58 protein-coding genes, 4 pseudogenes and 1 riboswitch are annotated in these 48,776 nt (G+C 68.0%); of the genes and pseudogenes, 26 read left to right on the forward strand and 36 right to left on the reverse strand.

What is annotated here, in order from left to right; genetic code table 11:
* Nucleotides 1–118 (forward strand): annotated as a pseudogene (locus tag AAHF99_RS25120) (IS5/IS1182 family transposase); the annotation flags it as partial.
* A 145-nt stretch (nucleotides 119–263) separates the two neighbouring features.
* Here the strand turns inward: AAHF99_RS25120 and AAHF99_RS25125 are convergent.
* From AAHF99_RS25125 to AAHF99_RS25150, 6 genes are all read right to left on the reverse strand, one after another.
* Entirely contained in the window at nucleotides 264–497 is a 234-nt protein-coding gene (locus tag AAHF99_RS25125; protein ID WP_342167082.1) for a hypothetical protein, read from the reverse strand.
* A 187-nt stretch (nucleotides 498–684) separates the two neighbouring features.
* Complete coding sequence (locus tag AAHF99_RS25130) at nucleotides 685–960, reverse strand: hypothetical protein (RefSeq protein ID WP_342167083.1); 276 nt, start codon at nucleotides 958–960, stop codon at nucleotides 685–687.
* The gene (locus tag AAHF99_RS25135; protein WP_342167084.1) at nucleotides 957–1,418 is read right to left on the reverse strand and encodes a hypothetical protein; all 462 of its coding nucleotides are present in this window, start codon (nucleotides 1,416–1,418) and stop codon (nucleotides 957–959) included. The genes AAHF99_RS25130 and AAHF99_RS25135 overlap by 4 nt, the downstream gene beginning before the upstream one ends.
* A 256-nt stretch (nucleotides 1,419–1,674) precedes the next feature.
* Nucleotides 1,675–2,736, reverse strand: coding sequence for a hypothetical protein (locus tag AAHF99_RS25140; RefSeq protein WP_342167085.1), 1,062 nt, complete (start codon nucleotides 2,734–2,736; stop codon nucleotides 1,675–1,677).
* A gap of 17 nt (nucleotides 2,737–2,753) precedes the next feature.
* Nucleotides 2,754–3,404 (reverse strand): hypothetical protein, encoded by a 651-nt coding sequence (locus AAHF99_RS25145; protein ID WP_342167086.1) that lies wholly within the window; start codon nucleotides 3,402–3,404, stop codon nucleotides 2,754–2,756.
* A 139-nt stretch (nucleotides 3,405–3,543) separates the two neighbouring features.
* Entirely contained in the window at nucleotides 3,544–3,741 is a 198-nt protein-coding gene (locus AAHF99_RS25150) for a hypothetical protein (RefSeq protein WP_342167087.1), read from the reverse strand.
* A 378-nt stretch (nucleotides 3,742–4,119) separates the two neighbouring features.
* Here AAHF99_RS25150 and AAHF99_RS25155 point away from each other — a divergent pair, with 378 nt between their 5' ends.
* On the forward strand, nucleotides 4,120–4,362 hold the full coding sequence (locus AAHF99_RS25155) for a hypothetical protein (protein WP_342167088.1): 243 nt from the start codon (nucleotides 4,120–4,122) through the stop codon (nucleotides 4,360–4,362).
* Nucleotides 4,363–4,483: 121 nt separating this feature from the next.
* Here the strand turns inward: AAHF99_RS25155 and AAHF99_RS25160 are convergent, their stop codons facing one another.
* The 8 genes from AAHF99_RS25160 to AAHF99_RS25195 form a co-directional block, all read right to left on the reverse strand.
* Nucleotides 4,484–5,413 (reverse strand): DUF1376 domain-containing protein, encoded by a 930-nt coding sequence (locus AAHF99_RS25160; RefSeq protein ID WP_342167089.1) that lies wholly within the window; start codon nucleotides 5,411–5,413, stop codon nucleotides 4,484–4,486.
* On the reverse strand, nucleotides 5,410–6,816 hold the full coding sequence (locus AAHF99_RS25165) for a replicative DNA helicase (RefSeq protein ID WP_342167090.1): 1,407 nt from the start codon (nucleotides 6,814–6,816) through the stop codon (nucleotides 5,410–5,412). Before AAHF99_RS25165 ends, AAHF99_RS25160 begins: the two co-directional genes overlap by 4 nt.
* Nucleotides 6,813–7,037, reverse strand: coding sequence for a hypothetical protein (locus tag AAHF99_RS25170; protein ID WP_342167091.1), 225 nt, complete (start codon nucleotides 7,035–7,037; stop codon nucleotides 6,813–6,815). Before AAHF99_RS25170 ends, AAHF99_RS25165 begins: the two co-directional genes overlap by 4 nt.
* A gap of 481 nt (nucleotides 7,038–7,518) precedes the next feature.
* Nucleotides 7,519–8,157 (reverse strand): hypothetical protein, encoded by a 639-nt coding sequence (locus tag AAHF99_RS25175; protein WP_342167092.1) that lies wholly within the window; start codon nucleotides 8,155–8,157, stop codon nucleotides 7,519–7,521.
* A 142-nt stretch (nucleotides 8,158–8,299) separates the two neighbouring features.
* On the reverse strand, nucleotides 8,300–8,506 hold the full coding sequence (locus AAHF99_RS25180) for a helix-turn-helix transcriptional regulator (RefSeq protein ID WP_342167093.1): 207 nt from the start codon (nucleotides 8,504–8,506) through the stop codon (nucleotides 8,300–8,302).
* Nucleotides 8,507–8,567: 61 nt separating this feature from the next.
* Nucleotides 8,568–8,819 (reverse strand): hypothetical protein, encoded by a 252-nt coding sequence (locus AAHF99_RS25185; RefSeq protein ID WP_342167094.1) that lies wholly within the window; start codon nucleotides 8,817–8,819, stop codon nucleotides 8,568–8,570.
* Nucleotides 8,820–8,821: 2 nt separating this feature from the next.
* Nucleotides 8,822–9,895, reverse strand: a complete 1,074-nt coding sequence (locus tag AAHF99_RS25190) for a hypothetical protein (protein ID WP_342167095.1) — start codon at nucleotides 9,893–9,895, stop codon at nucleotides 8,822–8,824.
* 11 nt (nucleotides 9,896–9,906) lie between these two features.
* Nucleotides 9,907–10,173: a hypothetical protein gene (locus AAHF99_RS25195; protein ID WP_342167096.1), complete on the reverse strand. Its 267-nt coding sequence runs from the start codon at nucleotides 10,171–10,173 to the stop codon at nucleotides 9,907–9,909.
* A gap of 378 nt (nucleotides 10,174–10,551) precedes the next feature.
* On the opposite strand from AAHF99_RS25195, the gene AAHF99_RS25200 reads away from it, so the two are divergent.
* The 3 genes from AAHF99_RS25200 to AAHF99_RS25210 all read left to right on the forward strand — a co-directional run bounded on the left by AAHF99_RS25200 (nucleotide 10,552) and on the right by AAHF99_RS25210 (nucleotide 13,244).
* Nucleotides 10,552–10,785, forward strand: a complete 234-nt coding sequence (locus AAHF99_RS25200; protein WP_342167097.1) for a hypothetical protein — start codon at nucleotides 10,552–10,554, stop codon at nucleotides 10,783–10,785.
* A 207-nt stretch (nucleotides 10,786–10,992) separates the two neighbouring features.
* Complete coding sequence (locus AAHF99_RS25205) at nucleotides 10,993–11,553, forward strand: hypothetical protein (protein ID WP_342167098.1); 561 nt, start codon at nucleotides 10,993–10,995, stop codon at nucleotides 11,551–11,553.
* 224 nt (nucleotides 11,554–11,777) lie between these two features.
* Complete coding sequence (locus AAHF99_RS25210) at nucleotides 11,778–13,244, forward strand: DUF4041 domain-containing protein (RefSeq protein ID WP_342167099.1); 1,467 nt, start codon at nucleotides 11,778–11,780, stop codon at nucleotides 13,242–13,244.
* Between the two features lie 4 nt (nucleotides 13,245–13,248).
* Here AAHF99_RS25210 and AAHF99_RS25215 read toward each other — a convergent pair whose 3' ends face one another.
* On the reverse strand, nucleotides 13,249–14,493 hold the full coding sequence (locus AAHF99_RS25215; protein ID WP_342167100.1) for a tyrosine-type recombinase/integrase: 1,245 nt from the start codon (nucleotides 14,491–14,493) through the stop codon (nucleotides 13,249–13,251).
* A 452-nt stretch (nucleotides 14,494–14,945) separates the two neighbouring features.
* Between AAHF99_RS25215 and AAHF99_RS25220 the strand changes: the two are divergent.
* Together AAHF99_RS25220 and AAHF99_RS25225 are read left to right on the forward strand one after the other, a co-directional pair.
* Nucleotides 14,946–15,209 (forward strand): annotated as a pseudogene (locus tag AAHF99_RS25220) (integrase core domain-containing protein); the annotation flags it as partial.
* Nucleotides 15,210–15,245: 36 nt separating this feature from the next.
* A pseudogene (locus AAHF99_RS25225) lies at nucleotides 15,246–16,223 on the forward strand (amidohydrolase family protein).
* A gap of 66 nt (nucleotides 16,224–16,289) precedes the next feature.
* On the opposite strand, the gene AAHF99_RS25230 reads toward AAHF99_RS25225, so the two are convergent.
* A complete protein-coding gene (locus AAHF99_RS25230; protein ID WP_342167101.1) occupies nucleotides 16,290–16,703 on the reverse strand; it encodes a VOC family protein in 414 nt (137 codons plus the stop codon).
* An 87-nt stretch (nucleotides 16,704–16,790) separates the two neighbouring features.
* Between AAHF99_RS25230 and AAHF99_RS25235 the strand changes: the two genes are divergently transcribed.
* Complete coding sequence (locus tag AAHF99_RS25235) at nucleotides 16,791–17,510, forward strand: helix-turn-helix transcriptional regulator (protein WP_342167102.1); 720 nt, start codon at nucleotides 16,791–16,793, stop codon at nucleotides 17,508–17,510.
* A gap of 23 nt (nucleotides 17,511–17,533) precedes the next feature.
* Here AAHF99_RS25235 and AAHF99_RS25240 read toward each other — a convergent pair whose 3' ends face one another.
* The 4 genes from AAHF99_RS25240 to AAHF99_RS25255 all read right to left on the reverse strand — a co-directional run bounded on the left by AAHF99_RS25240 (nucleotide 17,534) and on the right by AAHF99_RS25255 (nucleotide 19,595).
* Complete coding sequence (locus tag AAHF99_RS25240; RefSeq protein WP_342167103.1) at nucleotides 17,534–17,827, reverse strand: muconolactone Delta-isomerase family protein; 294 nt, start codon at nucleotides 17,825–17,827, stop codon at nucleotides 17,534–17,536.
* 96 nt (nucleotides 17,828–17,923) lie between these two features.
* Complete coding sequence (locus tag AAHF99_RS25245; RefSeq protein ID WP_342167104.1) at nucleotides 17,924–18,292, reverse strand: antibiotic biosynthesis monooxygenase family protein; 369 nt, start codon at nucleotides 18,290–18,292, stop codon at nucleotides 17,924–17,926.
* Nucleotide 18,293: 1 nt separating this feature from the next.
* A complete protein-coding gene (locus tag AAHF99_RS25250) occupies nucleotides 18,294–18,797 on the reverse strand; it encodes a MarR family winged helix-turn-helix transcriptional regulator (RefSeq protein WP_342167105.1) in 504 nt (167 codons plus the stop codon).
* 126 nt (nucleotides 18,798–18,923) lie between these two features.
* A complete protein-coding gene (locus tag AAHF99_RS25255; RefSeq protein ID WP_412759950.1) occupies nucleotides 18,924–19,595 on the reverse strand; it encodes an O-methyltransferase in 672 nt (223 codons plus the stop codon).
* A 93-nt stretch (nucleotides 19,596–19,688) separates the two neighbouring features.
* Here AAHF99_RS25255 and AAHF99_RS25260 point away from each other — a divergent pair, with 93 nt between their 5' ends.
* The 4 genes from AAHF99_RS25260 to AAHF99_RS25275 all read left to right on the forward strand — a co-directional run bounded on the left by AAHF99_RS25260 (nucleotide 19,689) and on the right by AAHF99_RS25275 (nucleotide 22,711).
* A complete protein-coding gene (locus tag AAHF99_RS25260; protein WP_342167106.1) occupies nucleotides 19,689–20,354 on the forward strand; it encodes a TetR family transcriptional regulator in 666 nt (221 codons plus the stop codon).
* Between the two features lie 514 nt (nucleotides 20,355–20,868).
* Nucleotides 20,869–21,303: a MarR family winged helix-turn-helix transcriptional regulator gene (locus AAHF99_RS25265; protein ID WP_342167107.1), complete on the forward strand. Its 435-nt coding sequence runs from the start codon at nucleotides 20,869–20,871 to the stop codon at nucleotides 21,301–21,303.
* Between the two features lie 63 nt (nucleotides 21,304–21,366).
* On the forward strand, nucleotides 21,367–22,230 hold the full coding sequence (locus AAHF99_RS25270; protein ID WP_342167108.1) for an intradiol ring-cleavage dioxygenase: 864 nt from the start codon (nucleotides 21,367–21,369) through the stop codon (nucleotides 22,228–22,230).
* A gap of 76 nt (nucleotides 22,231–22,306) precedes the next feature.
* A complete protein-coding gene (locus AAHF99_RS25275) occupies nucleotides 22,307–22,711 on the forward strand; it encodes a DoxX family protein (protein ID WP_342167109.1) in 405 nt (134 codons plus the stop codon).
* Between the two features lie 214 nt (nucleotides 22,712–22,925).
* Here AAHF99_RS25275 and AAHF99_RS25280 read toward each other — a convergent pair whose 3' ends face one another.
* Nucleotides 22,926–24,104, reverse strand: coding sequence for a DUF2336 domain-containing protein (locus tag AAHF99_RS25280; RefSeq protein WP_342167110.1), 1,179 nt, complete (start codon nucleotides 24,102–24,104; stop codon nucleotides 22,926–22,928).
* Nucleotides 24,101–24,913: a response regulator gene (locus tag AAHF99_RS25285; RefSeq protein ID WP_342167111.1), complete on the reverse strand. Its 813-nt coding sequence runs from the start codon at nucleotides 24,911–24,913 to the stop codon at nucleotides 24,101–24,103. Before AAHF99_RS25285 ends, AAHF99_RS25280 begins: the two co-directional genes overlap by 4 nt.
* A 401-nt stretch (nucleotides 24,914–25,314) precedes the next feature.
* Here AAHF99_RS25285 and AAHF99_RS25290 point away from each other — a divergent pair, with 401 nt between their 5' ends.
* The 6 genes from AAHF99_RS25290 (at nucleotide 25,315) to AAHF99_RS25315 (ending at nucleotide 27,318) form a co-directional block, all read left to right on the forward strand.
* Nucleotides 25,315–25,557 (forward strand): hypothetical protein, encoded by a 243-nt coding sequence (locus tag AAHF99_RS25290; RefSeq protein WP_243952573.1) that lies wholly within the window; start codon nucleotides 25,315–25,317, stop codon nucleotides 25,555–25,557.
* 52 nt (nucleotides 25,558–25,609) lie between these two features.
* Nucleotides 25,610–25,792, forward strand: a complete 183-nt coding sequence (locus tag AAHF99_RS25295; RefSeq protein ID WP_342167112.1) for a hypothetical protein — start codon at nucleotides 25,610–25,612, stop codon at nucleotides 25,790–25,792.
* 86 nt (nucleotides 25,793–25,878) lie between these two features.
* Nucleotides 25,879–26,322 (forward strand): DMT family transporter, encoded by a 444-nt coding sequence (locus AAHF99_RS25300; RefSeq protein WP_342167113.1) that lies wholly within the window; start codon nucleotides 25,879–25,881, stop codon nucleotides 26,320–26,322.
* A gap of 49 nt (nucleotides 26,323–26,371) precedes the next feature.
* On the forward strand, nucleotides 26,372–26,557 hold the full coding sequence (locus AAHF99_RS25305; protein WP_243952576.1) for a ribosome modulation factor: 186 nt from the start codon (nucleotides 26,372–26,374) through the stop codon (nucleotides 26,555–26,557).
* 110 nt (nucleotides 26,558–26,667) lie between these two features.
* Entirely contained in the window at nucleotides 26,668–26,934 is a 267-nt protein-coding gene (locus tag AAHF99_RS25310; protein WP_342167114.1) for a hypothetical protein, read from the forward strand.
* Nucleotides 26,935–27,018: 84 nt separating this feature from the next.
* Nucleotides 27,019–27,318: a hypothetical protein gene (locus tag AAHF99_RS25315; RefSeq protein WP_342167115.1), complete on the forward strand. Its 300-nt coding sequence runs from the start codon at nucleotides 27,019–27,021 to the stop codon at nucleotides 27,316–27,318.
* 74 nt (nucleotides 27,319–27,392) lie between these two features.
* On the opposite strand, the gene AAHF99_RS25320 is transcribed toward AAHF99_RS25315, so the two are convergent.
* Nucleotides 27,393–29,507, reverse strand: a complete 2,115-nt coding sequence (locus tag AAHF99_RS25320) for a TonB-dependent receptor (protein ID WP_412759951.1) — start codon at nucleotides 29,505–29,507, stop codon at nucleotides 27,393–27,395.
* Between the two features lie 133 nt (nucleotides 29,508–29,640).
* Nucleotides 29,641–29,836: riboswitch (cobalamin riboswitch) on the reverse strand.
* Between the two features lie 236 nt (nucleotides 29,837–30,072).
* On the opposite strand from AAHF99_RS25320, the gene AAHF99_RS25325 reads away from it, so the two are divergent.
* A complete protein-coding gene (locus tag AAHF99_RS25325; protein ID WP_342167116.1) occupies nucleotides 30,073–30,333 on the forward strand; it encodes a hypothetical protein in 261 nt (86 codons plus the stop codon).
* 6 nt (nucleotides 30,334–30,339) lie between these two features.
* On the opposite strand, the gene mnhG is transcribed toward AAHF99_RS25325, so the two are convergent.
* Genes mnhG through AAHF99_RS25355 form a run of 6 tightly spaced genes read right to left on the reverse strand, consistent with a single transcriptional unit; the run spans nucleotide 30,340 to nucleotide 36,295 of the window.
* The gene (gene mnhG, locus AAHF99_RS25330) at nucleotides 30,340–30,681 is read right to left on the reverse strand and encodes a monovalent cation/H(+) antiporter subunit G (RefSeq protein ID WP_342167117.1); all 342 of its coding nucleotides are present in this window, start codon (nucleotides 30,679–30,681) and stop codon (nucleotides 30,340–30,342) included.
* Entirely contained in the window at nucleotides 30,678–30,962 is a 285-nt protein-coding gene (locus AAHF99_RS25335) for a K+/H+ antiporter subunit F (protein ID WP_342167118.1), read from the reverse strand. The genes mnhG and AAHF99_RS25335 overlap by 4 nt, the downstream gene beginning before the upstream one ends.
* Nucleotides 30,959–31,444, reverse strand: coding sequence for a Na+/H+ antiporter subunit E (locus tag AAHF99_RS25340; RefSeq protein WP_342167119.1), 486 nt, complete (start codon nucleotides 31,442–31,444; stop codon nucleotides 30,959–30,961). The genes AAHF99_RS25335 and AAHF99_RS25340 overlap by 4 nt, the downstream gene beginning before the upstream one ends.
* Complete coding sequence (locus tag AAHF99_RS25345; RefSeq protein WP_342167120.1) at nucleotides 31,441–33,033, reverse strand: monovalent cation/H+ antiporter subunit D; 1,593 nt, start codon at nucleotides 33,031–33,033, stop codon at nucleotides 31,441–31,443. Before AAHF99_RS25345 ends, AAHF99_RS25340 begins: the two co-directional genes overlap by 4 nt.
* The gene (locus AAHF99_RS25350; RefSeq protein WP_342167121.1) at nucleotides 33,030–33,383 is read right to left on the reverse strand and encodes a Na+/H+ antiporter subunit C; all 354 of its coding nucleotides are present in this window, start codon (nucleotides 33,381–33,383) and stop codon (nucleotides 33,030–33,032) included. Before AAHF99_RS25350 ends, AAHF99_RS25345 begins: the two co-directional genes overlap by 4 nt.
* Nucleotides 33,383–36,295 (reverse strand): monovalent cation/H+ antiporter subunit A, encoded by a 2,913-nt coding sequence (locus AAHF99_RS25355; RefSeq protein WP_342167122.1) that lies wholly within the window; start codon nucleotides 36,293–36,295, stop codon nucleotides 33,383–33,385. The genes AAHF99_RS25350 and AAHF99_RS25355 overlap by 1 nt, the downstream gene beginning before the upstream one ends.
* Nucleotides 36,296–36,437: 142 nt before the next feature.
* Here AAHF99_RS25355 and AAHF99_RS25360 point away from each other — a divergent pair, with 142 nt between their 5' ends.
* A complete protein-coding gene (locus AAHF99_RS25360) occupies nucleotides 36,438–36,731 on the forward strand; it encodes a hypothetical protein (protein WP_342167123.1) in 294 nt (97 codons plus the stop codon).
* A gap of 4 nt (nucleotides 36,732–36,735) precedes the next feature.
* On the opposite strand, the gene AAHF99_RS25365 is transcribed toward AAHF99_RS25360, so the two are convergent.
* Nucleotides 36,736–37,218, reverse strand: coding sequence for a hypothetical protein (locus AAHF99_RS25365; protein ID WP_342167124.1), 483 nt, complete (start codon nucleotides 37,216–37,218; stop codon nucleotides 36,736–36,738).
* Between the two features lie 126 nt (nucleotides 37,219–37,344).
* On the reverse strand, nucleotides 37,345–38,199 hold the full coding sequence (locus AAHF99_RS25370; RefSeq protein WP_342167125.1) for a MipA/OmpV family protein: 855 nt from the start codon (nucleotides 38,197–38,199) through the stop codon (nucleotides 37,345–37,347).
* A gap of 122 nt (nucleotides 38,200–38,321) precedes the next feature.
* On the opposite strand from AAHF99_RS25370, the gene AAHF99_RS25375 reads away from it, so the two are divergent.
* Nucleotides 38,322–39,065, forward strand: coding sequence for a transporter substrate-binding domain-containing protein (locus tag AAHF99_RS25375; protein WP_342167126.1), 744 nt, complete (start codon nucleotides 38,322–38,324; stop codon nucleotides 39,063–39,065).
* Between the two features lie 9 nt (nucleotides 39,066–39,074).
* On the opposite strand, the gene AAHF99_RS25380 is transcribed toward AAHF99_RS25375, so the two are convergent.
* Both AAHF99_RS25380 and AAHF99_RS25385 read right to left on the reverse strand, forming a co-directional pair.
* On the reverse strand, nucleotides 39,075–39,353 hold the full coding sequence (locus AAHF99_RS25380; protein ID WP_342167127.1) for a hypothetical protein: 279 nt from the start codon (nucleotides 39,351–39,353) through the stop codon (nucleotides 39,075–39,077).
* Nucleotides 39,354–39,456: 103 nt separating this feature from the next.
* Entirely contained in the window at nucleotides 39,457–40,497 is a 1,041-nt protein-coding gene (locus AAHF99_RS25385) for an AraC-like ligand-binding domain-containing protein (RefSeq protein WP_342167128.1), read from the reverse strand.
* Nucleotides 40,498–40,848: 351 nt separating this feature from the next.
* On the opposite strand from AAHF99_RS25385, the gene AAHF99_RS25390 reads away from it, so the two are divergent.
* The 3 genes from AAHF99_RS25390 (at nucleotide 40,849) to AAHF99_RS25400 (ending at nucleotide 43,264) form a co-directional block, all read left to right on the forward strand.
* Nucleotides 40,849–41,298 carry a Ros/MucR family transcriptional regulator gene (locus tag AAHF99_RS25390; RefSeq protein WP_412759952.1) on the forward strand — a complete coding sequence of 150 codons (450 nt, stop codon included), beginning with the start codon at nucleotides 40,849–40,851 and terminating at the stop codon, nucleotides 41,296–41,298.
* A gap of 12 nt (nucleotides 41,299–41,310) precedes the next feature.
* Nucleotides 41,311–41,733 (forward strand): thiol-disulfide oxidoreductase DCC family protein, encoded by a 423-nt coding sequence (locus tag AAHF99_RS25395; RefSeq protein ID WP_342167130.1) that lies wholly within the window; start codon nucleotides 41,311–41,313, stop codon nucleotides 41,731–41,733.
* A gap of 103 nt (nucleotides 41,734–41,836) precedes the next feature.
* Nucleotides 41,837–43,264, forward strand: coding sequence for a phosphomannomutase (locus tag AAHF99_RS25400; RefSeq protein ID WP_342167131.1), 1,428 nt, complete (start codon nucleotides 41,837–41,839; stop codon nucleotides 43,262–43,264).
* On the opposite strand, the gene AAHF99_RS25405 is transcribed toward AAHF99_RS25400, so the two are convergent.
* Entirely contained in the window at nucleotides 43,253–46,195 is a 2,943-nt protein-coding gene (locus AAHF99_RS25405; RefSeq protein WP_342167137.1) for a bifunctional [glutamine synthetase] adenylyltransferase/[glutamine synthetase]-adenylyl-L-tyrosine phosphorylase, read from the reverse strand. The genes AAHF99_RS25400 and AAHF99_RS25405 overlap by 12 nt on opposite strands.
* Nucleotides 46,196–46,378: 183 nt before the next feature.
* Between AAHF99_RS25405 and AAHF99_RS25410 the strand changes: the two genes are divergently transcribed.
* The gene (locus AAHF99_RS25410) at nucleotides 46,379–46,777 is read left to right on the forward strand and encodes a hypothetical protein (protein ID WP_342167132.1); all 399 of its coding nucleotides are present in this window, start codon (nucleotides 46,379–46,381) and stop codon (nucleotides 46,775–46,777) included.
* 18 nt (nucleotides 46,778–46,795) lie between these two features.
* On the opposite strand, the gene darG is transcribed toward AAHF99_RS25410, so the two are convergent.
* A complete protein-coding gene (gene darG, locus AAHF99_RS25415; protein WP_342167133.1) occupies nucleotides 46,796–47,875 on the reverse strand; it encodes a type II toxin-antitoxin system antitoxin DNA ADP-ribosyl glycohydrolase DarG in 1,080 nt (359 codons plus the stop codon).
* Nucleotides 47,875–48,516 carry a type II toxin-antitoxin system toxin DNA ADP-ribosyl transferase DarT gene (gene darT, locus AAHF99_RS25420; protein WP_342167134.1) on the reverse strand — a complete coding sequence of 214 codons (642 nt, stop codon included), beginning with the start codon at nucleotides 48,514–48,516 and terminating at the stop codon, nucleotides 47,875–47,877. Before darT ends, darG begins: the two co-directional genes overlap by 1 nt.
* Before the next feature lie 176 nt (nucleotides 48,517–48,692).
* Between darT and AAHF99_RS25425 the strand changes: the two are divergent.
* Nucleotides 48,693–48,776, forward strand: a pseudogene (locus tag AAHF99_RS25425) (IS5/IS1182 family transposase); the annotation flags it as partial.

A 48,776-nucleotide genomic window follows, 5' to 3' on the forward strand; every position in this document is an offset into this window, starting at 1 on the left:
CGCCCAGTTCCGCCGCCTTGCCATCCGCTACGAACGACGGGCCGACATCCATCTGGCCTTCTCGACCCTGGCGGCCGCCCTCATCGTTTGGCGCTTCATCGAACGATGGTTTTGTTAGGCGCTCTAAAGCAGGCTTGGCACCTCTGCGTGCGGGAGGCCTTCGCGCATCAGCCGACCGGTCAGAGCCGAGCCGGGAATGAGCGCAACGCCTTGGACGAGTGCAAAGAACGTGAGGATGCGTATGTCGCCGCGCTGATGGCGGCTCACCCGCAGTCGATGTGGGCAAGAGCCTGGACGGCGATCGCCGAACCGTTGTCAGCCTGGATCGGACTAATTCGGCGCTGACGATCTCGGTGCAGCGTCACCGCTGGCGCCAGAACGGTTGGGAACGGCACGCCGAGCAGCGCGCTCAGCGGCAGGGCGGTCGGGCCAGTGCGCGCGAGCGCCAGCCCGACGCATATGCTATCGAGGTCATTGACGAAGATACGCGCCTGCAACGCGATCGAGGTGGTCTTGGCGGCGGTGAACGCCCACTCTGACTCCTCCGGCCCTTCTTCCCAAGCGTGAAACAGGCCGAGGATGCACAGGCACGCTGCTACCTAAGAATGCTGGAATAGGTCAGTCCTGCTGGCAAGTTGTGAGATCCTCGGCAATCATAGTTGCGGCTTTCATCCGCATGCCACCTCAATGCTGTATCTCTAGGGGTGGTTGGACCGGAATCGCACCAACCCATGCTGACACCGCATCGACCGTCCGCAGTTCCGGCGCTTGGCGGAGCAGCAGCACCGCCGCGTCGGGCGAAAGGTCGAGGCGTAGGACGAGGGCAAAAGCGATGAGGCGGCGCTCCTCGGCGTCGGCCTCCGGCGCGCCCATGATCGTATCAATGCGGCTGTCCCGCCGGAGCCGGCTAACTTCCGCGCGTTCTGCGGCGTCGAGGTGGTCGAAATCTGTCAGGGTCATCGTTTCGCCCGGAAGGCTGCGAGTAGGGCCAGATTGGATTCATGTATGGAGGGGATGGTGTTCTCAGCCGCGACACGCTCCGCGTCGTAGATGCTTATGGCTTGGGCGAGATGATCGAAGGCGAACTGGACGTTGTCAGGCATCGACAGGGCACGGTAGTCCGCCAGCAGCTCCTGCATGTCTCCGAGGGCCAACGCCCGGTCAGCATCGCTCCGGATGTCCCTCAGTCCCCGATATTTGGCAGCAAGGGGCGGGCATTCCGGTTCAACGACTGTCGGCGCGGGCAGCGCTGGCTCCGGCCGGGCCGCCACTTCGGCGTCGTAGGCGTCGATGGCTTCGGCGATAGCGTCGAACTTGGCCTGCTCATCAGCGGGCATGGTGCAGGCACGCCAATCTGCGAGAATGGCCCCCAACTGGTCCGCCGCTTCCCTCCGTTCGACCTCGGTACGGACGATCATGCGATCACCTCGCGATCAACTCGGAACGTGACGCGCCGGCGCGTGTCAGCTGCGGGACAAGCGCGCCGAAGCCAGATCCGGACGCCGCACGGCGTACAGTGAGTGGTGATCTGCGCGGTTTCGGTGCGGCCGGTGCTGACCATGGCTCACCCATTATGGGGAAATTGAGGGATGGCACCTGCGGCGCTCGGGACCTGAAACCGTGCGCCGCAGGTGCCTCGCCAGACGGTCGGAGGAGCCGCCCGGCGATCTCGGATCAGGCAGCCTCCCGCTGCTCGGCGAGCCAGGCCTCCCGGCGGCGCTCCGTCTCCGCGGCGCGCCATTTTTCGAGGACGAAGCCAAGGGGTTCGAACTCTGAGGCGGTACGGTGATGGGTCCGCGCCTGAGATGCCCGCATGACATTCGACCAGTTCGGCGGTTCGGTGCGATGGGCCATGCCCTGCGCGATGGCTTCTTCAGCAACGGGCACCGGCAAATGCTTCTGGCCGGCCGAGATCAGCTCTGGGACGTGCCCCGCCTTCGTCACGTAGGAAAAATCGTCGGTCACGTAGACCTGGATTTCCTGACGATCCGGCTCGAAGTTCGGCTCCGGCTGACTGTACCGCGCCAGGATCGGAGCAGATGAGCCTCCGCGCACGGACGCGGCCCGGTTGCGCATGGGATCGGTCAGCAGGGGTTTCTCCGGCTCACCGCCCTCCGTCGCCTCGATGCGTCGGGCGCTGACGTAGCCGAACGGCTCCTGTCGGCCGGCCTCGGAAACCTCGACCTGCGGCATGGCGGTCGCGATCATATGGCCGACGAGGTAGGCCGCGACCTGCTCGGGCGAGTCGCTGTCCCGCATGCCGAGTATGTCCCGCTTGGCAAAGAGGGGTGCGGCGGTGGGTGTAATGGCCGAGGCGAAGGCCTCGCTGGCCTTGGCCAGGACCTCGACGGCTCGGCGTACCTTCTCGGCGGCAGCGTCGATGGCGTCGCTGTCACGCTCCAGCCCGGCCGCGACGGCTTCGACCTGGGCGGCGGCGCGACCGGCCTCGATCCGTTCCTCGGTGGCTGCAATTCGCCGGTCCAGCTCGGCCAGCGCGTCGGCGATGCCGAAGGCCGTGCCTTCGATCTCGCGACAGGCGTGCTCGGCTTTGGCGACCTCGGCGGCCGATGAGCCCTCAATGAGCGCTTTGCGGCGCGCGGCGAGCGCGGCCTCGACCTCGACCGCGACGGCGGATTGGCGTGCCCTCAGGTTCTCACGGGTGAGGGTAAGGCCAGCAAGCTGCGACTCGGGCGTCGAGTGCGAGGGCTTGGTGGCTTTCGGCAATGGCGTCTTCATAGGCGATCTTCCTTCAGTCAAGCGAACTGGGCTTCGGGTTCGCCCATCTCGGTCAGGAGTTGATGGATCGAGGCGCTGAGGGCGACACTCAGCGTCCGTGGATCGACGCTGCCCGTGCGAGCGTCGATTTTCAGGGCCGTGGCCATCTCGATCGCCACGCGACCGGGCCATGACAGCAGCGTGTCGCGGATGGCGCGGGCCTCGTTAAAGAATGCGGCCTCGGCCGCGGCGCGGTCGATGAGCTTCCGTTCGGCGACTTCGAATTCGAGCTTCCGGAGCAGCGCCAGATAGGTCTCTTTCATCGCCCGAGCCTGGGCGGTCGTCATCAGGCGGCCGTCGACCAAGACGGTTTCGACGTCGTCCGCTTCGCCCGCAGCGTTATGATCGACTGGCCGTGCATCAGTTGATGCACGAGCTGATGCACGGCTTGATGCACGGGGGCGGCCGGGGCGCTGGTCCTGATGTTCCGCACGACCCTCGCGGCGGCCGGATCGGGTGAGATCGATGTTGGCCGCGCGATCTGCCAACACCTCGGAAAGCCTCACGTTTTTGCCGTGAGCGCGCACCGCGCCGGACTTGATCTGGCGGGAGAGCACACTGCGGTCGATGCCGAGGCGTTCCGCCGCCGCCGAAATGCTGAGGAGGGGGTCCGGGTCAGTGCCGTGCATCAAATTCAACCTTCGGCGCTAGGACGAGTCTGCGCCTTTACAGCCCGTGTCTCGGTCGAGCCGGTAGGGTCCCCCGACCCGTAACTCTCCCGACACAGTCGGCTGATCGGTCACAGATTTCGAGGATTGGCGCCATGGTTCAGGCCGCCTGCTGGAGATCCGGCCCGGTGGGGGTTGGCACGGTCAGGCCATCACGCTGGAGCTTCTCGGCCAGAGCCTGCCGGATGTAGGCAGATGGGGAGATGAAGGTCCGAGACGCGGCCGTGGCGATCAATGCCGGCACGGTATTTGGGACACGGGCGGCAATGCGGACTTCGTAGGAGGTACGGTTAGACATGGCGCCTCGCATGACAGTCGCTTGTCGCGTAGAAGTCAGACGAATTTACAGGAGCGCATGGCAGAATGGAATACAAACAAAACTGGCCTGTCATTGCCCGTTATTGCTTGGATTTGCTGTGACGTAGGCAAAGTTAGCTATCGTATTCGGCAGCCGACGCGGCGGGGCACCTTCCGCCAGCCGTCAAGCACGGCATTCCATCCCGCCTTGTCGGCCTCCGGCATGCGAGCCTTCGCGTCACGCATCCGGTCCTCCGGTGTCCCTTTGGCTGCATCCGCACGACGGCGGCGTATCGCGGGTCTGAACCTAGCCGACCGCCATCGGTTGCCGTCCCGGCGCCAGGACCAAGCCACTACCGATCCGTCAGGAGAAGCCGAGATGACGAAGCTGTTCATTGCTCAGGTGCGGGATTCCGACGGGCCAAAACCGCTGGTGACGGTGCGGGCCGAGGCCGAGGGCGAGGCTCGCCTGTTCCTGGCTGCCCAGTACCCTGAAGCTGAGATCGAAAGCGTGGTCGAGCCGAGCGACTGGGCGTCCGATGCCGACACTGGGAGCAAGGCGGGGGATATCCGCGAGCATCCCGGCGTCGAGTGGCAGCCGCCGTCCAGCTTGGCGGACTGAGATTGAGCAACACGACCTGCTGCCAGGTTCGAGAGACCGATTCCCTTGCTGCTCAGGCAGGGCCCTAAGTCGCTGACAAGCCTCAACTTAAGGCCGATTTCCTTTGACGCTTGCAGATCCATTAGCCGGTCCCCGTCATCAGCGATTCGGGATGGGTGCTTGGGTGCATGATCCCGAACTCGGCCAGGATCCGCGGCGGCACGGCGGTGCGCGGATCGTCCGGCGCAGGCGTCCGGGTTCGAAGCGGCCAGTGCCCTCGGCGGGTGCGCCAGTTCCGCACCTCGGAGCGCCATCGATCATCCGACAAGCCGGCGAGGTAGGCGGACGGGTCAGGGCGATCGGTGCCGGCATCCTGCGGCGGGTCTAGGTAATCCCGCCAACGCTGCCGGTTGAGCCAGACGTCGGCGCTCTGGACGAACTCAGTCCCAGCCTTGCCGAGACGGGTTTGCTCGGCGGCATAGGCCCGAGCTCCAGCGATGATCTCGGGAGGCTCAGCGCCTCGCCGTCGAGCTTCCAGCCAACGCTTCCGGGCCTGGGTCGTCGGGAAGGCAGTGCTGCGCTTTGGGTAGGCTTTTCGGAACTCGGCGAAGCCTTCGGGTTCGGTCCCCATGGGGACTATAGGGGATTCTTCTCTTTTCTCCTCTTCTCTGCTTCGCAGTGTCGAAGCAATTGCTTCGGCTGTATCGTTATCTTTCAATGGCTTAGCGCGACTTGCTCCGCTGTTGGTCCCGCCTTGGTGACCCGCTGCTCGACGTTTGGTCGCCACTTGCTCGCGCTTTGCTAGCTCGTTGGTCACCCTTTGGTTGGTCAGCCGACCGTCTTCTTGGACCTGGATTTTGCCCGCCGCGACCAGCTGCTTCAGCAGCGCGGCGGCTCGCGTATGGCCACACCGGAAAAGGCCCTGTAGGAGCCTCACCGAGTTCGGGATCGCGCCGCCGGAGCGGTACATCTGGTGGCAGAGGCGCAGGTAGGCGGCTTCGAGTTCGAGGGGGAGATCAACCGTGCCCTCGTCCCAAGCCTCGAAGTCCATCTTGTAGAACTCGCCCCTCATCGCGCTGCCTCCGCGAGCACGTTGCAGGCGATGTCGCAGAAGCAGGTGATGCGATTTGTGGGACCGGATCGCTGCTTGAGGATCTCGATCTCAAGCTCGTTCTGGCAGCGGGCCAGCCGGTCCTGCTCTTCGTCGGAAAGATCGGGCTGGCGATCGAGGTAGTAGGCCTCCCGATAGAGGCCGAGCACCACGTCGGCATCCTGTTCGATCGAACCTGATTCCCGAAGATCAGCGAGCTGCGGGCGCTTGTCCTGGCGTTTCTCGGCCTCGCGGTTGAGTTGGCTCAGCCCAAGGACCGGGATGCCCAGTTCCTTCGCCAGTCCCTTCAGGCCGGACGAAATCTCCGTCATCTCCTGCACCCGGTTGCCGGCGTAGCGCTTCGAGGGTCGGATCAGGCCGATGTGGTCGATGATGATCGCCACGAGGGGGAAGCCGCGCCGCTCGGCTCGCAGTCGCATCTGGCGGGCCCTGGCCGCGATCTGGCCGAGGGTGAGGCCGACCTGGGGCTCGATCCACAGCGGCAGCTTGGCGACGTCATCCTGAGCATCCACGAGGCGCTGCAGGTCCGTGTCGCTGAGCCCGCGTGCCTCGGCGATCGAGCGGTACGTGAGCGGCGAGACGGCACGGGGGTCGTAGGCTACGGCCGCCAGCACACGCTCCGAGAGCTCATCCGCGCCCATTTCCAGAGAGAAGAAGCCCACGGCGCCGGAGCGCCGCGCGGCGTTCAGGGCGACGTGCAGCGCGACCGTCGTCTTGCCCATACCGGGCCGGCCGGCGAGCACAACGAACTGGCTCGGCCGCATTCCGAGGGTGTCAGCATCGAGCTTCGGGAGTCCGTAGGGCACGCCGCGTGGGGCTCGGCCTTTCCGTGTGTCATCGACCCGGACCAGCACTGCATAGGCGCCGTCCCCTACGCTGATCCGCCGGGCGTGCTCGGCGAGACCGGCGCTAGCCACCTCGTCCAGCGTGGCGATCATGTGGGTGGCATACTCGGCCGGGTCGCTGATCGAGCCGTCCGTCATGCGGGCGACAGCCGCCTGAGCCGTCTCCAGCACCCGACGCATCCGTGCCGCCTCAGCGATGAGACGGGCGTAGCCGGGGGCTCCGACGACAGTGATGGCCTCGGCCGCGAGCTTCGCCAGATAGGTGCTTGTCTTCACCCCGCCGAGGTCGACTTCGCCGAGGATCGCGGTCAGCAGCCGCCAATCAATCACCTCGCCTTCGTCTCGTCGCCGGCACATCGCCTCGAAAAGCTGGCGGTGCACGTCGTCGTAGAAGTCTTCGGTCCGGACGTGATCGCGGGCCCGGTCTAGCGCCTCCGCGTTGTGCAGGGCGGCGCCAAGCAAAGCCTGTTCGGCGCCAACTGCGTTCGGAGGGGTGTGAGGCAATCCCGGAGCGTTCATCGCGAAGCCTCCCGCTCGGCCTCCTGCAATGCCTCGATAAGCCCGGGAATCAGTCCGACACCGACGCAGATACCATTGCGGGTTGGGAGGCGGTTGCCCCCGCCGACATCGGCGAGGATCCGGACGTCGCAGAGGTGGTGGCCGTTCAGGTCCACCAAGGCGACACGAACCGTCTCGGTGTTGTTCTTCACCAGTTCGGCGATGGTGCGGGGCTCACTCATGCGCAGCCTCCTCGCAGGAAGGTACGTGCCGAGGCGTGGCCGGCGATCACGGCCACAACCATGCCCTTGCGGTCGATCACGGCAACGACAGGTGGTGAGGCCTCGACCGGCCGGACGGTCTTGCGCGGACTGCGGCCCGCACCCCTCGCGTCAGCCATGACCGTCCTCCGAGGTGGAGTGGATCACGCGCCCAAGCCGGGCTAGTGCCCATTCGTCGAGCAGTTCGACTGGGTATAGCGGGACCCGTCCAGCCTTCTGAAATGGCGGGCCACCGCCCAGACAGGCGAGCTTCGCTAGCGTCGCGATCGCCATCTCGATCCCATGCCGGTCTAGAAGGTGCCGGCTGGCCTCCCAGCGACGGAGGCGCGGCTTCCCGGGCTTGGCTGGTGGGCAAAGCTCCGCCGACCCCCTCGAAAGGGGCTGTGAAACTTCTGTCATGATTTAGGCTCCTACGGGTGCAATTGAGATCGAAGCGAGGGTCTCAGTTCTGCTCGTCGTATCTTCCTGTCAGTTCATTCAAGACTTTAAGATGCTCGCCGCTATCAATCAGTCTCTGCATGCTTTTCATGGCCAGATCGGAGCCGTTCGGGCGTTGGCGATAAATAAATGCACCGCACCAGAACTCATCCTGTATTTCGAGGTTGAAGCGACTGGCTCGATTGATGAGCACAGTTAAAGCGCGGGATGCGTTCGTGAGGGTCAGGCCGACAGTGGGGACGCCGTCCTGCGACAGGGACTGAGCGATCTCTAGAATGGTGCCGCACACCGGCTTCACCCGCTGAATACCAGCCGGCTGAAACCGGCCGCACAAAATCTCCTCGATGTGCTCGGCGGTGCCTTCGGCGAGCTGCCAAGCCGTCTTTACAATTCGGGGCCATTCGGCCTGAAGCGCCACTGGCAAGTCACCGGCGACGTCGGCTGCCCTCATCACGTTCACACCGTGCCCGTTGACTAGCTCCTGGGACACGATGGTCAGGAAGGCCTCAAAGAATGTGTAGCCGCGGCCGGAGGCCTTCTGATCTATGGAGAACGGCAGCTGGTTCCGCCGGGATAGGGATGCCAGTGCATCAGCGGAAAGCCCCGTGACGGAGCAGAACTGACTACGGGTGAGGTCAGGCATAGCGAACCGTATCTGGTCTGTTTGACATCTTATGCTCTTTGAACCACCTCCGACCTATCGTGTCAACCAGACTAGATGCGGAGTTTTAGGATTCCGGGGTAGGGGCGATCCGCCCGTGCTGTATGGGCGAGCGGTCGATAGATCAGCTCTGAGGGTGATCCAGCTTCCGGCTCTCGACCCAGGCGTCGAGGTCGCCGCGACGGACGCCAGACCGGCGCTCGCTGAGCTGCAGCAGCGGCGGCCCCTTTCCTTCCCGGCAAATCCGACGGAGCGTGGTGGCGCTGAGGCCCAGTTCGCGGCACACGTCGGGGAAGCGCACCACGGCGCGCGCGGGGTCGATCTGAACCATCGGCGATCTCCATTCGGCCACGGAGGGTCCCGAGACTTCAGCAGCCGACTGGTCGGGCCGCTTAGGAGCCTTCCAGATCGCAATCGTTACCGCGCAGCCACACGACTTGCGAAACGTGGCCCTCGGGCGCTCCGAGGCTCGGCTCGGTTTCACCTCCGCATTCGAGGTCTGGATCGCCGTCGAGATCGTCCAGGGCGGCCACCAAGCCGTCGACGGCATCGAGGGCTAGGGCGAGAGCGCCGGCGATGCGCGCCCGCGTGTCGGGCTTTACCGGCACCGCCGGCCGAGGACGGAAGGTGATGACGTTCGGCATGGTCAGCGGCCTTCACGTTGCGCAGTGGCGTAGTCCAGCAGCTCGTGAGCAAAGGCTTCAAGCTCGTCCGGATCTTCGTTGTCGATGACGGACGGGGCTAGCGTATAGAGGCGAGTCTTCCGATCGCAGCGCCTGCCAGCCGAGCGTCGTTCAGCCTCCCGCTCGGCCGCATACTCGACTGCTGTCAGCGCATCGCCGAGCGATGTCACCAGCTTGTGAGCTGCAGTGCCTCTGTCGGCGCTCCCACGATCCATTGCGCCGCGACAGCGATCGCCCCACGAAAAGGCATACGCAACATCACCGAGGCATTTCGCCGTGTCTCGAACGGTCTGCAATTCGGACAGCGTGGCCGAGGCGAGATTGACCAGGCTGACGAGGTTCAGTGCATCGGCGGGCACTGCGAACTCGCCGCGCACACTGCCGGCTCGCGATAGGACGTCGAGATGCAATTCCCGGCGCAGGCGTTCCTCACCTTCGGCTGTCGAACTGGCATCCGCTCGGCGGCCGAACTCAGCCAGCGCGATGCCACGCAGGCGTCCCAGCTCTATCACGATACCCTCGGGGATGCGGACGAAGCCGAGAGGCTCAATGGCAGGCGAGGCCATAAAGCCGGGCGGCGGGGCGTGCCAGTCGACCGACTCGACTGATGAGCATGCGCTCGCTTCGCCGATGATCGCTTCGTGGATGTCGAGCGCGATCCGACCCGTGAACGACTGCTCTGACCGGCGTTTCCCTGGGGAGACCTCCCCCGCGTATTCGAGCCAGCAGATGGCCAGCGCCTTCGCGAGCACGTTGTCCAGCGTCGGCGGCAGGCCCTCGGCGGCGTCGAGCAGAGCATCTCGACGCTCGGCGGCTTGCTCATAGGCAGCATCAGCCTCGGGGTCGTCTTCCGGCTTTCCGAGAGTCGCGTCCCAGGCGCGCCATCCGCCCATGATTTCGGTGGCTGTGGGTGGGGCGGCTGCCTCGGCTGGCGGCGTGCGCTTGATGAAGCGGCCAGCAGCATCCCGCGCGTGGGCCGCGCGCTGACGAAAGTCTGTGGCCGCGGGAGCGGCTTGAACGCGATTCGGCTTCGACACGGCGGCAGCCCTCACGCGATCGGCATGAAGCCGTAGGCGAACACGCCCCCGGCGATGAGGATGATGGCGGTGACGAGCTCGCCAGCTAGGTCGAGGAACCGCAGCGCACGGACGTGCGCCGTATCCGGCCGGATGGGGGCTACGGCTTCCCAAGCATCAACCGAGCCGGGGACAGCCTCATCAGCCTCAAGATGCGGCGTGGGGCGAGCATAGAGCGAAACGGGCGAGCGAAGGCGTTCACCGGCGCGTGCCGGTGCTGTAGAATGACGGGTAGCCATGATCGTCTCCAGAGGACGTGCCTGGTCAGGGACGGCTAGTGGTTGCAGCTACTCAGCCGTCCCGGTATAATTAGCGCTAGAAAATGGAGGCCGCAATAGCTAGCGCTAGAAAATCGTCGCGCGGTCGGCCTCGGATCGACGCAACGCCCGTGAACGTGAGGCTGCCGCCCGAGCAGCTGGCCCCGCTCGACGCCTGGATTTCAGATCAGCCGGATCCCAAGCCTACCCGCCCGGAAGCGGTGCGCCACGTGTTGGCGGACTGGCTCACCGGCCAGGGCTATTTGCGGCACAGGGAGGATCCTGAGGGGGCGAACTGACATCCTCGGTCAGCGTTGCCGCGCTGATGCCGCGTGATGTGGCGCCCAGTCTGAGAACCTGATGACATACACCCTTCAACGGCTCGCCCCGGGCAGCTTCGATCTCCTTCTTGACGGCAAGGTCGTCGGCAGCCTCGTCCGCGAGGTGTCCAAGGACGGCTACGAGGGCGATTGGCTTGTCGAAACGCTTACTGAAAGCCCGCCCTACCCAGCGCCATTCACGCAAGAGACCCACAAGTTCGGGACCCTGAAGGCTGCCGCAGATTGGCTTGAGGCTGACGTTCCCGATCTCTGACTTGGACTTCGCCCGGTGAGGCAGCGAGGTCGTGCCTGCGTAGTTCCTCGCCGGCCTCAAACCGGCCAGCGTCATCTTCATCGACGAGAATGGCGAAGGGCCGGGCGTCCGGCTGAAGAAGGCAGCCGGCGTCGATTGAGCTGGTCCCAAAATGTTGCGCCAGCCATCGAGCTTCGACGGCGCTGGCCTGCATGCTAAGGTTGCACCATGCCTCGCCTCGCCGCTGCCTTCGACCTGCAATTCCCCCTTGAGCAGATCGAACATTGGGCATCTCGCTACGCTTACCGTGATGATGCGGAGGCGATGGTGGCCGGGCAATTCATCGCGGGCGGCGAGCACACCCGAGCCCATCTACTGACGATTCATAGGTGGAAGACCAAGGGCCGAGGAAGGTCGCGCATCGCCTGTAACTCCGATGCCGAAATCGCCGATGCACTTGCGCTTGCAATTGCGGCCCGGACAGACCGGGCGGCCGCAGCTGTCCTGTGCGGCCTAGTAGGGGTACAGTTTCCAGTTGCTTCCGCGATACTGACGACAATAGATCCGGAGCGATATACCATAATAGATTTTCGCGCTCTGGAGGCGCTTGGGGCCAGCAAGAGCTATGTCGATATGCAATTGTTTCTCGAATATTTGAATTACTGCCGCGGTTTAGCTGCCGACAGAGGGGTCTCTCTTCGAACCCTCGATCGCGCACTTTGGCAGTGGTCGGCCGAAAACGGTACCCCCGAACCACCCGAAGATGCATCTGCCGCGATGCAACTGTGAGGTGGCTCTCGAAGCGTCGGATATGACTTTCGACGAGGAGAACGGCGAGATGTTAGGCGTGCGTCTTGAGAAGGCGTAGCCCTCCCACGGCGGCCGATCCTCTGTTCATCCTAGCTCGTGACAGCAAGGCGAAAGACAAACCTCTGGTGTTGTTGCGCGACAGACAAGTGCCACTAGCGCTGTCATCCTAGGGTGGCAGGATTTCCGCAGCAGGGCGCATAAAGATGCAGGTCGACCCGGTTGTACATTTCGTCGTTACGTTCGCGCTCGTCGTTTCGATTGGTGTTGTGATCGCACTGCTAGTACTCCTGCTCCGACAACGGAAAGCAACGGCAAAATTCCAGAGCCGATTTGCTGGCGTTATCGATGCTGATGCTGAGCTTGCACGGGTCGTTGAGGAGGCTACCAGGCGACGCGCAGAGACCGACGAGATCGCCGCCAAATATAGAGTGATTGAAACGCGCTACAAGAGCGTGACTGGCGCAGAAGAGATTGTCAACTCGCTAGAGAAGCAGGCCGTTCAGATCAAGAACGATGTCGAGCGAACCAAAGTTGAGTACAGGGAGAAAAGAGGTATTTACGATCGGCTGGTCAAAGAAGTTGCGATATTCGATGAGCGCTTATCGTTTGCCGAGATGGGCGTCTATGAGCCTCACTTCGATTTTGCCGATAGCGATCAGTACAAGCAGCAGATCGAGGAGGTACGTAGCCAGCAGAAACTCATGATCTCGGCTGGGACAGCTGTGACCTGCAGCGCCCAGTGGTCCGTCGATGGCAGCGAGGCCAAGGGCAGGACGATGACCAATCGGGCCATCAAGATGACGCTGCGAGCGTTTAATGGAGAGTGCGACGCGGCCATCGCGAACACACGTTGGAATAACGTCAACGCGATGGAAAAAAGGATCGAAAGAGCCAGAGATCAGATCAACAAGCTCAACGAGTCAAATCGCGTCGTGATAGAAAATGCGTATGCCACACTGAAGTTTGGCGAGCTGTTCTTGGCGCACGAATTAAGAGAAAAGCTCAAAGCGGAGAAAGATGAGCGTGCTGAGGCGGCTCGGGCATCGCGGGAGGAGCAGAAGCTGCTTCGTGACATCGAGGCTGCTGAAGAAGCGGAAGCCCGATACCAGCGTCTCCTCGCCAAAGCCAATGCCGAGGCGGCTAAGGCCACTGGAGCGAAGCTCGAGGCGCTGAGTGGTCAGATCAAGGTGCTCGAGGGCGATCTGGCGGACGCCCACGCGAAGGTGGAGCGTGCCCAGGCTCTCGCCGAGCGCACGCGGTCGGGCTACGTCTACATTATCTCAAATGTCGGTTCCTTCGGGAATGACGTAGTCAAGATCGGACTCACGAGGCGGCTCGATCCTTTAGACCGTGTAAGGGAGCTCGGCGACGCAAGCGTGCCGTTCACCTTCGACATTCATGCGATCATCTACAGCGACGATGCTCCCGCTCTTGAAAGATCATTGCACGCTGAGTTCGAGCGGACGCGCGTCAACGTGCAGAACTACAGGAAGGAGTTTTTCCGCGCATCAATCGACGAAGTGGAGGTTGCCGTGAAACGGCTCGCCCCCGCTGCGCCTTTCATCAAGGATGTTGAGGCGCAAGAATACCAAGAGACGCTCGCTAAGCGCCAGTTGGCGCTTAGCGCCGTAGGTATCGCAGCGGCGCCCGAGTTCCCCACCACCATCTGATCGCTCAGGCTCGGCCGGTCTCGCTCATCGCTCTCGCAACCTGCATCGCGACCCGGTCTGCAGCCGCGATCAGAACGGCATCAAGATGGTGAATATACCGCGATGTTAGCCCATGCCCGGCATGACCCAGCATGGCGCCTATCGTAGAGTCGCTGTAGCCGAGATCGCCTCCCGTCGAGGCGAATGAGTGCCGTAGTGTGTGAGCCGAGACGGCCTCCAGCCCGGTCTGGTCGACGATCCGCTCCAGTGCGTTGGAAAGGCTGGCGAAGCTTCCATCCCCGCGCGCGGCCGGCAAGACAAAAGGTGAGCCGGGTATGCGGGGGAGGGCGTTCAGCACGGCTTGTGCGGTCTTTCCGAGTGGCCGCACCGACGCCCCTTCCTTGGTATCCTCCAGCCTGAGACAGGATCCGGCAACATCGACCTCGGACCAGCGCAACTTCACGATCTCGCTCAGACGGCAGCCCGTGAGCGACAGTAGCCTCACACCGGCTACAGCCTGCCAGCGCTCGGTGCGGTTCTCTTTCGCTTGTGCGAGGGCTCGGCCGAGGATCCCATACTCCTCCACTGTAAGGCGACGGGTGCGCTTCCGATCGGCCGGGCGCTTCACCCCCGCCACCGGGTTCACAGTGATGATCCGCTCACTGATTGCGAAGCTCAAGATACCCCCCAGAAGCCCCACGGTGCGCGCGGCGGTTCCGGGGCCGCCCTCGACCACCGCCTTACCCCTAAAGCCCGTCTTGACCACCGTAGCCGTCTTGCCGGCCTGGATGTCACGGACGAACCGCTGGACATCGGGTTGGGTGAGTTCGATCACGAGACGGCGCCCGAGCAGAGGCTTGATGTGCCGCTCGATCCGACCTCGGTCGACGTAGAGGGTAGAGGCTTTCTTCGCCCGGCCACCCTTGCCCATAATCAGGCCCTTCTCGGTCGCCTGCAGGTAGGCGTCGCAGAGCTCAGCCACCGTCATTGATCCGCGACGGGTCGCTCTCTCTTCCGCAGGGTCTTGACCACGGGCGACCTCGCCTAGGAGCGCCTTGGCTTCCCGCCGGGCCTCGTCGGCCGTCAGCGCACCGTGCAAGCCGATGGTGACGCGCCTGGACCGGCCACCGGAACGGTACTGCACAAGGTAGCTGCACCGACCGGATGCGAACACCCGCACGCCGAAGCCCGGAAGATCGTCGCACCAGAGGAAGTAATCCCGACCGTTCGGCTCGGCCGCCTCAACGAGCCTTTTCGTGATCCTCGGCATGCCTTCCCTCCCGCCTGCGGAAGCACTGCGGAAGCACGCGGAAGCAATTCGCGACCCGCCGCAGAAATTCACGGAAAGGCCAACTGAGGGAATTTCACAAGGTACGGCAGAGAGTTGGCTACTACGGGAAAGCTGAGGTAATTACGCGAAAACAGGTTTGCATAATCCTCCGAAGGCAAAGGTCACACGTTCGAATCGTGTCGGGTGCGCCAACAGTTTGCCTCGGGAAAACAAGGACTTAGTTCCTTGGTCTGAGCGCCGGATCATCTCCTCAGCATCAGCCGGTCCCAATCTGGTCCCAGCTGCGAGGAAGTCCGATGGCAACCGTCCGTAAGCGGAACGGCAAGTGGCAGGCACAGGTCCGCAGGGTAGGGCATCCGGGGCGAGCCCGCAGCTTCGCTACCAAGCCTGAGGCTCAGCGGTGGATCCGAGACGTCGAGGCAGAGCTTGATGCTGCCGAGGCTTACCGGAGACAGCTCGCCCGCATGGGGGCGAGGCCGTCGATAAGCCGGACAGCCTGCTGCGACGATAACGCCCCGATGGGGAGCTTCTTCCACACGCTCAAGGTCGAGCTCGTCCATCGGCGACGATGGGCGACCCGGGATGACGCGCGGCGTGATCTGTTCGCCGACATCGAGGGCTCCTACAATCGGCAACGCATCCACTCGGCACTTGGCTATCTCACGCCCGGGCAAGCCGAGAGGACCGCGACATGATCTCCCTGTGTCCGCGACACCGAAGGAGGATCTGAGATGAAGCTGATCGCCGTTGAGGAGCACCTTCTCACGCCCGAGGTCAGGGTAGCCTGGACCGACCCCACCGCGGCGCCAGACCCGGCCTCCGCCTTCGATGCCGGCGAGATCGGCCAGCGCCTGGAAGACCTCGGCGAGGAGCGCCTGCGCCTGATGGATGAGGCAGGCGTCGACGTGCAGGTGCTCTCCCTCACCACGCCAGGCCTGCACAACCTCGCGCCCGACCGGTCCGTGGACTTGGCACGGCGTATCAACGATCGCATCGCCGAGGCGACGACGCGGCATCCAGGGCGCTTCCAAGGCCTGGCGGCGCTGCCGACCTCCGCGCCGGACGAAGCGCCGCGCGAACTGGAGCGCGCTGTGCGCGACCTCGGCCTGAAGGGCGCCATGCTCTGCGGCCGCACCCGTGAGCGCAACCTCGACCACCCGGATTTCGGGCCGCTCCTGGAGCGCGCGGCGGCACTGGGGGTACCGTTGTTCATCCACCCGCAGGTGCCGCAGCGAGCGGTGTGCGAAGCGCTCTACGCGGGCATTTCCCCACAGGTCGATCTGGCACTGTCGGCCTACGGACTCGGCTGGCACTATGAGGCCGGGGTGCAGTTTGTGCGCCTCGTTGCAGCCGGCGTGTTCGACCGCTTGCCCGATCTTCAGGTCATCCTCGGCCATTGGGGCGAGGTGGTTCTGTTCTACATCGAGCGGCTCGCCGTCCTCGACCGCGTCGCAGGTCTTCGGTGAAGCCTCGCCGAGGTTGCGCGAGAAAACCTCTCCATCACCGGGAGCGGGATGTTCAGCGAAGCGTACCTGCGGCGCTGCCTGGAGATCGTCGGCCCGGATCGCCTGCTGTTTTCCACCGATTACCCCTATCAGTATCGTCCCGGGCGGGAGGCGCGCCGCTTCCTCGATCGCGTGTCGTTCGATGAGGGAGATCGAGCGAAATTCGCGCATGGGAACTGGGAACGCCTGACCGGGTCGAACTGAGGTTGTGGCCCTCCATCGTCGAGGCGATCAGCCTGTGGGCGGCCACCGACAGCGCTGCGATCCGCATCAAAGCGAGGCCAGGTCGACGACCCAGGTGATCCCGAACCGGTCCTTCAGCATCCCGTAGAGGGGCGACCAAGCCGAGGGGCCGAGGGGCTGGAGCACCGTCGCGTCGGCGCTGAGGCCCTGCCAGTACGTCGTGACCTCGTCCTGGGAGGAGCCGCGCAAGGACACGTAGAAGGCGTTCTCGCCGGGATGCCACGGGCGCTCGGGCTGGACGTCGTAGGCCATGATGCGAAAGCCGGCGTCGGAGGCGACCTGCCCCCAGATGATCTTTCGCGCCTGCTCCGGGTCCGCCTCGCCGGCCAGTTCGCCGTAGGTGACGAGGATGGGCTCGCCGCCGAAGACCGTGGCGTAGAAGGCCAGTGCCTCCCGGGCCTGCCCATCGAAATTGAGATGCGTCGTCACCTGCACGGTCATGGTCGTCTCCGCTGTCCTTCGGGGTCGTTGCCAGCCCCATGACCGGACTGTACCAACGCCCAACTGACAGAACCCGGCAGTTGCGTGATGGCGCGGAGCGACCGCCTCTTTCGTCTGCTGCACGCCATGCGCGTGTTGCCGCCTCCGCTCACGGCCCAACGCCTCGCCGAGGAGACGGGCGTCTCGCTGCGCTCCCTGTACCGGGACATCGACAGCCTGCGCGCGGCGGGCGCGCGGATCGAGGGAGAGCGGGGCTACGGCTACCGGCTGACCGAGGACGTCGCGCTGCCGCCCCAGACCTTCGACCGCCTGGAGATCGAGGCGTTGGCGATCGGCATGGCGGGGGTGCACGCCATGGGCGATCCGGACCTCGCGCGGGCCTCGGCCTCGGTGCTGGCCAAGGTGGCGGCCACGCTCACCGACGAGCGCGAGCAACACTTGCTGCACGCCGTTTCCAAGGTTTACCGGCCCGAGGTCCGGCATGCGGCCACCCCCGACACGGTCCTGATCCGCGAGGCCTGCTGGCGGGAGGACAGGCTCACCATCCGCTATACGGACGAGCACGGGGCCGACACGCAGCGCACGATCCTGCCGCTCGCCATCGTGTACACCGAGCAGCGTTCGGTCGTCCTGGCGTGGTGCCTGCTGCGCGACGCGTTCCGCATGTTCCGGCTGGACCGCATCCGGGAGGCCCGCACCGGCGCCGGCAGCTTCCGCCCGCGACGGGCCTCCCTGCTCCGCGCCTATCTCGAACAGCTCAGGCACGCGGAGGCGAGCCCGGCGACCTCGCACGGCCCGCAAGCTTGAGGACACCCGGCGGCGTCGCGCGCTCAGTTGGCCAGTTCCGGCGCGTAGCCCGGATAGGGTGACAGTTCCTGCACATCGATGTCGATCAGGCCCGCCCTGGCCATCGGCAGCTCCGACAGGAGCGAGACGAGCTGATCGCGCGAGTCCGCCTCGCAGATGGCGACGACGCCGTTTCCCATGCGCCAGATCGACCGGAAAATGCCGTCGCGATAGTACCTGCGGGCGACGGCCCAGTCTTCCCTGGCCTTCTCCATCATGTCGGGGGGCGGATCGCTCAGGACCGCTTGCTTCGGCGTGCCGCGGAAGAAGAATTGCATCGTAGACCCCTCAGTCGGATTGCTGCTGTCCCGTCTCGATGTCGTGATGTCGGCCCATCGCCTCGGTCCGGACGATGGCCCTCTTCTGCCTCCCGGTCAGGCGGTGCAGATGCCGGGGATCTCGATCTTCCGGAACAGGTGCGGGCTCACTGTCACGTTCTCCGGGTAATCGGCGAGCTTGGCCTGGAACGCGGGGTTCGTGAACGCGGCCCGGAAGTGGGCCACCGACTGCCAGACGGCGTAGTTCAGGAAGACCCCACTGCCCGCGATGCCGCGATGCAGTTGCGTCGAGATGAAGCCCGGCTGTGCCTTCATCAGGCCGGCATCGCCCGTCCAGACTTCGAGCAACCTGTCGGCATCCTCGGGGGATGCGACGAACGTGTTGATCAGGACCACCGGTCCTTCCTCGGACTTCAGTTGATCGCCCAGCGTCACGGCTTGGCCCATCTCGACGAACTTCGGCATCTCAGGTCTCCTCGATCCTGGTGGGGGCCGGAGTGGCGGTGGAATGCGCGATGCGGCGCTGGATGTCGCGCAGCAACTCGCTTGCGGCCTCAATCTGCTCCGGCGGCAGATCGGCCATCAAAGTCTCGGCCCAGCGTCCGTGGCGCTCGCTCGCCTCGCGATAGGCCGCTTCGCCCTTCTCGGTCATCGCCACGAGCATGGCGCGCCGGTGGTGCGGGTTGGGTTCGAGGCGGACGAGGCCGTCCGCCCGCATCTCGTCCACCGAATACTGCACGGCCTGACGCGCCAGCCCCATGTTGCGCGCGATGTGGGCCACCGGCAGCGGCACGGGGGACAGGGAGATGGCACCGAGGACCTGCCACCGCGCACTGGTCAGCCCGAGGTCGGCGCCGAGCGCATTCCCGATGGCGAGCTGATCGCCGTTCAGGCGGAACACCTCGATCACGAGGCCGACATAGGCCCGGCGCAGGCGAGACTTCGGTTCGGTGGGCGATCCCTTCGTCATGAACCGAGGATGGGCTTTCGTAGACATTCGTCAACATGACAAAATTTTGTCAGTTGGTGCATGGTGGAAAAGACGCGTTGACTGGCGTGAACGCTGACGGCGGTCCCAGCGGGCGGGATGAGCCGTTCAGGCGAGGCGGATCGAGAGTTCGACGTCCTCGCCGAACGGCAGGGACAGGTAGCCCCGGGCCGGGTCGCAGACGCGGGCGAGATAGTCGGGGCTGTGGTCGGCGTTGTCGGCGACCACGAAGGCCCCCGGGCGCAACCGGCTCTCGACCAGATTCAGGATCTCCGGATAGAGCGCCTTGGCGCCGTCGAGCAGCAGCAGGTCGACGCTGTCGGGCAGGTCGAAGGCCAGGGTCTTGAGGGCGTCGCCCTCGCGGAACTCCACGAGGTCGATGAGGCCGCCGGCCGTGAGGTTGGCCATGGCGCGCGCGACCTTCGAGGGCTCGAACTCGCTGGTGATGAGCCGCCCGCCGCCGTTGTCGCGCAGAGCCGCGGCGAGGTGCAGGGTCGAGAGGCCGAACGACGTGCCGAACTCCACGACGGTGCGCGCGCGGCTTCCCCGGGCGAGCATGTAGAGCAGCCGGCCGGTCTCGCGCGAGACGGCGAGCGGCATGTCCTTCAGGCGTCCGTAGAAGTCACGGTACTCGGTCTTGCTCTGCATCAGGCGGTCACGCTCCGTGACCGAGAGGTCGGCCACAGCATCGAGCGGCGATGAAGCGTCCGCATCGACGAACAGACGGCTGATGAACGGCGCCAAAGGCGACGCGAGGAGGGAAGAAATAGGAGATGACATTGTTTTGAACCCACCGTCATTCTTGTTCGACTTGAACACCGACAAAATATGACGAATGGTACGCGTTCGCTATTCGCATTCCCGGCGCCGTCGATGACCGCTCCCGCAAGCCCCCGGATTTCCAGGCGAAAACAGCCGCAACAGGCCCGCTCGGCGAGTGTCGTGACGGCCATCCTGCAGGCGGCGAGTCAGGTTTTGGCGGAGGTCGGCGCCCAGCGCTTCACGACGGCGCGGGTCGCGGAGCGGGCGGGGGTCAGCGTCGGTTCGCTGTACCAATACTTCCCGAACAAGGCGGCGATCCTGTTCCAGCTCCAGAGCGACGAGTGGCGGGACACGACCGCCCTGCTCCGCGGCATCCTGGAGGATCACGCCCGCCCGCCGCGGGAGCGTCTCCGCGCGGCGGTCCACGCCTTCGTCCGCTCGGAGTGCGAGGAGGCGGCCATGCGCGTGGCGCTGGGTGACGCGGCCCCCCTGTATCGGGACGCCCCGGAGGCCGAGGAACCGCGCGCGGCCGGAACCCGCGCCATCCAGGCCTTCCTGCAGGACGCCGTCCCGGGCCTGCCGGAGCCCTCATGCCGGATCGCGGGCGACCTCATCGCTATGACGCTGAGTGCCGTGGGCGAAGCGATCTCGGAGAAGGCCCGCAGCGATACACGCATCGACATCTACACGGACGAGCTGGCCAAGATGCTGGTCGCTTATCTTGCCCACCTGAAAACGACCGGTGGTACACCCGATACGGTCCAACGTGAGGCGTAAGAGAACTTGGGTCTGGGGGCACTCCGAACGGCCGCCCCGACAGGATGGCTCTCGGAAAGTCCCTCGGGGTGGCTGCACGGCCGTCACGCGTCACGAGGGGCTACGCAGCAGGTCTGCTGACCCAAATTCTCGCTCGGAAGCAGACCGAAGGTTTCCCACCCGACCTGGCTCATTCATGGCTACCGATCTGCATCCGCGCGGGTGAACGCCGGTCCGATGGTGTGATAGCGCACGACCCCTATATATGCACGATTGTGATATATGAGTATCTGCATATAATACGCGTGATCCTGAGGCTGTTCAGGGTCCGGCCCCGCCGCGCGGCGGATCGATCGCATCCGCAGCCCCCTGGCGGCCCGGCGGCCAAGGGTGCCGCGATGCCACTTCAAACGCCCGCGCCATGACCGACGCATTGGAAATGGAAGACCCCATGGCCCCGACGCTCAAAGCACGCCAGAGCTCCGAACAGGCGCGAGGGCCGAAAGAAGATCGGCCGATCCTCGATCAGCTCGCGTTGGATTTCGATCGTATCCACGGCCTCGTCTCCGGGCGGCTGTTCTCGTACATCGCGCGCGAGATGCAGAACGGCGACATCTCCTATTCCCAGCAGAATGCCCTGTTCATCCTGTTCGTGAACGGCACGCTGAGCGTCGGACAACTCGCCACCGAACTCGGCCTCAGCCAGACGGCGACCAGCCATCTCATCGACCGCCTGCTGGCGCGCGCACTCATCTCGCGGATCGAGCATCCGGAGGATCGCCGCAGGAAGATCATCGCCCTCACGCCTGCCGGGCGCGAGCGGATCCTGGACATGAAGCGCTTCACGGTCGCGAGCTACCTGGCCGTTCTCGAAACCCTGCCGGAGCCGGTCGTCGCCTCCTTGGCCCACAGCCTGCGCCAGATGGCGGACCATCTACCCGCGCCGCTCCTGCCCGACGTCGATCCTTGAGACCAAGATCTCGCGGCCGCGCCAGCGTCCACACCCGATCACGCGACAACTCGAGACAGCACGATGAACCGACCTCCTCACACGGCGTCACGGCGGCGATTCCTGGCAGGCCTCACCGCCGGATCGGCCGCTATCTTGCCGGTCGGGGCGCCCTCGACGGCACGCGCGGACACACCCGACGGCATGGATGAGGGCGTGTGCGTGCTGACGCCGCAATCCATCGAGGGTCCGTTCTATTCCGATCCGAAGCTCGTGCGGGCCGATATCGCGGACGGCCGCGACGGCGTTCCGCTCCGCCTCCGGCTCCGGGTCGTGGACGCCGGTCCCTGCACGCCGCTGCCGGGCGCACGGGTCGACGTCTGGCACTGCGACGCGCGCGGGCTCTATTCCGGCTATCCCGGGCAGGGCGACGGCGGCTCCATCGATACGACCGGACAGACGTTCCTGCGCGGGACGCAAAACACGGACGAGCAGGGTCACGTGACGTTCAGGACGATCTATCCCGGTTGGTATGCCGGGCGGGCGACGCATATCCATGTCAAGGCCTTCATCGAAGACCGGATCATGCTGACCGGCCAGATCTACTTCCCCGATGCGTTGAACGAGTTCATCTATACGAATGTCCCGGCCTACGGCGATCGCAAGGCCGACCGGTTCGTGATCAACGCCACTGATGGCATCGCCGCCGGCGAGGATCCGCAGCGTCGCGCGTTCTGCGCGGTCAAGGAGGAGCGGGACTGCTACCTCGCCACCCTGACGCTGGGCGTCGACCGTCAGGCGAACGGACGGCGCGAGGCGCCCGGCCGCCCGCCGTTCGGGGCAGGCCCGCCCCCGCCTCCCTCCGGCCTCGGCCAACACGCGCCATCGACGCGGAAGGACCGCGTGCTCGCCCTCGTCCCCGGGCTTCGCACCCGACCGTCGCGATAAGTGTGGGCCGTACCTCGCCGATGCTCCCAACGAGGCTCGGCCAATCCCCAGGGACCTTCAGAAAGGATCGAAGACAATGGATATCCGCACCACCACGCTCGTCTGGGCGCCGCGCATCCTGAGTGTCCTGCGTATCGTCGCAGCCCTGCTGTTCCTGGAGCATGGGACCCAGAAGATCCTGGGCTTTCCCGGGCATCCGAATCCGCCGGTCTTGCTGTCGTTGTCGGGCATCGCCGGGCTGCTCGAACTCATCGGCGGCGCCCTGTTGCTCGTGGGCCTCTTCAGTCGCCCCGTCGCGTTCCTGCTCTCAGGCGAGATGGCCTTCGCCTACTTCATCGCCCATGCACCCCACAGCATCTTTCCCGTCCTGAACGGTGGCGATGCGGCCATCCTGTTCTGCTTCGTCTTCCTGCATATCGCCGTCAGCGGGCCGGGTTCGCTCAGCATCGATGCCGTGCGCGCGAACGGATCGATGAGATAAACCCGTTTTTTCATTCACTGTTGCTTGGTCTCAGGTTCGCCCCTGACAAGCCGGGGCTCATGGGCCGGCGCGTCCTGTATCGCCTCGCCCTGCGGGAGCAGCCTCGCTACCGGGATACCGGGAGGCGCGACCCTGACCCTCGTGGCCTCGTCCGCGATGGCGGGGCGATGGCCGTCCGGTCCACGCTTCCGGTCAGACCGCCGCCTCACACCCCTCAGGCCGAGGCGCGGGCGACCGGAGCGACAGGGGGCCCATCGTCACTCGCCGCGGCGGCGAGGAAGGCGCCCGTCCCCGCCGGGATCGATGCGGAGCGGGCGACCATGCGGGCCGTCCTCGGCGCGATCTCGAAGTGCAGGCGATGGGCGACGCCGAGGCATTCGGGGGAGACCGGGCCGCCGGCGGCCGCCTGCAGCAGCGCCTTCAGGAGCGACCACGGGTGGCCGAGCCCCCGCACGATCATCGCGAGCGCATGAGGCGTCGGCGCGGCGTGGCAGGCGATCAGCACGCCGACCGGCACATCCACATCCCGCGCCAGGGTCGCCAGCACGTCTTCGAGGCGTCGGCGCGCGAGCCACTCCGCGAGCGTCGAGGAGCGGGTGGGTTTCGTCCCCGGCGCCTGGGCCGCGACGGCCGCCGAGGCGGCGTGGCGGTCGAGATGCGCGGCGCACACCGGCGTGCGGAAGGTCCGAGCGACATGGTCCAGGAGCGTGTCGGCTTCCCCACCGCTGAACTCCCCCTCCTCGGTCAGGGCCTGCGCCGCCGCCCGCCGCGCGAGGGCCGCCAGGGTGGCACGGCCGCTTTCGGACAGGTCGGCCCGGCTCGCCAGCGCGAGCAGCAGCGGAAGCGAGCCGGCGGCCTCCGGGAGGAGGCGGTCCAACGCGTCCGCGGCCAAGACCGCCCCCGGATTGGTGAGCAGCCCCGTGACGACGCGCGGCTCCCCGCCCTGGAGGAGGAGTCCCGCCACGACCGGCCCGAGGCTGCGCCGCCGCGCGACGGCCGCCTGTTGCTCCGGCCCGATGTTGTGGATGAGGTCGAGCAGCCAGTCGTCGTCGAAGCTGGGACATTGCGCCAGGAGCGGCACCGAGACGGCGGGGGAGGGATCGCGGGCCAAGCGGGTGGCCGTGATCCGGGGCGCCCGCCGGAGCGGCGTCAGGCATTGGGCGAAGGTCGCGCGGGCCTCCTCGTCGACCTGCTCGAGCAGGCTCGCCAGGAGGCGGTCGAAGCTCGGCTTGTCCGTGGCCGGCAGCCGCGACCAATGCCGCGTGAGGGCCGCCGCCGACCGCAGCACCAGCTCGGATTGGCGGGCGCGGTCCTTGCCGAGGATCGCGGCCTCGATGTCGCGCACCAGCAGGTCGAGACGCGGCAGCGGCATGCGGCCGGGAGAGGCGCTCATCGCGCGGCCGACGCCGCCGCGAGGTCATCCTCGTGGCGTTCGTACTCCTTCCGCAGCGCTTCCAGGAGATAGGGCTGCCACAGGCCGTAGGTCTCGTAGACGGCCCGGTCGATGTCGGTCGCGGTGAAGGGAAGACGCAGGGTCGTGCTGGCGCCGAACAGCGAGAGCTTCGACGCGGACATGTCCTCGTTCGATCCGACCACCATGACGATGCGCGCGCCCGTTCCGTGGGCGTCGATCCGGCAGGCGACCTCCGAGGGCGGCATGTCGGGGATGGACGGGCCGATGACCACGAGGTCGATGGCCTGCGTCGCGGCCACCTTCACGGCGCTGCGGCCGTCCTGGGCCTCGATCACGCGGAAGCGGAAGGAAGTGGCGGCGAAGATCTGCTGGGCGACCTGCCGGGTCTTCGCGCCGGGCTCGACGAAGAGCAGCGTCAGCTCCCGGCACAGGAAGGCGGCGGCCTGCAGCACATGCCTGACATTGCGCTGGCCGAGGGGCTTCAGGAGGACATCGTAGGCGTTGAGCCGCCGGGCGATCGTCGGCCAGCGCGCCGCCAGCAGATCCGCCACGAGGACGATCACGCTGTGGGCGCCGGCCCCCGCGCGCCAGGTGGTGATCATCTCGGCATTCGTGCCCGGCAGGATCGTCTCGATGAACAGGATGTCCGGGGAAGTCTCGGCGATCGCCCGCCGCAACTCGAGGCCGTTGGTCGCCTCCCGGACACAGGCGTCCGGAAGAACGGCGACGATCGCCTCCAGAAGTGTCAGGCGCGTTTCCTCGTCCGCATCCGCGATCAGGATATTCATGACGCCCCCTTCATCGCCGACGGTCGATGCGAGGCGGCGGCGTGCGGGGGTCGGGAAGATCCGTGTTCGGTCGGGATCGGGGCGCTCTCGCGGATCGGCCGGCGGATTTTCAAAGCTGAGGCTCTGTGATCGTCGGCGCGGGCGCGCGTTTCCGAATTCGACGATCGTGGCACGGCGGATCTTAAATTTATCCATACCGTGCAGACACACACAGCAGTTGTGTGCTCGACGAAAGCCGATCCGACCCGCATCCCGAGACGCGGCGTGGCCGCGTTGCAATCCCCTCCGCCGCGCCCCACACTGGGGGCGGTGAGCCGATCTCAGGCATGGTACGGAGGCGGCATCGGGGCGCCGGACACCGGCAGACCGACCGAATGGCCCTTCAGAGGATGACGCGTACGATGCCGATCCAGGCACTCAACGAGCGGAAAAAGCTGTCGAGCGACTTCAACGACGCCAACGATGCCTTCATCGACGCCGTGCTGGGCGCGCTCCAATCCGGCGAGATCCCCCTCGATCTGGCCCGCGCCTACCTCGCCCATCCGGTCGCCATGATGCACGCGGACGGCGCGCAGGCCGTGGCGAACTACTTCGACCGGATCCTGGCGCAGCGGCCGAACATCGATTGGACGCCGGGGGACTGAGCGTCCCCGGCCCGAGGCTCCGAGCGCGAGCGGGTCTTCCAAGGAACGGGATATGGCCGACAACTACAGCAAAGAGCGGATGCAGGCCGAGGCGGCCTTCGCGAAGACGCAGGATCGCCCCGCCGGGAAGACGCCCGTCGCGCCGAGCGTCAGCGCCGCCGACCAGAACACCGCCCGCCTTAAGGCGGCCCGCCTCGAACGGGACGCCCTCAAGGCGAGGTCGGGCAAGCCATAGGCGGCGTGCGGACGCGGCCGCACCGCGCGAACGAACTTCCGGGGGCTCCGGCGCCTTGGTCGAGGATCGGACAGGAGATCTCGGCCATGTGGTACCTCTACGGCTTCGTGCTGCTGGCCGGCGTCGCCAACGCCGTCCAAGCCGGACAGAACGGCGCGCTCTCGAAGGGATTGAACGAATCCCTGACCGCCGGCCTCGTCGTGGTCGCCGGCACGGCCACCTGCATCCTCCTCGTCGGCCTCCTCTCCGGGAAGCTCGCATGGCCGACCTCGGCCCAGGTGCTCGCGATGCCGTGGTGGGCGTGGTTCGGCGGCATCCTCGGCGGAGGCATCATCCTCGCGCAGTTCGTCGTCGCCCGGCAGATCGGCGCGGCGCCGTTCCTCGGCCTCCTCGTGACGGCCGGCGTGGTGACCTCGATCCTGCTCGACAATTTCGGGTGGGTCGGCTTCGAGCGCCACCCCGCAAGCCTCTGGCGGATCCTCGGCGGGTGCCTGATGGTGGGCGGCGTCGCCCTGGTCGCCCTGTTCTGACCGCTCGGCCCCGCGACGCCCTCGTCTTGCCGATCCTTGGGAGAAGGCCATGACCGAACCACCGGACGACAATCTGGACCATTATGCCCTGGGCTTCTACGCGCCCGGCAAGCACATCGCCCGCGAATCCTGCCCCTATGCAGAGGGCACGGAGGCGCAGGCGCGCTGGCTGGCCGGCTACGATGCCGCCGTCCGCGGCGAGGCCCTGGAGGATCGCGCAGAAGGTTCGGCGTGAGGTCGGGCTCGCGTCCCTGTGACCTTCCCGGCCTTCGGACGTTGGCCTGAGACGGAGGCGCTCGGCTTCGGAGCCGTGTGACGCCTCATCGAGCCTCGAAGGACACCCCCATGAAACGCATCCTGATCGCATCCGCCCTCATCCTGTCGCCGTTCGCGCTCGCCGCGACGGCACAGGCCCAGGGCACCATTCCCGGCGCCCAGCGCGGGGCGGAGGACGGCAACCGCGCGGCGGGGCCGATCGGCGGCGTCGTCGGCGGAGCGGTCGGGGCCGCGACCGGCACGGTCGGCGGCGTCCTCGGCGTCGATCCGGAGCGGGATCGCCGGGACGAGCGGATGGAGCGCCGGGAGGAGCGTCGGGAGATTCAGCGGCGCTAAGGGCCGGATTCTTGCTGCCGCCGGCCGAGGGCCGGCGGCAGCGCCGGAACCGCCCCCTCGAAAGGCCCTCCGCCCGGAGCCCCGATGACCCGCCCCCGCCGTATCGGCCTGCCGTGGTACGCCCCGGAGAATTACGACGCGCTGCGTGCGAGCCTCGACGACGGCGCGCGGCTCCCTCCGGCCTATGAGACGTGGCGGATCGCGACCGAGCAGATGGAGCGGGAGGTCCAACGCAGCGGCGTCGAGGTCGTCCGCGTCCCGATCGAGCCGGACGCGTTCGCCCTGTGGTGCGCCCGCGACGGCGGAAGGCCGGACGCCGCCGCCCGCTCCCGCTATGCCGCCGAAGTCCTCGGCCGGGACGGCGAGCAACCCTCCGGCCCCTGAATCGGCAACGGCACCGCCGACACGACCAAGATGGGCCGCAGACCGACCAGGCGCCCAAGCCTTAACGCGCCCGGTCAGAACCGCCCGGCGATGGTCAAACGCACGGCGGTCGGCTCCACGGGGTGGAACACCCGGTCGATCAGCCCCTCGGCCGGCTCGCCGGGCAGGCGCGAGACATAGGCGTAGGTGATCTGGTCGGATCGGCTGTTCGTCAGGTTCAGCACGTCGAGCGAGACGCTGACGCCGTTCTCGAAATTGTAGCCGACCCGGCCGTTGAGGAGCGCCGTCGGGCGCGAGCGGATCGAATTGTCCTCGATCAGCGGGCGCGGCCCGAAATAGCGGAAGCGGAGCGATCCGAACCAGCCCAGCGGCTCGCCGAAGGTGATGCCGGCCGAGGCGATGGTGGTCGGCGCCTCCGGCACCCGGTTGCCCACCGGGTCGACATTCGAGAACCGGGCGTTGGTGATCGTCAGATCGCCCTCCAGCGAGAGCCAGGGCGTCACCGCGTAGCGGTTCGTCCATTCCACGCCGAAGCGGCGGGTCGGGCGGCTCGGCTCCGTCGTGCCGGTGTCGCCCTGGAACAGGTTCTCGGAGGCGAAATCGAGCCGGAACAGGGCGAGGCTCGTCTCCAGGCCCGCGATGGACCGGTTGCGCAGGCCGATCTCGTAGCCCGTCGAGGGGACGAGGAAGGGCGAGCGGGTGGTGTTGAACAGTGAAGAGGTCGGATCGACCGTGGCGGTCACGCCGCGTACGTCGTTCGAATGGAAGCCGCCGCCGTAATTCAGGTAGAGTTCGGTGTCGAACCATGGCCCGAGCACGAGGCCGAGCTTCGGGTTGACGATGGCGTCCCGCGCCTTGCCCGAATTGGCCGGCGTGTCCGAGACGACGCTGGCGTAATAGCCGTCCGCGCGGAAGCCGAGGCTGGTGCGCAGCCAGTCGGTCCAGCGCACGCGGTTGTCGAAGTAGAATGCCCCGCTCGTCTCCAGCACCCGGTCGTCGAGGATGCCGGAGCGGAACTGCCGGTTCGTCGTGTTGAACAGGCCGACGCGGATCGAATCCGTGCGGGTCTGGACCCCGACCTCGTTCTCCATCGGCAGGCCGAACAGGTCGCCCTGGAAGATGTGCAGCGCCTCGCCGCCGCCGATGATGCGCTGGTCGAGCTGGTGGAACTGGTCGCCGTTGACCGGGTCGTTGAGAAAATACGTGAAGTCGTTGAACAGGTTGAGCTGCGAGCGGATCACGTAGGCCGAGGCCCGCGTCACGCCCGTGTCGTCCGTCGCGCTGAACCGGCCGGAGAGGGAGAACCGCGAGGTGTTGCCGCCATCGGTGGGGTTGAGCGTGCCGTAGCGGTCGAGCTGGCCGGAGACGACGGCGCGTTCGGGGATCTGGTTGGTGGCGGTCCAGCGGGCGGCATAGGCCATGCCGGTGACGGAGAACCCGTCGAGCGCCGTGCCCTGGCTGTAGCGGGCGACCGTGCTGATCTTGCGCAGCGCATCCGGCACCACCCAGGGCCCGTCGTAGAGCTGCGCGTCCGCCGCCACGAGGAGGTGGCCCTCGGCCAGCGGCGCCGAGGCGATGGACAGCGCCCGCTTGTAGCCGAAGCTCCCGATCGACGTGAGCGCGAGGTTCTTCGGGGTGCTGTCGAGATAGTCGATCCGCACCGATCCGGCGGAGGCGAAATCGCCGTCGCGGACGAAATACGGGCCCTTGTGGAATTCCACCGCCCCGACGAGTTCGGGGATCAGGAAGTTGATGTCGGCGTAGCCCTGGCCGTGGGCATGGGTGCGCATGTTGAGCGGCATGCCGTCGAGGAACAGGGCGATGTCGGTGCCGTGGTCGAGGTTGAAGCCGCGCAGGAAGAACTGGTTGGCTTTGCCCTCGCCGGAATGCTGCGTGACGATCAGGCCCGGCACCGCCTCCAGCACCTCGCCGGGGCGCGTCACCGGCCGGCTGTTGATCACCGCACCCGACACGAGGCCGGCGCTGGCGGACTCCACGGTGAGGAGCGGACCGCCGATGCCGGTGGTGCCGCCGACATAGCCGGCGCTCGCGGCGGGCGTGGCCTGGGTTGGGGCCGGGGAGGGGGAAGCCGGCTCGGCGGTGACGGAAATCTCGTCGAGGGTCGCCTCCAGCGCGGTGGCCGGCGCGGGGAGGGCGGCGAGGCCGGAGAGGGCAAGGGCGGCACGCAACGATCGGCGCGAGGGACGGATCACGGGAGCCTCAGGGGCGGCAGTGGCACGTCACCGCGAAGGACTCTCCGCGCCCGGCCCCACAGCCCGGCGCTTCGACACCCGCCAGGACACCCCGCCCGACGCGTTTCGCGTGTGACCACGACTGACGGCAGGTCTCCTGGCTCGCGGGTCGCCGCCCCTGCACCGTCTTCCCGGATGAGACTCATCCAGTGACGTGGTGGTGCCGGGCTCGCCGCTCACAGTTGCGGGGGCAGCCGCGGATTCGGGTCGCCCCGCACCGCGTTCCCTTTTGATCCCCGAGGGGAACCGTCAAAGCCGAGCTTACGGAGAGGTGGCCGGCGGCGTCAACGCGGTCATCGCCGCTTCCCGGGGCACTGTGCTTTCCCGGTCGCGGCAGAGCGGGGGCCGTGACTGGTGAAGGTCCGCCCCCTCCGCAGTATCGGCGTCACGCCGACGTCCCGATGACATGTGTGGGGGAGCACGGCGGGCCGGGAACAGCTCTCCAACACTGTCGTTTGAGGCTCATCGTGTTCGTTTCTAGCCGTCAGGAGGGGGCATACTCATGACCGGACAGCGTTTCACCCGTCTCGTCGCCGGGATCGTCATCGCGGGCAGCCTCGCCCTGCCGGGCGGCGCCGTGGCGGCCAACTATACGGGGACCGGCGGCGGGCCGGAGACCACCGCCAACGCGCCCTACCGCTCCACCGTGGGGCAGACCGTCCCGCCGGGCCGCGCGGCGGCACCGGAGGTCGATCCCGGATCGCGCACCGAGCGGCAGAAGCGCCTCGACACCGTGCTGGAGAGCGTCTGCGACCGGTGCTGAGGGCATTCAGGATTTCGGCGGCGCGCCCGGACGGCCCTCGTGCCGGTCGCGGTGGGCGGCGGCGCGGGCGAGGAGCAGCAGCGTCACCGGCGTCGTGACCGTGAGGAACACGCCGATCAGCAGGTCGCGCAGGACGAGGCGCCCCTCGATCAGCGACAGGAGCAGCATCGAGCTGCACAGGATCAGCGCCATGCCGAGGGTCGCGCCCAGCGTCGGCGCGTGGACCCGCTCGTAGAAGGTCTTGAGCCGGATCAGGCCGATGGCGCCGGTGAGCGAGAAGGCGGCGCCCGTCAGGGCGAGGCCGACGACGAGGAGGGCGGCCCAGGCGGGCAGGCCGGCGCCGGTCACTGCACCACCTCGCCCTGCATCAGGAACTTGGCCAGCGCCACCGAGGCGGTGAAGCCGAGCATCCCGACGATGAAGGCCGCCTCGAAATACAGGCCGCTGCCGGTGCGCATCCCATGCACCACGATTGCCAGCATCCCGTTGAGATAGAAGGTGTCGAGGCCGAGCACCCGGTCCTGCGCGCGGGGGCCGCGCAGCATCCGCCACGCGGCGATGGCCATGGCCAGCACCAGCATCGCCTGGGCGAGGCCGAGCCCCCAATCGAGGATGGTGACGGCGCTCATGCGAAGATCTCCATCAGGGGACGTTCGTAGCGGTCCTTCACCCGGCGGACCCAGGCCTCGCCGTCCGTGAAGTCGAGGACGTGCAGCAGGAGCCGTCCGGTGTCGGAATCGTACTGCACCCAAAGGGTGCCCGGCGTCGCCGTGAGGATGATCGACAGGAGCGACAGGGCGAAGGGCTCGCGCAGGTCGAGGGGGATCGCCACGAACCCCGTCCGCCGCGCGCCGGTTTGCCGGCCGAGGATGATCCGCGCGACGTCGATGTTCGAGCGGACCATGTCCACGAGCACGATCCCCGCCAGCCGGAGGAGGGCGCCGGGGGCCCTCACCCGCACGGGCCGGGCCTGGAGGGCGTTCATCACCGCCGGGACGGTCAGGCCCACGGCCAGGGCCAGCAGCAGGCTGCCGGGCGTCACCGGGGCGTTGAGGAGGAGCCACGCGAGGGCGAGGCCGGCGGAGAGCCAGGGATGGGGCAGGAGCCTCACGGGGTGGGTCCTCCCAGGACGGCGCGGACGTAATCCTGCGGCTGGGTCAGCCAGCCCACCGTCGCGTCGGCATAGGCCAGCGCCGGGCCGCCCCAGACGGAGAGGGCGAGGCAGGTCGCGAGCAGGCCGGCGAGCGCCGCGACCTCGGAGCGGGCGAGCGTCGGCGGCTTGTCCGCGTCGCGCACCCAGATGTTGAGGATGCCGAGCCGCACCAGCGGCATCAGCGTGAACAGGCTCGACAGGGTGAGGGCGGCGATCAGCCACCAGCCGGCGGGGGAGGGCGCGTCGGCGGCGCCCACGAAGATCGCGAGCTTGCCGACGAAGCCCGCGAGCGGCGGAATCCCCGCCAGCATCAGCGTGCAGAGCAGGAAGCCGACGCCGAGGATCGCGACACCCGCCGGGATGACGCTGCCGACCTCGACGGAATCCTCGTCGTCGAACGGGTCGCGGTACTCGTCGGCGAAGACCGGCGCGGCGGCCTCGGCCGGGTCGCGCCCGCGCTGCAGGATCTCCGCGAGGAGGAACAGGGCGCCTGCCGCCAGCGTCGAGCCGACGAGGTAGTAGAGCGCCCCCGCCAGCGCCCGGTCGTTGCCGGAGCCGAGGGCGGCGAGCACCGTGCCGGAGGAGACCATCACCGCGTAGCCCGCCGCGCGGGTGAGGTCGCGGGCGGCGAGCAGGCCCACCGTCCCGAAGGCGAGGGTCGCGAGCCCCGCCGCGAACAGCATGGTCTGGCCGAAGCCCGCCGAGACGCCCGCGCCGAAGACGAGGAGGCTCAGGCGCACCACCACGTAGATGCCGACCTTGCTGAGGATCGCGAGGATGGCGGCGGCCGGCGCGGTGGCTGCCGCGTAGGTGGAGGGCAGCCAGAAGCCCAGGGGCCACGCGCTGCACTTGATGAGGAAGGCGAGGCCGAGGATGGCGCAGCCGATCTCGAACAGGGCGAGTTCGCCCTCGGGCGGCCCGGCGAGGCGCCGGGCGAGATCGGCCATGTTGAGCGTGCCCATCGTGCCGTAGATCAGGCTGACGCCGACGAGGAAGAACAGCGAGGCCACGAGGTTCACGGCGATGTAGCCGAGCCCGGCGCGGATCCGCGTCTCCCCCGAGCCGTGCAGGACGAGCCCGTAGGAGGCCGCGAGCATCACCTCGAAGAACACGAACAGGTTGAACAGGTCGCCGGTCAGGAAGGCGCCGTTCACCCCCATCAGCAGGAGCAGGAACAGGCCGTGGAAGCGCGGCCCCGCCCGCCCCCAGCGGGCGAAGGAGAAGACCAGCGCGCAGAGCCCCAGCACCGAGGACAGCGCCAGCATCATCGCCGAGAGCCGGTCGGCCACGAGGACGATCCCGTAGGGCGCGGCCCAGTTGCCGAGGCGGTAGACGCGCGGCGCGTCCGAGACCGAGACGACGAGGGTGACGGCGATGGCGATCAGGGCGAGGATCGTCGCGAAGGACAGGCTCGCCTTCAGCGCGCGGCGTCGCTCGTCGAGGAGGAACATCGCCCCGGCCACCGCGATCGGCAGCACCACCGGCAGGACGGTGACGTGGTCCGACCACGCGGTCTCGACGGCGAGATTCGTGACGGCCGGGTTCATGGGCGGGGCTCTTCCGGGTGCAACTCGCGCCCATCGACATGGTCCGAGCCGGTCACGCCCCGGGCGGCCAGCAGCACCACGAGGAACAGGGCGGTCAGCGCGAAGCTGATCACCACGGCGGTGAGCACCAGGGCCTGGGGCACGGGATCGTCCACGGAGACGATGTCCGGCCCGGCGCCGAGGACGGGCGGCGCCCCGACGGTCAGCCGCCCCATGCCGAAGATGAACAGGTTCACCGCGTAGCTCAGGAGCGACAGCCCGAGCACGACCTGGAAGGTGCGCGGCCGCAGGATCAGCCAGATCCCGGCGGCGGACAAAACCCCGATCCCGAGGGAGAGGACGAGTTCCATCAGGCGCGCTCCCGCTCGGCCTCGGCGACCCGCGTCCGCCGCAGGGACTGGTGGGCCAGCGCCACGAGCATCAGCACGCTCGCGCCGACGACGAGGACCATGATGCCGAGATCGAAGATCAGGGCGGAGGCGAGCGGCACCTTGCCGAGGATCGGCGCGTCCCAATAGGCGAAGGCGGCGGTGAGGAACGGGTGCGCGAACAGCCAGGAGGTCGCCCCGGCGAAGACCGACACGAGGAGGCCGATCCCGATCCAGAGGATCGGCTGGATGCGCAGGCGCTCCTCCACCCATTCGGCGCCGTTGGCCATGTATTGCAGCATGAAGCCGATGGTCAGCGTGATGCCCGCCGCGAAGCCGCCGCCGGGCAGGTCGTGCCCGCGCAGGAACAGGTGCAGGGCGAGCATCACGACGAAGGGGAACAGCCACGTGATCACCGTGCGCGGCACCATCAGCGCGTCGGCGGCGGTGTGGCCGGGCTCGCGCCCCTCGCGGCCCCTGTCGTAGGCGTCCTGCCGGAGCTGCTGGGCCGGGCGCGCGCGGCTGTCGGGGGCGGGGCGGAAGCGGCGCAGCAGGGCGAAGACGGTGAGCCCGACCACGCCGAGGACGCAAATCTCGCCCAGGGTGTCGAAGGCCCGGAAATCGACCAGCAGCACGTTGACGACGTTGCGCCCGCCCGCCTGCGGATAGGCCTCCTCCACGAACCAGCGGCTGATCCCCTCGACGGGGGGCCGGGTCATCACCGCATAGGCGAGCCCGGCGAGGCCGGACCCGGCGCAGGCCGCGATGGCGAGGTCGATGAGCCGCCGCCGCCGCGCCCGCCCCCGCTCGGAGGCCGGCGCGGGGATCGCCGCGTCCCGCTTCGGCAGCCAGCGCAGGCCCAGGAGCAGCATCACCGTGGTGACGATCTCCACGAGGATCTGCGTCACCGCGAGGTCCGGGGCCGAGAGCCAGAGGAAGCTGAGGCAGCTCACGAGGCCCGCCCCGCCGAGCAGGATCACCGCCGAGAGCCGGTGATACTTCGCCCGTTCCGCCGCGCCGACGGCGCAAGCGGCGCCGACCAGCCAGAGCAGGGCGAAGGCGGGATCGAAGGCGGTAGTCCGCCCCGGCGCGAACAGGTCGAGCCCCCGCCCGAGGCCCGTCGCCGTGGCGGCGAGCAGGGCGGCGAGGAACAGGATGCGCAGCTGCGGCTGCAGCCGGTCGGTGCCGAGCCGCGCCTCGAGCCAGCGGGCGCCGAGGACGAGGTTGGTCATGCCGCGCTCGAACAGCCAGCCGCCGTCGAGCCGGTCCATCAGCCACGGGCCGCCGCGCGGGTTGGTGTCGATGCGCTTGCCGAAGGCCATGTAGAGGGCGACGCCGCCGGCCAGCGCCAGGACGCTCATGGCGAGCGGCGCGTTGAACCCGTGCCAGAGGGCGAGGTCGTAATCGGGCGTGCGGTCCCCGAGCACGGCGCGGGCGGCGCCAGCCAGGAGCGGCCCGATCGTCAGGTTCGGCACGAGGCCGATGGCGACGCAGGCGAGCACCAGCGCCTCGATGGGGATGCGCATCCAGCGCACCGGCTCGTGCGGCGCGTGGGGCAGGTCCCGGGCCGGGGGTCCGAAGAAGGTCTGGCGGATGAAGCGCAGGGAGTAGAGCACCGTGAAGGCGCTCGCCAGGGTCGCCAGCACCGGCAAGGCGAGGTTGAGGGCGTGGTCGCCGGTGTTGTCGACCGCCTCGGCCAGGAACATCTCCTTGGAGAGGAAGCCGTTGAGCAGCGGCACCCCGGCCATGGCGGCGGCGGCGACCATGGCGAGGGTCGCGGTGTAGGGCATCGCCCGCCACAGCCCGCTGAGGCGGCGCATGTCCCGCGTGCCGGTTTCGTGGTCGATGATCCCGGCGGCCATGAACAGCGAGGCCTTGAAGGTCGCGTGGTTCACCGTGTGGAAGATCGCGGCGACCACGGCCAGCGGCGAATCGAGGCCGAGCAGCAGGGTGATCAGCCCGAGATGGCTGATGGTGGAATAGGCCAGCAACCCCTTCAGATCGTGCTGGAAGATCGCGCTCCAGGCGCCGACCAGCATCGTCGCCATGCCGGCGGTACCGACGATCCAGTACCAGCTCTCCGTGCCCGACAGGACCGGCCACAGGCGGATCATCAGGAAGATGCCGGCCTTCACCATGGTCGCCGAGTGGAGGTAGGCGCTGATCGGCGTCGGCGCCGCCATGGCGCGGGGCAGCCAGATGTGGAACGGGAACTGCGCCGATTTGGTGAGCGCCCCGGCCAGGATCAGCACCAGGGCCGGCAGGTAGAGGGGGCTCTCGCGGATCGCCGTCCCCGAGGCGAGCACCGCGTCGAGGTCGTAGCTGCCCGCGATCCGCCCGAGGATCACCATGCCGACGAGGAGGCACAGGCCCCCGGCGGCGGTGATGGTGAGCGCCATCCGCGCCCCGTCGCGGGCCGAGGCGTTGTCCGACCAGTAGCCGATCAGCAGGAACGAGACGATGCTCGTCAGTTCCCAGAAGACGACGAGCTGGAGCACGTTGCCCGAGAGCACGATGCCGAGCATCGCGCCCACGAAGGCGAGGAAGTAGCAGAACAGGCGCGGCACCGGATCGGCGGCGGCCATGTAGTATTGCGCGTAGAGCACCACCAGCGCGCCGATCCCGAGGATCAGCAGCGAGAAGATCCAGGCGAGCCCGTCGAGGCGCAGGACGAAGCGGACGCCGAGGCTCGGCAGCCAGTCGACGGCGAATGTGACGGGCTCCGGCCCCGAGGCGAGGGGCGAGAGCCACGCGAGGCAGGCGAGGCTCGCCAGCGTCGCGAATCCCGCGACCCCGGCGGCGGCCCCGCGCGCGTGGCTCGGCAGGCAGATCGCCACGACGCTGCCGAGGAAGGGCAGGGTCGCGGCGGCGACGAGGAGGAGTTCGGGCGGCATCGTCTGAGGGAAGAGCGCACTTTCCGCGGCCAAGCAACAGTGTTGCCGTCGCGGGGCGCGCAAAGCCCGGTGCCACGCCTTGCCGGCGGGCGGCGCCGGCCCATCTCACCGGCTTCGGACGATCGTCCGAAGGGAGGTCGCCATGCGCGTCACGTCGCTTGCGGTGGTTCTGGGCCTCGCCGCCGCAGGGCCGGCCCTCGCGCAGGGGGGCGGCGGAGCGGTCCCGGTCTGCGAGAACCTCGTCGCCCTGCGCCAATGGTCGGCCGGGGCGGGGGACGATCCCGTGCGGGCGGCGGCGCAGGCCGAGAAGCCGCCCGGCTGCCGCCTCGTCGCGCGGGAGACGCTCGGCGCCGTGGAGCGCCGCTCGACCTTCGGCGGGGCGATCTACGAATGCCTCGCCCAGGCCGGCGGCGCCTGCGTCTGGGTGATGCCGTAGGGCCTCAGCCCTTCAGCCGCTTGTTGCACGCGCTGTAATAGCCGCCGCCCTTCTGGATCCACTTCATGTCGCCGAGCGTGCCGGCGGCCTTGGCGGCGTTGTAGCTGTCGAGGCAGGTGTGCATCCGCTGCTTGCCGGCCGATTCGCTCGCGTATTTCGGATCGACCTTCGCCGGGAAGGCGGCCGTGCCGGTCGCGGCGGCGGTGGCCGCCGGCGCGGGGGAGGGCGCCGGCGCAGGGGCGGCGGTCATGGTGCCGCCGGCCGGGGCCATCGGGTTCGGCACGGTCGCGGCGGCCTGGGCCGGAGCGGCCTCCGCGCCGCATTCGGCCCTGCGGAAGTCGTTCCACTTCCGGCCGTTCAGCGTGCCGTCCTGCTTGGCGGCCTGGTATTTGGTCGAGCATTCCTTCGTGGTCAGGGCGAAGGCGGGGGTGACGGACAGGCCGAGGGTGACACCGAGCAGGGCGGTGGCCAAGGGTGAGCGGACCATGACGGGATCCTCCAGGTCGCGGGCGCGTGCGAACCGGAGCGGACGCTACTTGCGGCTGTGATTTCGACAAGCGCGCAACCGTCATTCGCAGTTGAAAACTGCGTGTGCCGAGAGGGGCTTGTGGCGCTACAGGAGCGGCTTCGCCTTGAACGTGTAGTCCACGCGCAGGCCGAAGGTGAACTGGTCGGGGTTGCCGTAGGGGCGGTCGACCAGGGGGCTTTCGCCGGAGGCGCCGAGGATGCGGCTGTAGCCGCCATAGGCGGTGTAGGACCACGTGTCGTCCTGGCGGAACGTGACGGCCGCGAGGAGGCCGGCGGAGTAGAAGCTGCCGGGGTCGTAGGCGACGACGCGGCCGTTGATGGCGGCCTCGATCGGGCTCACCCCGAAATAGGTCCGCGCGAAGCTCGCATCGCCGATGTTGAAGCGCGGCCCCGCCGAGACCAGCCACCGCCCCACGGGCAGGAGGTAGTCGGCGGCCACGGTGCCCACCGTGCCGTGATGCCCGTAGACCCCCTGACGGACCTCCCCGCGCAGGCGGATGGCGGAGACGGGGTAGATCTCCACGAACAGGCCTGGCTCGAAGGCCATCCGCGCATCGCGGAACCCGAACAGGTGCGCCCGGTCGTCGCCGTAATAGCGGCCGGGGACGAAGCGCAGGGTCGGGCCGGTGCGGAACGCCTCGGTGTCGTAGAGGGTGAAGCTGAGATTGTCGTCCGGCGCGGAGAAGCGGCGCGGCTCGCCGGACTTGCGGATGTCGAGGCCGGGATAGCCCACGGCGGTGTAGTCCGCCGCCCCCGGATAGCGGGGGATCGCCTGGGCCGTGGCGCTCACGGTGATCTCCCAGGTCTCGGCGTCCATGTAGGTGAAGGCGGCCGGGCGCGCGGGCAGGTCCTGCGCGGCGGCGGCGGTGACGGCGGCGGCCAGGGGCAGGCAGGCCACCCCGGCGCGCAGGCCGGATACGAGACTCGACGCGTTACCCACCGACCGGACCTGCCTTTCTCGGCGCGCAGATTCCCGCGCCCGCCGCGACACGCCAGACACATTGTCTCGATCAGCGCCGTTCCGCGGTGGGATGCGGCATCGCGGCTGCTATCCTGCCCGGCATGACGACAGATGTCCCCGTCGATCCCGTTGCGAAGGCCGAGCTGGCGCCCGAGGGCGCGCTGCGGGCGGGACTCGTGGAGGCGCCGTCCCCCGGCCTGATCTTCGTGAGCCGCCGCCGGGATGGCGGCCTCGACGGGGTGACGGCGCTCCTCGCCGGGGATCTCGCGGCCGGTCTCGGCCTCGCCCTCGCGCCGGTCCTGTTCCCGAATTCCGGGGCGTTGGCGGCAGCGCTCCAAGCCGGGGCGGTCGATGTCGGCTTCATGCCGGTCGACGAGACGCGGCGGCGGATGGTGGCCTTCGGGCCGGGCTACTACGACCTGGAGAGCACCTATCTCGCCAGCGCCGCGTCGGGCTTCGCCGCCGTGGCGGATGTCGACCGGCCGGGCGCACGGGTCGTCGCCATCGACGGCACGACCACCTTCCGGGCCTCGTCCCGCACCCTCACGCACACCCGGCCCGAGCCGGTCGATTCGGTGGCCGAGGCCATCGCGCGGATGCGGGACGGCCGGGCCGATGCGCTGGCCCTGTCCCGCGATACGCTGAGGTCGGTGGTGCCGCAGGTGCCGGGGTCCCGGATCGTCAGCGGCGGCTTCCAGCACACGCAGGTCGCCGTGGCCGTGCCGCCGGACCGACCGGCGGCGCTCGCCTGTGTCGGCGCGTGGCTCGACGCAGCGAAACGGTCGGGCCTGGTGCGCCGGGCCTTCGACGCGCACGGGTTCGCGGACGAGCCCGTGGCCGCCTGAGGCGGGGCCTCAGCCGCGCCGGAGTAGGACGATGGTCTGGGCGTGGCCCTGGGCGGCCGCCTCCTCGCGCGGGGTCGAGGGCCGGCCGAAGGTCTGCGCCCAGGTGAGGGTGATGACCTGCGCGCTCCCGGTCGTCTCCTCGCGCTGCATGCGCAAGGCCCGGCGGCGGGCGGCGCCGATCCAGCGCCGGATCCGCGTATTGCGGGTTCGCGACGATTCCGGCGCCCACATCTCGTCCTGCCGCCGCCTGAGCCAAGCCACCGGCCGCTCACCCTCGCTCCGCACCATGGACATCCATCCAGCACAACCTGGAGATATGTCGCGCGAAGCCGGGTCCCTCGCGACCGGCGCCCGTCCCAAAGTGTTCAGCGGGCGTCCCAATGCACCGGCCTCACACGTCGAGCCGGAGCACCCAATCGTAGAAATCGTCCCAGCCGCCGGCAGGCAGCGCATCCGGGGCGCCCCCGCCCGGCCCGGCCCCGGTCCCACCCGCCCGCACGTCCGCCGGGCTGAGGCCGAACTCCGCCCGGAACGCCTGGGTGAAGCTCACCGGACTGCCGTAGCCGTAGCGATAGGCGATCTCCGAGATGCGGATCCCGTGCGGCCCGGCCTCCACGAGGTCGCGGTAGGCGCGGGCGAGCCGGCGGCGGCGGATGTATTCGAGCACCCCACCCAGCGGCGCGAACAGGCGGTAGAGCCCGCTGCGCGAGATGCCGAAGCGGTGGCAGAGATGGCTCACGCTCAGGAGCGGCGAGCCGATCTCGGCGTCGATGTAGCGGCGGATCACGAGGAGCACCGGCGCGCGCTCCGCCGGACGCTCGCCCCGATCCGCCCCGGCCGCCGTGCGGGCCGCCATGCCGACGAGGATGGCCGTCGCCTCGGAGGCGGCCCGCGCCTCGTCGGCGGTGAAATGCGGCGCGTTCGCCCCGAGGGAGCGCAGGTGGTCGCTCACCAGGGTGCCGAACGGAGTGCTCCCCCGCAGGATCGTCCCATGCGCCTCCTCCAGGCCCTGCCCCTCCTCCGGGAACAGGGCGCGGGGCATGATCAGGGTCATCGCCCGGTAATCGGTCGAGCGCATCGCGAGGGGCCGCGACAGGTCGAGGAGGGCGATGTCGCCGGTGGCGAGGTCCGTCTCGCGCCCGGCGGCCTCCACCTCGGCATGGCCGTCCATCCGCATCTGGATGGCGATGTGATCGACGCCCATCCGTGCGACGAGGCCCCGCGAGCGCTCGATGCGCAACTCCGAGGCGGCGGTGAAGCCGACGATGGCGTTGCCGAGGTGGTAGACCTCCGACCGGCCCCGGAATTCCGGTGTGTCCTCCTTGCGGATGCGCACGTCCCAGAACGGGGCCACGGCCTCGCGCCAGGCCGAGACCTTCCGCGGGCCGAGGGTCGAGCCCTCCAGACGGAGATTGGGTCCGCGTACCGTCATCGCTGGTTCGAACGTCGCTCCGGTCCGCCTGCTCGACCGGGCTGGACCCGTGTCCGGTCAAGGTCTTACCGAGGGATAAGCCCGGCACAACACAGTTGCCACGGATTCGGTGTCAATTGCAGACAATCTTTCTACCCAGGGGCAGGGCGGGCTCGACAGCACCGGCCACGCCCAGGACCGCCCGGCGACGCGGCAGGCCTGCGACGGAGCTATGCACCTTCAAGTTGTATGTTTAAGCACAGGTTCGGCATTGAACTGGCATGGGGGTCGCTTTAGTTATCTGTATTGTTCAAGCCGAAAGCCTTCTCCATGACCGGATCAGCCCCCGACAAAACTTTAGAGTTTATTGAGATGACCGGCGAGATTGTCGCCGCTTATGTCTCTCACAATCACGTTGCCGTGACCGATCTGCCTGCGCTCATCGCCAGCGTGCACGCCTCGCTCAACGGCTTTGCCGACGGGAGCGCCCTCCAGGGGGCCGAGGAGCCTTCGAACAAGCCGTCGGCGGCGCAGATCCGCAAGTCGGTGAAGCCGGAGGGCATCGTCAGCTTCATCGACGGCAAGACCTACAAGACGCTGAAGCGTCACCTGACCTCGCACGGCCTCGACCCGGACAGCTACCGGGAGCGGTTCGGCCTGCCGGGCGACTATCCGATGGTGGCCCTGGCCTACAGCGAGAAGCGCTCCAGCCTCGCCAAGTCCCTGGGCCTCGGCCGCCCCGGCGAGCGCGCCGCGCGCAAGGCCCCCGAGTCCGTCGCCCCCGAGCCCGCCGCCGCGAAGGGACGCCGCAAGGTCGCCTGACGGGCCGCCGCGATGGCCGGCACCTCCTCATCTCCCCTCGGCGGATCGGACAAGGACCTCACGGTCTATTACGACGGAAGCTGTCCGCTCTGCCGCGCCGAGATCGACCATTACCGCGGCTGCGAGGGCGCCCGGCGGCTCGACTTCGTCGATGTCGGGCGGAACCCGGACGCGGTTCTGGGCGAGGGCCTCGACCGCACGCGCGCCCTACGCCGCTTCCACGTGCGCGACGGAGCCGGGAACCTCGTCTCCGGCGCGGCGGCCTTCGCGCGCCTGTGGCGGGTCCTGCCGGGCTGGCGCTGGCTCGCGGGACTCGTGGACCTGCGCATCTTCGGCCTCCGCCCCGTCCTGCCCCTGGCGGAGGCCGCCTACCGCCTCTCCCTGCCGCTGCGGCCCTGGCTGGCGGGGCTCGTCGGGCGGTGGCGGCGCGACTGAGGGCGGCCTTCGGCACCGGCCTGCAATCGCGCTTTGTTGCGGCGCCCTCTTCGCGTAATTCGTGGCGACACCCTGCTTTGCCATCGACGCCAAGGGAGCCGCTGTGAGCAGCCTGAAATTCGGAACGAGCGGCCTGCGCGGCTTGGTCGTGGACCTCGTAGGAGGGCCGAGCTTCGCCTACGCGCAGGCCTTCTTCCACGCCATCGCGGCGGGCCACCCCGGCGAGCGCACCGTGGTGATCGGACGGGACCTGCGGGCGAGCAGCCCGGAGATCGCGGCCACCGTGGCGGAGGCGGCGGCGGCCTCCGGCTTCGCGGCCGTCGATTGCGGCGCCCTGCCGACGCCGGCCCTGGCCCTCGAGGCGATGCGGCGCGGCGCCTGCGCCGTCATGGTGACCGGCAGCCACATCCCGGAGGACCGCAACGGCCTGAAGTTCTACCGGGCCGAGGGCGAGATCACCAAGGCGGACGAGAGCGCCATCCTGTCGGCCCTCACGGCCGTCGCGGAGACCGGCGGGCCGTCGGCGGCCTCCCCGGCCACCCAGGAACGGGGGGCGATCGAGCGCTACCGGCAGCGCTACCGGGACGCCTTCCCGGCCGACGCCCTCGCCGGCCTGCGGATCGCGGTCTACCAGCAGAGCTCGGTCGCCCGCGACCTGCTCAGCGATCTGCTCGCGACCTTCGGCGCCGAGGCGGTGGCCATCGGCCGCTCGGAGAGCTTCGTGCCGATCGACACCGAGGCGCATCGCCCGGAGGACATCGCCTTCATCCGCGAGGTCATGGCGTCCGGCGCGTACGATGCCCTGGTGACGACCGACGGCGACGCCGACCGGCCCTTGATGGCAGACGGCGCGGGCCGGATCGTGCGCGGGGACATCCTCGGCCTGATCACCGCCCGCCACCTGGGCGTGGACACGGTGGTGGTGCCGGTCACGGCCGGCTCGGCCCTGGAGCGCACCGGCGGCTTCCGCCGGGTCGTGCGGACGAAGGTCGGCTCGCCCTTCGTCATCGCCGGCATGGAGGCGGCGCGGGCGGACGGGGCCACCCCGGTCGCCGGGTTCGAGGCCAATGGCGGCTTCCTGCTCGGCTCCGACGTGGTGGTGGGCCATGGCCGTCTCGCGGCCCTGCCGACGCGCGACGCGATGCTGCCGATCCTCGCCACCCTGGCGGCGATGCGCGCCTCCGGCGGGACGCTGGCCGAACTCGTCACCTCCCTCGACGCGGGCGAGATGGCGAGCGACCGCCTCCCGAACACGCCCTCGGAGCTCAGCGGCGCCTTCCTGGCCCGGCTCGACGACGCGGCCTTCCGGGCGGACTTCCTCCGCGCGCTCGGCACACCCCAAGCGATCGACCGGCAGGACGGCGTGCGGATCGAGCTGGACGGAGGGCGGACGATCCATTTCCGCGCCTCGGGCAACGCGCCGGAGCTGCGCTGCTACGCCGAGGCGCCCTCGGCCGACGCCGCGCAGGAACTGGTGCGCTGGGGGCTGGCGGCGGCCCGGGATGCGATGGGCGGACGTTCAGGGACCTGATCGCGAACGCCGCCCGCTGCGGGCGGCGAGAGTCGCCTTGAGCGCGACCAGCAGGGCGCGGACGCTCCTGCGCTGGACGCGCAACTCGGCCGCGAGCGCACGGGCATCCGGCAGGTTCATGGCGTGGGCGATGCGCCGCGCGGCGTTGGCCGGGGGCGGCTTGGTGGCGTCCTCCAGGGTCAGGCGCTGCCACTGGGCGGCGGCGTCGAGCACCGCGTGGGCCTGCGCCAGGGCCTCCGCCGCCTCGGGCGGGATCAGCCCGCGCTCCCCCGCCCGGTGCAGGACGTGGCCGGCCTCGCAGCCGACGCAATCCGTCAGGTGGCCCGCGAGGATGAGGGCCTGGGCCAGGAAATCGAGGTCGAACAGCCCGCCCGGCGCCAGCTTCAGGTCGTGCGGGCCGGCATAACCCCGCGCCTTCGTCACCAGGGCGCGCATCGCCCCCGCCTCGGCGCAGAGGGAAGCCGGGTCGCGGGGGCGCGTCACGACATCGGCGATGATCCCCTCCACCTCGGCCGCGAGGCTGGCATCGCCCGCCACGATCCGGGCGCGGGTCAGCGCCATGTGCTCCCAGGCCTCGGCCTCACCCCCTTCCGCGTAATAGGCGGCGAAGCCCTTCACCTGCACCGCCGGCGGCGCGTGGCTGCCGAAGGGGCGCAGCCGCAGGTCGACCCGATAGAGCCGCCCGCGCCGCGTCGGCACCGTCAGCGCCGCGACGAGGCGCTGGGCGAGGCGGTTGTAGGCCACCACCGCGTCGAGGGGGCGCGGGCCGTCGCTCATCCGGGCGTCGGGGTCGAAATCGTAGACGACGACGAGGTCGAGATCGGACGCGGCGGTGAGCTGGCGCGAGCCGAGCCGTCCCAGCGCCAGAACGCAGCAGCGCCCGCGCGGCACGGAGCCGTGCTCCCGCGCGAAGCGCCGCGTCTCGGCCTCCAGCACGAGGCCGACCGCCGCGTCGGCGATTCCCGCATAGGCGTGGCCCGCCTGGGCCGGCGTGATCAGGCCGGAGACGAGCCGCGCCCCCGTGACGAAGCCCATCCGCCGCGCCGCGTCGCGGCAGCGGTCGAGGAGATCCTCGTGGGTGGCGGGCTCCCCGACCAGCGCCCGGTACTGGCGGGCGAGGGCTTCCGGCCCGAAGACCGGCGCGATGAAATCCGGCTCCAGCACTGCGTCGAGGACGTGGGGGCTGCGCCCCACCGTCTCGGCAAGGAGCGGCGAGGCGCCGAGCAGGTCCGCGAACAGCCCGCGCAGGCGCTCGTGCGAGCGCAGGATCGCCAGGAGTTCCGCCGCCGCCGGCATTCGGGCGAAGGCCCGGTCGAGGGTCAGCAGCGCCGCGTCCGGGTCCGGCGTGCCGCCGAGCGCCGTCAGGAGGGCGGGCAGGAAATCCGACAGGATCTCGCGGGCGCGCCCGCCGCGCAGGGCGCCGTGGCGGCCGAGCTGCCAGTCACGCACGATGCCGTGAGCGCGCGCCGCCTCGCGGAAGCCGAGCCGTTCGAGCCCCGCGAGGGTTGCGGGCTCGGCCTCGCCGGGGCCGAAGGCGAGGGGCGCCGCCGCCTCGGCCGCTCCGCCCTCGAACAGCAGGGCGTAATGCCCCTGCACCCGGGCCGCATGGGCGAGCAGGGCCTCGTCGAAGGCCGCGCGGGTGGGAAAGCCGCAGAAGCGCGCGAAGCCCTCCAGGGCGTTGGGATCGGAGGGCAGGCGCTGGGTCTGCTCGTCGCGCAGCATCTGCAGGCGGTGCTCGATGGTGCGCAGGAACGTGTAGGCCTCGGTCAGTTCGTCCCGCGCCCGCGCGTCGATCCAGCCCGCCGCGCACAGCCCGCCCAGCGTCTCGACGGTGCGGCGGCTGCGCAGGGCCGGCTGCCGGCCGCCGAAGACGAGCTGCTGCGTCTGCGCGAAGAACTCGATCTCGCGGATGCCGCCGCGCCCGATCTTGATGTCGTGCCCTTCCACCGCGATCTCGTCGTGGCCGCGCACGGCGTGGATCTGCCGCTTGAGGGCGTGGATCTCGGCGATGGCCGCGAAGTCGAAGTGGCGGCGCCAGATGAAGGGGCCGAGTTCGGCCAGGAACGCGTCGCCGGCCTCGATGTCGCCCGCGATCGCCCGCGCCTTGATGAAGGCCGCGCGCTCCCAATCCTGCCCGATGGACTGGTAGTATTCGAAGGCATAGGCCGTGGAAAGGGCGAGCGCGGTCGAGCCCGGATCGGGCCGCAGCCGGTAATCGACCCGGTGGACGTAGCCGTCCGCCGTGCGCTGGGACAGGAGCTTTCCGAGATCCTGCGCGACCTTGCCGAACACGGCCTTGGCCTCCGCCCCGGCGACGGCCTCGGCGCGCGCCGCGTCGTAGAAGACGACGAGGTCGATATCGCTCGAATAGTTGAGCTCGCCCCCGCCGAGCTTGCCGAGCCCGAGGACGAACAGTCCGCTTGCCCGGGCGGGGGCATCGGGATCGACGAGGCGGACCCGCCCCCCGGCGGCGGCCCGGCGCAGCAGCGCATCGAGCCCGGCGGCGACGGAGGCGTCGGCGAACTCCGTCAGGGCCCGCGTGACCGCGTCGAGGCCCCATGCTCCACCGAGATCGGCGAGCGCCACGAGGAGCGCGTGGGCGTTCCGGTTCGCCCGGAACCGCTTGCCGATGGCGGCGAGGTCGGCCTCGTTGGCGCACGAAGCCCCTGCCGCCCGCTGCCCGGCGACGAGATCGGCATGGGCCGCCTCCGGCGCCTGCTCCACGAGGGCGACGAACCGCTCCGGCGCCCGCACCACGCTCTGCCACAGGAACTCGGAGTGATCCGCGAGGCCGAGGAGCAAGTCCCGCAGGGGCGGCGTCAGGAACCCGTCGGGGAAGGCCGGCGCGATCTCCGCAAGCCGCTCGCGGGCGAGGGGGGACGCGACCGGAGGAAAGCGCGGCCGCAGCCGCTCGCGCAGGGTGCCGTCCATCCGCATGAGAGGGCCTCCGAAAGCATCCGCCGAGGGCTGAACCCACCCTGTGCGCAGACCGCGTCCGTCGCGCCGTGTCAATCGAGACAACTTAGAAGAGATGATACATGAGATAGCTCGCGCCTCGATTGACGAATTGTCGGGGCGGCTCAACCTCAGCGCGAACTGCGCGAGGCGATGCACATGGGCTGGAAGCGAAATGCGGTCGCGAGTCGGTCCCGCCGCGGCCTCCCCTTCGTGCTCGTCCTCGTCGCGGGGCCGGTTCTGGTCCCGACCTCCCTCTTCGGTGCACCGGCGTTGCCAGCGGCGCCCGTTTCCGTGTCCGCGTTGCCCGTGGAGAAGGTCGAAGCGAAACCGGCGGATGCCTCGTCCGCAACGAGTACCGCTGCGATTGTCCAACTGCTCATCGCGCGCTCGATCGCCGCCTATCCCGGCCCGTGTGCCTGCCCCTACCAGAGCGCACGCAACGGCTCCTCCTGCGGGAAACGCGCCGCCTACGTGCGCCCGCGCGGCCATGCGCCGCTCTGCTACGCGACGGATGTCACGCCGGAGATGATCGCGGCGTATTGGGCTGGGCATTGAGGCAGGCGGTAAAGGCCTTTAGTGCACCATAATTATCTTGCGGCCGGCAAGTCGCTCGAGAGCGAGCGCGACGACGCGCTCGTCGAAGATACGCGCCTTGCGCGCTGCTGAGCCTGCGCCACCGGGCCACTGCTTGATGCCTTGCATCACCGCCACAACGGATGATTCAGCACCGGCCCGATGTATGAGCCAATGTACAGTGGCGAGAAGCTCCATCCCGTAAGGCGACTCAAAACCATCGATAAGAGCAGTCGTTTCTTCTAAACCAGCAAGGTAATCCTTGCCTTCGGCTTTTAGATAAGCGGCGATCCGATCGCGTTGGCTGTCTTCGAATCTTACGAGATCCAGAGGGCTAGCATCGGCAAGGCGCTTATCGCAGTGCAGATAAGTCCCATCCATGCCATTTAGCAAATGCCTGAGCCGATCGGCGTAAGGCCCATATCGATGAGCTTCAAAGGCAAGCTTCAAGGGGTTCTGCGAAGCCGAGGTTTTGATTGCATACTCCAGCAGGTAAGCTAGTTTCTGCACCTCCAGCAAAGAGCACTCAAATCCCAGCACGGCGTACCGACGAACGAGTTCTGCAACCAAAGCGCTTGCCGGCGTGAGAGATTTCCGTCCTTCCCGCTTCGAAACATTTTGATACGTCGCCGTTGGCTCGTACACGATGACTTCGACGTTCGGGATGTTTCCCAAAGCGGCCTCAATCCGTGGACGCACGTCAGCCCAGTTCAGACCGCCGTTGCCGCTGCCGAGAGGCGGCACCGCAATTGAGCGGATGCCCTTCTCCTCGATCACACGCCGGAGATCGGCCAAGCCTTCCTCGATCCATGCCATCTTGGATGGAAAGCGCCAGTTGGCTTTGGTCGGGAAATTGATGATCCACCGTGGGCCGGTTAGGTGGCTGCGCTCAATCACAAACATGCGGCCTGTGGCTACCTCACCTGCCTTGCAGGCAGCCGCATACGCCCGATAATTCTCCGGGAAATTCTCCTTGAACATCAGGGCAATACCCTTGCCCATCACGCCTACGGTGTTCACCGTGTTGACGAGCGCTTCGGCAGGAGCATCAAGTAGGTCGCCTTGTGTGAAGGTGATCATCAGAAGTACCAACTTGGCATGGTGCGCACTTGCAATGTCGTTCCTGATTTGTCCACATGCTTTTGTACCACGGCGCCGACGTGGTCGTTGTGGACCGCGATGCCTTTCAGGCCAGTCAGTGGTACATGCTCGTGGATCAGAGCCTCCGCTTGATAGCGCTCAACGCGCTCCGGGTTTCTGGGGTCTTTCCGGAAATCCTTCGCTCTGAGCGCCTCCCAATCAATCTGGTCAAGCTGGTGAGCCTCGCGGTAGAAATTTGCTGTCGCGAGGTAAGCGTGGCGGTCTGTGAAGATAATATTAAGTCCACTGTCTATTGCATGATTTATCGTGCTAACAAGTATTAATATATCATCATTCGGCCTTTTAACGATGCCATTGTATCCGGTATTTATATTGAGCGCCATCGGCGAATAGGGAGTGAAATAGAACGGCACATAATCGTTTAAGACGCCGCGTGGATCAATGGGGACAGCGCGTCTTCCTCGTCGATCAATGAGATCAAGATTTCCTATGTTCACATAGCGAGGGTCCGAACCTCTAGCATTCTTAGCGAACAGGCCTCCCGAGAGGACGAGCGGAAAGTTCTCCCGATGCACGATGCGGAAGATGTACCCATTCTCCTGCTTTAGAAAAGCCATCATAGTAGAAGTCCGCCAGCCCTCTACGGTCGACGCCGAAGCTCCCGTGCGACCCAGATTGTCAGGTCGCTGGGGTTTCGACGGTCAGCTTAGCGGACAACGGTTAGCAGTTTACCATCGCCGATACGCACGAGCACTTAGAGCCTCTAACAAAACCGGGTTTGGCGCGTTGAGTGGAGATGGCGAGACCGCTCCTTCCCGATGGCCTGTGGGCCGAGATCGCACCGCTGCTGCCGCCTGAACGGGCCAAGCCGAAGGGCGGT

This window comes from Methylobacterium litchii, from assembly GCF_038442315.1.
GTDB classification, from domain to species: Bacteria; Pseudomonadota; Alphaproteobacteria; order Rhizobiales; family Beijerinckiaceae; genus Methylobacterium; species Methylobacterium litchii.

Excerpts from the sequence above, each read along its gene's own strand:
- AAHF99_RS25130 (WP_342167083.1), bottom strand. The coding sequence starts at position 960 with ATGACCCTGACAGATTTCGACCACCTCGACGCCGCAGAACGCGCGGAA.
- AAHF99_RS25135 (WP_342167084.1), bottom strand. The coding sequence starts at position 1,418 with ATGATCGTCCGTACCGAGGTCGAACGGAGGGAAGCGGCGGACCAGTTG.
- AAHF99_RS25140 (WP_342167085.1), bottom strand. The coding sequence starts at position 2,736 with ATGAAGACGCCATTGCCGAAAGCCACCAAGCCCTCGCACTCGACGCCC.
- AAHF99_RS25145 (WP_342167086.1), bottom strand. The coding sequence starts at position 3,404 with ATGCACGGCACTGACCCGGACCCCCTCCTCAGCATTTCGGCGGCGGCG.
- AAHF99_RS25150 (WP_342167087.1), bottom strand. The coding sequence starts at position 3,741 with ATGTCTAACCGTACCTCCTACGAAGTCCGCATTGCCGCCCGTGTCCCA.
- AAHF99_RS25155 (WP_342167088.1), top strand. The coding sequence starts at position 4,120 with ATGACGAAGCTGTTCATTGCTCAGGTGCGGGATTCCGACGGGCCAAAA.
- AAHF99_RS25160 (WP_342167089.1), bottom strand. The coding sequence starts at position 5,413 with ATGAGGGGCGAGTTCTACAAGATGGACTTCGAGGCTTGGGACGAGGGC.
- AAHF99_RS25165 (WP_342167090.1), bottom strand. The coding sequence starts at position 6,816 with ATGAACGCTCCGGGATTGCCTCACACCCCTCCGAACGCAGTTGGCGCC.
- AAHF99_RS25170 (WP_342167091.1), bottom strand. The coding sequence starts at position 7,037 with ATGAGTGAGCCCCGCACCATCGCCGAACTGGTGAAGAACAACACCGAG.
- AAHF99_RS25175 (WP_342167092.1), bottom strand. The coding sequence starts at position 8,157 with ATGCCTGACCTCACCCGTAGTCAGTTCTGCTCCGTCACGGGGCTTTCC.
- AAHF99_RS25180 (WP_342167093.1), bottom strand. The coding sequence starts at position 8,506 with ATGGTTCAGATCGACCCCGCGCGCGCCGTGGTGCGCTTCCCCGACGTG.
- AAHF99_RS25185 (WP_342167094.1), bottom strand. The coding sequence starts at position 8,819 with ATGCCGAACGTCATCACCTTCCGTCCTCGGCCGGCGGTGCCGGTAAAG.
- AAHF99_RS25195 (WP_342167096.1), bottom strand. The coding sequence starts at position 10,173 with ATGGCTACCCGTCATTCTACAGCACCGGCACGCGCCGGTGAACGCCTT.
- AAHF99_RS25200 (WP_342167097.1), top strand. The coding sequence starts at position 10,552 with ATGACATACACCCTTCAACGGCTCGCCCCGGGCAGCTTCGATCTCCTT.
- AAHF99_RS25205 (WP_342167098.1), top strand. The coding sequence starts at position 10,993 with ATGCCTCGCCTCGCCGCTGCCTTCGACCTGCAATTCCCCCTTGAGCAG.
- AAHF99_RS25210 (WP_342167099.1), top strand. The coding sequence starts at position 11,778 with ATGCAGGTCGACCCGGTTGTACATTTCGTCGTTACGTTCGCGCTCGTC.
- AAHF99_RS25215 (WP_342167100.1), bottom strand. The coding sequence starts at position 14,493 with ATGCCGAGGATCACGAAAAGGCTCGTTGAGGCGGCCGAGCCGAACGGT.
- AAHF99_RS25230 (WP_342167101.1), bottom strand. The coding sequence starts at position 16,703 with ATGACCGTGCAGGTGACGACGCATCTCAATTTCGATGGGCAGGCCCGG.
- AAHF99_RS25235 (WP_342167102.1), top strand. The coding sequence starts at position 16,791 with ATGGCGCGGAGCGACCGCCTCTTTCGTCTGCTGCACGCCATGCGCGTG.
- AAHF99_RS25240 (WP_342167103.1), bottom strand. The coding sequence starts at position 17,827 with ATGCAATTCTTCTTCCGCGGCACGCCGAAGCAAGCGGTCCTGAGCGAT.
- AAHF99_RS25245 (WP_342167104.1), bottom strand. The coding sequence starts at position 18,292 with ATGCCGAAGTTCGTCGAGATGGGCCAAGCCGTGACGCTGGGCGATCAA.
- AAHF99_RS25250 (WP_342167105.1), bottom strand. The coding sequence starts at position 18,797 with ATGACGAAGGGATCGCCCACCGAACCGAAGTCTCGCCTGCGCCGGGCC.
- AAHF99_RS25255 (WP_412759950.1), bottom strand. The coding sequence starts at position 19,595 with ATGTCATCTCCTATTTCTTCCCTCCTCGCGTCGCCTTTGGCGCCGTTC.
- AAHF99_RS25260 (WP_342167106.1), top strand. The coding sequence starts at position 19,689 with ATGACCGCTCCCGCAAGCCCCCGGATTTCCAGGCGAAAACAGCCGCAA.
- AAHF99_RS25270 (WP_342167108.1), top strand. The coding sequence starts at position 21,367 with ATGAACCGACCTCCTCACACGGCGTCACGGCGGCGATTCCTGGCAGGC.
- AAHF99_RS25275 (WP_342167109.1), top strand. The coding sequence starts at position 22,307 with ATGGATATCCGCACCACCACGCTCGTCTGGGCGCCGCGCATCCTGAGT.
- AAHF99_RS25280 (WP_342167110.1), bottom strand. The coding sequence starts at position 24,104 with ATGAGCGCCTCTCCCGGCCGCATGCCGCTGCCGCGTCTCGACCTGCTG.
- AAHF99_RS25285 (WP_342167111.1), bottom strand. The coding sequence starts at position 24,913 with ATGAATATCCTGATCGCGGATGCGGACGAGGAAACGCGCCTGACACTT.
- AAHF99_RS25290 (WP_243952573.1), top strand. The coding sequence starts at position 25,315 with ATGCCGATCCAGGCACTCAACGAGCGGAAAAAGCTGTCGAGCGACTTC.
- AAHF99_RS25295 (WP_342167112.1), top strand. The coding sequence starts at position 25,610 with ATGGCCGACAACTACAGCAAAGAGCGGATGCAGGCCGAGGCGGCCTTC.
- AAHF99_RS25300 (WP_342167113.1), top strand. The coding sequence starts at position 25,879 with ATGTGGTACCTCTACGGCTTCGTGCTGCTGGCCGGCGTCGCCAACGCC.
- AAHF99_RS25305 (WP_243952576.1), top strand. The coding sequence starts at position 26,372 with ATGACCGAACCACCGGACGACAATCTGGACCATTATGCCCTGGGCTTC.
- AAHF99_RS25310 (WP_342167114.1), top strand. The coding sequence starts at position 26,668 with ATGAAACGCATCCTGATCGCATCCGCCCTCATCCTGTCGCCGTTCGCG.
- AAHF99_RS25315 (WP_342167115.1), top strand. The coding sequence starts at position 27,019 with ATGACCCGCCCCCGCCGTATCGGCCTGCCGTGGTACGCCCCGGAGAAT.
- AAHF99_RS25325 (WP_342167116.1), top strand. The coding sequence starts at position 30,073 with ATGACCGGACAGCGTTTCACCCGTCTCGTCGCCGGGATCGTCATCGCG.
- AAHF99_RS25335 (WP_342167118.1), bottom strand. The coding sequence starts at position 30,962 with ATGAGCGCCGTCACCATCCTCGATTGGGGGCTCGGCCTCGCCCAGGCG.
- AAHF99_RS25345 (WP_342167120.1), bottom strand. The coding sequence starts at position 33,033 with ATGAACCCGGCCGTCACGAATCTCGCCGTCGAGACCGCGTGGTCGGAC.
- AAHF99_RS25350 (WP_342167121.1), bottom strand. The coding sequence starts at position 33,383 with ATGGAACTCGTCCTCTCCCTCGGGATCGGGGTTTTGTCCGCCGCCGGG.
- AAHF99_RS25355 (WP_342167122.1), bottom strand. The coding sequence starts at position 36,295 with ATGCCGCCCGAACTCCTCCTCGTCGCCGCCGCGACCCTGCCCTTCCTC.
- AAHF99_RS25360 (WP_342167123.1), top strand. The coding sequence starts at position 36,438 with ATGCGCGTCACGTCGCTTGCGGTGGTTCTGGGCCTCGCCGCCGCAGGG.
- AAHF99_RS25365 (WP_342167124.1), bottom strand. The coding sequence starts at position 37,218 with ATGGTCCGCTCACCCTTGGCCACCGCCCTGCTCGGTGTCACCCTCGGC.
- AAHF99_RS25375 (WP_342167126.1), top strand. The coding sequence starts at position 38,322 with ATGACGACAGATGTCCCCGTCGATCCCGTTGCGAAGGCCGAGCTGGCG.
- AAHF99_RS25380 (WP_342167127.1), bottom strand. The coding sequence starts at position 39,353 with ATGGTGCGGAGCGAGGGTGAGCGGCCGGTGGCTTGGCTCAGGCGGCGG.
- AAHF99_RS25385 (WP_342167128.1), bottom strand. The coding sequence starts at position 40,497 with ATGACGGTACGCGGACCCAATCTCCGTCTGGAGGGCTCGACCCTCGGC.
- AAHF99_RS25390 (WP_412759952.1), top strand. The coding sequence starts at position 40,849 with ATGACCGGCGAGATTGTCGCCGCTTATGTCTCTCACAATCACGTTGCC.
- AAHF99_RS25395 (WP_342167130.1), top strand. The coding sequence starts at position 41,311 with ATGGCCGGCACCTCCTCATCTCCCCTCGGCGGATCGGACAAGGACCTC.
- AAHF99_RS25405 (WP_342167137.1), bottom strand. The coding sequence starts at position 46,195 with ATGGACGGCACCCTGCGCGAGCGGCTGCGGCCGCGCTTTCCTCCGGTC.
- AAHF99_RS25410 (WP_342167132.1), top strand. The coding sequence starts at position 46,379 with ATGGGCTGGAAGCGAAATGCGGTCGCGAGTCGGTCCCGCCGCGGCCTC.
- darG (WP_342167133.1), bottom strand. The coding sequence starts at position 47,875 with ATGATCACCTTCACACAAGGCGACCTACTTGATGCTCCTGCCGAAGCG.
- darT (WP_342167134.1), bottom strand. The coding sequence starts at position 48,516 with ATGATGGCTTTTCTAAAGCAGGAGAATGGGTACATCTTCCGCATCGTG.